This window comes from Xanthocytophaga flava, from assembly GCF_030068545.1.
GTDB classification, from domain to species: Bacteria; Bacteroidota; Bacteroidia; order Cytophagales; family 172606-1; genus Xanthocytophaga; species Xanthocytophaga flava.
In genome coordinates, this window is sequence record NZ_JASJOR010000001.1 from 346,030 (window position 1) to 403,700 (window position 57,671).

Genomic DNA, 57,671 nt, shown 5'->3' on the forward strand with positions numbered 1-57,671 from the left:
ACTGACGGAGAAGGCCTGTATGAGGATACAGCCTTTGCAACGGGATGTATGGAAGTCATGTTTAATATGAGTACCAACAAATGGCAAAGTCGTTCTGATAATCAGTTTGTGGATCACTCACCCATCGAATTGTGGGGACAGGTAATACAGCCACTTTCCTTTCGGACAACAGGTAAGAGTTCTATGCTGGGAGCCCGGTTTCATGCACATACCAGTTCGTTTTTATTGGAAGAAGGGATTTCTCTTTTTAACGACCATATATCTAATCTGGCAGATGTTATAGGCAATCCGGTGAACCACCTTCATGAAAGGCTTCTCAATACCCCTACCCTACGCGAAAGATTACTACTGTTGGATCAGTTTTTCCTGAACAGGTTAGCCAAACGAGAGAAAGTGTCAGATAAGTTACAGTTGTTGTCGGCTGCTTCATCACAGATTCAGCAGCGGGAAGGCATGCTGGATGTAGCAGATCTGGCTACCCGGTATGGTATCTCTTCCCGGTATTTACACAAACTCTTTGTGCAACATGTAGGAGTATCGCCCAAGTTATATCAGAAAATACACCGCTTTCAGCAAAGTCTGATGTTGTTACACAAAGGTGCAGACTCTCTTACCACTATTGCCTATCAGGCTGGGTATAGTGACCAGTCGCATTTTATCAGGGACTTCAAAAGCTTTACCCATAAGCTCCCATCCGAATTTTCTACGCTGAGTGCTACCGCTGTTTTGGTATCACCTTGCAAGTAACAACAGAACTCATTCAGTAGTTGTAATCCGTTCTTTGCGTGACAGATTCTGTGCGCTAAACCGATTGATTACCACAAAACCCAGAATGGTTATCAGCATGCCATTGTAACTGGCCAGATGAGTATTGGGAAAGGCAGAAATGAACATAATATCCATCATGCCGTGGAAGATTGCACAGGTAAGTACACTTCCACCAGAAGAATTAAACAACCAGGCAAAAAGGATACTACCCAGTAATAAGCTGAATAACCATCCAGCTATGCCAAAAATATCCATATGGTAATAGCCACTCAGCGGATAGAAGAACAAAGGCCAGTGCCAGATAGCCCAGAAGATAGTGAGCAGAATACTAGCCTTCATAGCAGTCATAGAGCCTTGCAATCTAGGCAATACAAATCCCCTCCATCCAGCTTCCTCGCCTATTCCCACTACAAAGATATTGATAGCTGCAAATGTAAACCATGACAGCCCCGGCATCTCCCGTGAAGTACTTAATCCCCGAAAGGAAATTGGCTCATGGTCAACTATCGCACTGATAATCTGAGAGAATAGCACTACTACAAAGGGAATTCCCAGGGCTGCCAGTATTGCCCAAAGTGAGGAACCAAGGGTAGTTATCCGATGTACCAACAGTCGTATACCTGCTTTGCCATTCTGAATGGCGGTAGCCAGTAAAGATGCCAGCAAAGGTCCTGCTAGTCCTGCATAATGAAACACGGGATCTGTATGCCAGCTGACTGGAAATAAAGAAGGTAGATAATAAGGTGCCCAGATACACCAGGTAATCAGATAAGCGAATACAAAAAAGAGGCTCAGGCTCCGAAAATGATTGGTTGTTTGCATGGCAGACAGCTAAGAAATGCAATTGGATATAACATCGCATACATGTCAAAAATAGAAGTCTGCTACTGATGGGTAAATGATTAGAGTCAGGAATATGGGTGATTCTCGTATGCATTCTTCGTGACCTGTCAGGGAAATTCTGATATCCTGTAGGGACGATTGGCAGATCACCCAATGCTGTCGACTTAAGGAAGTCACTCAAAATACCTACCTGTCCTCCTGAAAGGAACTTGTGGCAAAACCAGCGGCCTCTGGAATTAGAGAGTATTTTTTTCTCTCAGAAACCACATGCAACTCTATTTGTCAACAGGTTCTTTCAGAAGAACAAAAAAGAAAAAACTCTCTTAAGTTGATAAGATTGATCAATTGCTCCTACATTGCTACTTAACATCTAAACGATGTGTGATCTTTCTCTGCGGTGAATTGTGCTCAAACACAAAACTTGCGGTGAATTCCGATCAAACACCCATGTTGCGGTGAATTCTATGCAAAAACTTTTTTGCGGTTTATTCGTGGCAAAAATTATTTTCTCACGGACATCACAAGGTAACTCTTCCTCTTTCAGTTTGCATAGAACCAGACGCAGAAAGATAGGCTGAGTGGAACTCAACGCAGAAAAAGAAATGGCTGTGAATTATGCTTAGAAAAAAATTTGAACAGAATGCAGGTCAACATTGCGTCTGTCTGACTCATTATCTACGGACAACAAACACCTTAAAACATTGTCTGAAAGCCGTTTACACATTCAAACGCATATATTTTTCAGTTGAAACGTACGTATATCCCTCAGAGACCCTGTTGATGATCTGCTTTTTTTTAGCTAGTTTTCCCCTATAATCTTCCATATAGTTGTCTATCAATCTGTTGTAACCAACAACACACGTTCAACAGTTGAGCATATATACGGAACGACCCGCTACCACCATACAGACAAGTATCAGGTATAGTATCAACAGATACCTGAATCTGACTATTTACCGATCCTGATTATACCTTTATTAGTAGCCTGCATGGAAAACGTTTACACTATCCCTGTCTCAGATACTCAGACATCTGCTTATGTATCTTCTGCCCTTTATCAGGCATTGCAGCAGGAAGCCAGCAAGCTGGATAAACAGTTTGTCAGAGCCTTACAAAATAGTGAACGCTATCCTCAGGATGAGCAGTTTCGGATTGATGTACTGATAATAGACAAGGAACGGGTACAACTCAAAGAAAAGCAGGAAACGGTTGCTCATGAACTTACCTTGCTCGAACAGGCATTTGGACGAATTGCCTATACTCAGAACTATCTGCAACGTGCAGCAGCCTATTTTAAATCAGGTGATTATTCGTCGGCCCGTCTTGTGCTGGAGATGGAGGTAGAACGGGCGGAGAAAGAACAGGTAGCCTATACACCTCAGGCACGCAAGGAACAGGCAGAACAATGGCTGATGCTGGCTCGTCTGACACTGGTAGATTTCTCTCTGGGAGATCGTGTGCAACGTGCTCAGGCTTATTTTACTCAATCGCTACTTACTTTCCGGTTTCTGGAAAATACCCTTTCCTGTGCCCGGTTATTGCATACACAACATCAGTATAGTCAGGCATTGCCTCTGTATGATGAGGCACTGAAACTAGCCTGGTCGCTGGCAAAGACAGATGAGGCAACTTACATGCCCGAAACTGCTCAGATTCTGGCTTATATTGGTCACTTACATAAAGCGCTACATCAGTACACTGAGGCTGAATCGTACTTTCAGGAAGCACTGGAGATCTATCAGGAGTTGACAGCAACTGAAATGTATACAGCCCAGATGGCACATCTGCTGGATTTGTTGGGCTATGTACAGAAAATGACGCATCAGTATCCGGCAGCAGAAGCATCGTATTTACAGGCACTAGCACTCTACACCCAACTGGAAGAGACTGCACCTAAAGCCTATTTGCCGGAAATGGCGTCTTTGCTCAACCATCGGGGACTGTTACAGAAGCATCACAAACAATACAAGGAAGCCGAACAAGCATTTCAGAGAGCCTTACAGATTCGTCTGCATCTGGCAAAGGAAAGCCCTTATACCTGGTTGTCGGACGTGGCACAGACCTGGAATCATCTGGGCAATACACAGAAAGCATTGCGCCAGTATAAGGAGGCAAGTACCGCCTATCAGAAAGCACTGGAAGTATACCGGCAACTGGCTGAGGAAGACAAGTCAGCTTATCTGCATCACATAGCCCAGACTTTATGTCATCTGGGTAGCCTGCAATCTGATTATCATCAGCACGCTGAAGCAGAGCGGTCATATTTACAGGCACTGAGTATCTATCATCAGTTGCAGCAGGAGCATCCACAGAAATATATCTCACAGGTAGCCAGCATACTAAACAATCTGGGCATTATCCGGAAAGACACAGGACGGCATCAGGAAGCAGAGCAGTCGTATCAGCAGTCTCTGGCTCTGTATCAGCAACTGGCACTGGAAAATCCCAAAACATATCTGCCCGATGTAGGATTGCTGTTCAATAACCTGGGGAGTCTGCAACTGGACTATGAAAAACTGTCTGAAGCTGAGCAGTCGTATGAACAATCGCTGGCAGTGTATAAACAATTAGCTGTTGAGAATAATCAGGTATATCAGCCCTATGTAGCTATGGTGTGCGTGAATATGTGTATCATGTACCGTAACCACATTCCATCACGTGAGAAATCTCTTTTCTATGTAAAGGAATGTATTCAGGCCGCCCAACCTTTTCTAGGAAAACTACCTGCCATTCAGAATTACTATAAAACTGTGCTGACTGTCATCCAAAGCTGGAACATTGACCCGGAATTGTTTTTGAGAGGGTTGTAAGACAGGTCTTGAATCACGCATGACACGGCTTAGAGGAATTTCACGGATTTAAAAGAGAGCCTTTATCCGTGAAATTCCTTTTAATCTGTAATTCAAGACTACTTCTCCAGATTGAGTCGTAGATTTTCGACAAACTCCTCAGTGACATCAAAGTAAGAGGCCAGTTGTTGAGTGGTCAGCATACCATCTTTGAGAAATTTACGAATTGTCTCCGTTTTCTCTTCCAATTTACCTTCTTGCTTACCTTTCTGCTCTCCCTCCTGAAATCCTTCCAGCTTACCTTCCAGTCGTCCTTTCTTTTCTCCTCTTCTGAAAAGAATATCATCCTCTTCTTTGATGTATTTAGAAATAGAGTCTATCATCGTCTCAATGTAGTCAGTTAGTTTACGCAAGTTAGCCAATACCCGTAATTGTTGCAAGTGTTTGTCCAGTTCCAGTGGGCTAGCTGAGGTTTGCTGTAATCGTTCATAAATCCGTCTGGCGGCTTGTTCGGGCTTGCTATCACCAAACTTACCTAACACAGCAAAGACCACTTCATCGCCTTTCTCTGAGGAGAGAAACAGTTCATAATCAATGGTGGAAAATTGGACCAACTGGAATGAAAATACAAGATCGGTCAGAACGAGCTGGGTACGCATCCTGGGTTTGCCGTCAGAAAGAAAGATCACATATTGCAGCACATCCAGTTTGTATTTGCGGGCCAGCAGGGCTTTGTATTCGAGCATTCTGTAAACCATATCCTTCTCATTGACCAGCTGAAACTCTAACTGTAGCAAAAAGGTTTTCCCCTCTTTATTGGTAACCTTGAGCAATTGATCTGGTTTTCGTTCTAGGGTACGTTGCAGATCAGCATTTATCTTCTCGTAAGAGGCCACCTGAATCTGAAGTACTTTTTCAATCAGAGCCAGGGTAACAGATTCCAGGTTTTCTTTGAATATTTTATCATATTGATTGCCTTCTTTTTTGGTGCTCATACAAGTATAAAAAATGAAACAGGCGGCAAAAGTAACTAAAGATGCGATCTGTTTAACTAAGAATTATCTTTAAACCTGTGATTCAAGATAGGTAGGGGAAGATTTTTTATTGGATAATAAGCTGGCATTCAGTTTTGTTCGTGCAGGGATCTCAACGAAAAATGTAATGAAGCTGGCAAGCAATACCATACTCGAAAATGCAATGAGGCTAGCCAGGCTCAGGCTTATTCCAAAATAGGCTATAATCTTGGGCATCAGTACATAGACACCTATAAATTGATGTATCAGATAAAATGCATAGGAAATCTTTCCAAAGAAAAGAGTGACCGGATTTACTATCCACTTTAGCTTTCCGGTTACAAAAAGTGTAAATACTCCTACATAACCCAGCAAAACCAACCCATACAGCCATTGAGTTTTAAATAAATCATATCGGACACTCTGATAAAACAGACTAAACTGCACCAGCCAGCAAAGTCCTATCAATATATATCTCCTTACATAGTCTTTCTTTTCATGAATGATAGTAAAGAAGAGTATTCCCATAAAAAATAAGGGCAGATAATTAACCAAGGGAAAGTCTATACGTTCTGATCTAAATGCCCCCTGATGGCTCGTTGGTACAAAAAAATTATAGATGCCAACCACAAACACACTAATCCCTCCCCATACTTCTATATGTTTTAACTGCTTTAAGATAAACAGCAGTACAATCACCAGGTAAAACAACAACTCAATAATTAGTGTCCAATAACTTCCGTCCAGATTATCTACCCAGGAATAATGCTGAAGCATGGTCAGATTAAGTGCATAGGTCTTCCAGAGAGAAAGGTCTATTGCTTTATACGATAGCTGGGCCAGCACTGTAACTATAAAAGTAATGGTAACGCATGTCCAATAGGTAGGATACAATCGGGTAAATCTGCGGATGATAAACTCTCTGGCGGTAGCTACATGGTTGATACTCATAAAAATGACAAAGCCAGATATGATAAAAAACAACTCAACCCCTGTAGCACCCACTCTAAACTGTAATAAGGGATGAGTCTGTCCCAATGTAAAATGATACACTGCAACAAAGATGGCAGCTATTCCTCGTAAAGCATCCAGTTCAGGGTACCGTATTTTCATTTAGCAAGAATTAGTTTTTTATAATCTGTTTAATATACATCTGCAAAAGTAACAGGCTTAGCTGTATATTTGGATTAAGGCTATCTGATTTCGGCAGTTATCCTTTTAAAAACTTCTTCTCTTAAACCAGCCACAAAATCATACTCTACCTTCCGGGCAATGGATTCGATCACTTCATCCTTACAGGTAAGAATATGATGTATGTAATCGTTGTATCTTGCTTCATTATGATATGGATGCACTCTGTTGGCTACTTTAAGTTCTTCTATCCGGTCTGAGTCTTCAAGCAGATAATAGGCATATGCCCGCAAGCCTAACGGATAGTAACGATGTCCCCTTAAAGCTTCGTCATTGGGAGGGCCGACTTTCAGTTCCAGTACATTGGCAAACCGGAATATACCTGTTCCCAAATCGCCTTGTGTATTCTCAGCATGCACTAAAAGAGTCACGTTGTGATTCTGGTACAGAACTACAGGTTCAGCCCCGCCAGCTTCCTGAGTAAAGTCCAGGTGTTGTTCTATAAGTTTCATAAGAAGACGATCTATTTTAGCTCAGATCATGAACTAAGAAATTTTGATAGCTGTAAATACTCTTGAAATGCCTCAGTGTGAATCCTGTACATTCTTGTTTTTCTCTCAATATACTTTATATAGGAGCTGTTCAATATTTCTTTATTGGGGTTACCAGTTAATGAAGCCACTAGCAGGCTCGCCTCCATCTGTTGAGGAATACTTAAAAAATGTACTAACCAGCGATCAGGAAAAGGATAGATTGACTCACCAGGCACAAACAAATTTACAAGCTTATCTATCTCCACTAAACTATTTGTTTCTGCTATATATTTGAACACGCTGGGTTCTAAGTAGTGTTGAACAAATTCTTGTAAGCTATGCTGAATGCTTTCAACATCTGGTCTTAGATAAATATCATCCAGCAAACTACTGTTTACTGAGAGACTTAAATTATTCCGGGCAGACAGATAGTATTTTAAATCAACTGACGATAAAAGCCAACCCTCTTCATCTGTTGATAACCAACCTGACTTTTGTTTCAGAGAAGTGACAGATTTGTGAGAAAGAGAAAGCCCCGAAATAATTTTTCCGGAAGAAGTTAGTTGCAGAAAAAAATAATGAAATCCCTCTTTATCAGCAAACGGCCTTTGAAAAGTGAATGTACTTCCATTTCCTGCTATTTCAGAGTTCATGATGCTAAACCCATAGGGCTCCAGCATACTTTCTAATCTTGGAAAGATATTTTTTACAATAAACTTTTTAGTCATATACTTCTTTTTACTTAGCTCTTATTGGTACTCTTCAACCTGCTGTTAATGCTCAATAAATTTCTCCTTCACTTTTTTGATCTTCCAGCTATTTACTTCCTCATCCTACTATATTCCTAAACATACCTCCTTAAATCCTACGTCGGTAAGTAAAAAATAACTATCCATAAGAAAACTACCCGTTTTGAGCATAGTTCTGATAATCAAAACAACGCTCAAAATCGCATTGTATAAATCTCCAATTTTGTCCCCATACTCTTAGCAGAAACTTTCGCATAAATAGTCACCACAAAAGTGTAGTGCAGCAAATCCGGAGCCTGTACCTATGCTATCTGATCAATCTTATCTCTTTAAATTTTTTCTAAACTAATGATAAAAAGTTCTCAAAAACCAAACAGCAAAGAAGAAGTCCGGAACCGGATACAGGCAGCAGCCAGCTCACTCAAGCAACCAGTACCCCATCGTGAATTATTTGAAGAACTACTCGCTCAGGTGCCGCCTATCAATTTTAGCGAAGTGTCTGGCCTGGAGAAAGTTCCCTATGAACGCATAGCTGTACTGGTATGTGAAAAAGTAGCTGAACTGGCACATAAAAATCGCTGGCAGATAGGGCATCGGGATGAATTTTACTGGATATACAACAAATGTTTCTGGCAAAAGATAAGCGAACCCGAACTGGAATATTTTCTGGGAAAGGCAGCCGAACGAACAGGAGTTGAAGTGCTGAAAGCCAGAACATACGGCTATCAGGAGGTATTACGCAAACAATTTGCGTCTACAGGCTATTTGCCTGAACTGCCTCAGGAAGACTCCAATATCCGGATTAACCTACGCAATGGCACACTGCATATTGAACACGGCAAGGCTCAGCTACGTGATTTTAACCCGGACGACTTTCTGCGGTATCAGTTGCCGTTTTCGTATGATCCACAGGCGCAGGCACCACAATGGCAGAAGTTTCTGAACGAGGTGCTTCCTGATGCTTCGCTGCAAAAGGTGCTTAGCGAAATGCTGGCTTATGTGTTTGTACCTTCCCAAGCTCTCAAACTGGAAAAATGTCTGTTTCTGTATGGTACTGGCAGCAATGGCAAGAGTGTGGTGTTTGAAGTGATCTCGGCTTTGCTGGGGACTGAAAATGTGAGTAACTTCTCCATTACGTCCCTTACCGACCATACGGGATATTACAGGGCTTTACTGGCAGGCAAGCTTCTCAACTATGCCTCTGAGATTGGGGGCGAAATGGAAAGTTCGCTGTTTAAGCAACTCGTTTCAGGTGAGCCTATTGAGGCACGGCTTCCGTACAAAGAGCCGCAGATTATCCGCAACTATGCCAAGCTGATCTTCAATGCCAACAGTCTGCCGGATGTACCGGAGTTTACCCATGCATTCTTCCGCCGATTTGCCATCATTCCGTTTGAAGTCACCATTCCTGACCATAAGCAGGATCGGGATTTACCACAGCGTATCATTGCCACTGAATTGCCAGGAGTGCTCAACTGGATACTTGAAGGACTACAACGCCTTACCCAGCAACGGGGTTTGTCGCCTTCTGAGAAGATGGCAAGCCAGATTTCCCGTTTCCGTCTGGAAAGCAATCCGGTAGCTGTTTTTATCTCTGAACGTATAGACGACTGCCGTCTGGAAAATGACGTAAACGGCTGGATTTCTGTAGCAGATCTGTTCCAGGACTACACCTGTTGGACAGTAGAGAATGGCCATAAGAAAATGAGCAAACGCAAGTTTTCTGAACGGATGGAAGGGTTGGGGTATTCTAGAGGCCGAAATACGAAAGGCACCGTCCGCACTTTTACAGGCCTTCACCAAAAACTTATCTAAACCATATTTTGCTGACGTTTCTGACAGAACAGACCCCTGTAAAAAACATTTTTTAAAGGAGGGCAATGCTGGAGTACTTTTATCTATCTGAATAACAATTAATTACAAATTAAGAATTACAGGTATAGAGTATCCAGTCTAAATACGAAAATCAATGCAGGCGTTATCGAAAAATAACACACTGTCTATCAAATACTTAAATGATTACAATATTCTATCCCCTTTAAAAAATGTTTTTTACAGGGGTCTGTTCTGTCAGAAACGTCCGACACTCAACCTTGATATACTATGCAAAACTACCGATACCAGCTTAAACCCTATCGTACGCCTGCCGACAGACTTACCTGTCCCTCGTGTGGGGTTAAACGGGCTCTGGCTCCTTACTGGGATAATCAAACAGGAGAGATACTTAATCCACAGGTTGGCAAGTGTAACCGGCTCGATACCTGTGGATATCACTATCCGCCACGGGCTTACTTTCAGGACAATCCGGATCTGGCGACAACGCCACCAACCAGGCAATCCTTGCCAGAGAAGCCACACTCTATTCATAAACAAAAAATCTATTTGCCAGAGGAAGTAATTTATCCAGCCTTGAAGAGCCGCTTTCGCAGCAAAAATACCTTCTGGCAGTATCTTTCAGCGAAGTATGGGGCCGCAACTGCCCATGAGGTATTTGACCGCTATCGTCTGGGAACCTCCAATGCCTATAAAGGAGGCAGTACAATATTTCCGCTTTACGATGGCATAGGGTATGCTTCCGCCCAAATTATTAAAGTACATCCTGCCACCTGCAAAACCATCCGTTTTGCTCATGGACGGGCTACGACCTGGCTTCATAGTGTACTGGCTCAACAGTCAGAAACTACTGAGCCCTGGCTTACCACTTACATAGAACAAGCCGATAAGTATCCGCATCCCTTTGGCTTACACTTACTTACCAGCCAACCTCACCAGACTGTATGTATCGTAGAGTCGGCCAAGACGGCAGTGGTGTGCTCTATCGAATACCCGGAGTTTTGCTGGATGGCCATTGGAGCCCTCAGCTGGCTTAATGCTCAGCGGCTGGCACCACTCCAAGACAGCAATCTGGTACTTATCCCCGATGGAGGTGCAGGCACGAAGGAATGGACCACCAAAGCCACACTGCTACAACGTCAGGGATTCAGCATACAGGTAGCAGACCTCAATTTACCCACTGGCGACGACCTGGCCGATCTGTCGTTTGCCGTAACGGATACAGTAACGCCTATTCCTGTTCAGCCAGTATCTGAGCCTGTCGAAACGCCTATTATGCCAGCGTATTCAGAAGAAAATAACAGCTCTGTTCCACCCATATGCGATGAACGCAAGCTAGCCTTTGTCACTCAGCATGCTGAAATGATAGCCTTCACAGCCGACCTATTGGGAGTAGATCTGCAAACGGCTGTAATTCGGGAAATGTAGGAATGAGAATTGTCTGAATCACGGATTTATCAGATGATAATACCAACGACGGACAGAATCCGTGATTCAGACAAGCTATTTATTCAAACTTTTACGTAAGTCTTCGACAAACTCCTCAGTGACATCAAAGTAAGAGACTAGCTGCTGAGTAGTGAGAATGCCATCTTTTAGAAACTTCACAATAGCTTCTACTTTGCCTTCAAGTTTACCTTCGAGCTTACCTTCTGACTTACCTTCGAGTATTCCTTTTGCCTTTCCTTCTAGCATTCCTTCTTCTTTTCCTTTTTGCTGACCTTTCTTAAAAAGGAAGTCATCTTCTTCTTTGATATACTGAGAAATAGATTCTATCATGATTTCTACAAAGGGTGTTAGTTTACGCAAGTTAGCCAATACCCGTAATTGTTGCAAGTGCCTGTCCCGTTCCATCTGGTTAGGTGAGGTCTGGTTTAATCGTTGTACAATCAAACCAGCAGCTTCTTCTGGAGTGGTACTACCAAAGTTACCCAATACAGCAAATACAATCTCATCTCCTTTGTCAGAAGAGAGAAACAACTCATAATTAATCTGTGAAAGTTGAATCAGATAAAATGAAAAATTCAGATTTTCTTTTTCGATACGGGTACTCATCTGAGGCACCTGATCCGATAAGAACAGTACATACTGACGTATATCCAAATCATATTTCCGGTTAAGAATGGCTCGATACTCCAGCATCCTATCCACCATCTTATCCTCATCGGCGAGTTGGAATTCCAGTTGCAGTAAAAAAGTGTTTCCCTGCTTATCTGTGATCTTTAAAAGCTGATCTGGTTTCCTCTCCAGAGTTCGCTGCAATTCCTGAGGCATTTTCTCGTAAGAGGCCACCTGAATGTGAAGTACTTTTTCAATCAGAGCCAAGGTAACAGACTCCAGATTTTCTTTGAATATCTTATCATACTGATTCCCTTCTTTTTTGGTGCTCATACAAGTATAAAAAACGAAACAGAATACAAAAGTAACAAACTAATCAGGAAAAATAGTAGCTTATAGAAAAAATGGTTTTGATTCAGAGATGAATTAGATAACAGATTTCGCCGATCAATAAGAGTAGAGACATACTAGTTGCAGCAATTCCATAAGAGCAAGGTAACATAGTTACCTTTGCATTGGAAATACAGCTGCAACTCATATAATTGCACCACAAACGAAAAACAAAGAACACAAAGTTATAAACATGCTATTTTACCAGGAAACCCTACATTTATTCACTCAGATACGATTCGATTTTATACATTTCAAACAACAATATATTCGTTTCTTACAGGTTATTCTGCTAAGTGCATCTTGTTATAGTCCTGCCTCAGCACAAATACCTCGACATACACTTCAACTCAGCTTTTTATCTGAAAATTATACATTTCATAAATTACACTCTACCCAGGAGATAGATTCACTGTTCCGTATATTTGAAAAAGACTGGATTAGGCATGTAAAGCAGCAAAAATACACATCCGGATTGCCAGAGGAGGTAATGGCACGGCTAGATAGCTATACCTATTTATTTGCCCTAGTCAATAGCAACTATCCACCTCCGGATTGGGCTATGTACCACTGCTGGAGCAAGTACATGGTTCCGGCAATGATGCAAGACTTTGCCTATTTTTCGAAAGATATTCAGTCTTATAAAGCTTCACTGGTATGGCCTGGAAGCATAAGTAATACCTTTGAGATTGCTCAATACCCTGTCAGCAAAGCACTCTTTACAGATCTGAACAGGATATTTTCTCAACTGCCCGCAGTGCTTAGTTCATATGCAAAAGTGACAGATACAGAGAAACAACAAAGTATTGCCCGTCTTCAGGGCAACCTAAAGCAATACAATGAAGCATATTCTCTGTACCAATTAATCTATGCCAATCAGCTGGATAGCGCCTCTCGGAAGTTAGAGGAAGCTTTGAAAAATGCCAGAGTGCCTGCCTATACATTAGTACAACCAGCCAAAACACTTGCAATTCAGCTATTTCACAAAGGAAGAAACCAACAGGCAAAGTCTGTTCTGGATTTGCTGGTACACCATACCTCTCAAGACCAGTTTCCGACAGATTCTATTCAGGCTATCTACAGCCGTATGGGACTTGCCTATAATAACCCCACCACAAAAACATTGCTTGTCGAAACAGATGAAAGGATAGATTTGCCCGGAAGTTATTTTAATCTAACCAATAAGGAACCCATTCATCCTGACACACTGAAAAACAAACTGATTGTGCTGGATTTCTGGCATACAGCCTGTAAACCCTGTATAACAGAGATACCTGCATTAAATGACTTTTCTGAAAAACTAAAAAACCATAAAGACGTTGTGTTTATTAGTATCAACTGTGATTTTTTTAACACGAAAAGGCCCGAAAAATTTGTATCAACCTATATAAAGAATCAGGCAATTCGGTTTCCGGTTATTTATGATACACCACAAAGCTCTCTTAACCAGAAATATAAGATAACCGGCTATCCAACTAAAATTATCATTACTCCCAATGGCCGGTTACTCAAACGAAAAGATGGAAGTGACCTGTCTCTTGAGGTCATTGAAGAATACCTGTCTGTTCAATGACCCCATCCGTAAAATACCAACAGCTTTGGCCCTGTTAACCTAGTATGGAACTTTTATTTGTCTATTCCTATTCTTCTAACTAGCTTTCTATCTGACAGGAAAGTATTTTGCATCCTACCAACAAGCCTTTACAAAACTACCCATGCATACAGACATCGGAAACCAGGGACAAGCCCAATCTGCCACCAATGAGCCAGAACTGTTTTATGCTCAGTTCTTATTCGAAGCTCCTTTTACACTGGACAAAGATCAGATACTGGCCGAACTGACAAAGGAGTTTGTACAAGTAGATTCTATTGGATTGGAAGATAACGTGTTTCTGTATGCATTTCCGGAATACAGTGCCCAGTATGATGATAAGGAGGTTCCGATGCAGTGTGCTATCCTCACCTCTGAGATACCACTTCCTTCCAAACAATTTGATTCGGCGTTACAGCAAAACTGGGAGTGGCAGGATGCTCAGGAAGTGATTCCCCGCTGTCAGTACCATTTTACGATTACAGACCTGTTGTCCAGAAACCTGGATTATCGGTTACGTGCCGAATGCTTTCAGAAGTTTGCCATTGCGGTTATCAGAGTTACTCAGCCACAGGCAGTTTACTTCAAACATAGTGATAAATTGGTAGAGCCGTTTACATATGTAGATGCGTTAACAGACGAACAACCCGATGTACTGAATGGACTGATGAACATTCGCTTTTTCAATGTGTCCAATGGCAATGAAGGTGAGTTGTTTATGGATACATTAGGCCTGCATGCCTTGGGGCTTCCTGACTTTCAGATTACCTTTACAGCATATGACCCCAATGAGATTGCCAGCCTGCTCACAGGCTATGGACATTATATTTACCAAAAAGGACTGGTCATTGAAGAAGGCAGCAGTATTCAGGGATTACAACCCGATCAGATATGGATCTGCCATTTTATGGATTCCTTTGTGCCTCCACGCCGTGTGGTGATTACAATGGAAAAGGAGAAATAATGTAATGAGTAGTGTTTGCTCCTATTGAAAATTACCCAAACCATTCCTCAACCTTCCATGTAAAGAATTGTGGTGTGTCATTTGGGGTTTTACTACCTTGCCGCAAACTTTAACCATTTGTATGTTAAGAAAATTAGTATCTGCAGCATTGTTTATTGCTGCATCCATTCCACTACAGGCCCAAAGCCTGTACATGCCACGTGATATCAAAGCCGCCTTTGCAAAACAAACCCGTTCTCAGGACGGTCAGCCCGGCAAAAATTACTGGCAAAACCATGGTAAGTACACCATTACCGTTACAGTGAAACCACCTGACCGCAATGTAACAGGTACTGAGCAGATTGTGTATACGAATAATAGTCCGGACACTCTTCGTACGATCAATATGAAGATGATTCTAAACATACACCGTCCTGGTGCGGCAAGATCTTTTGCTACAGAAAAGGAGTATTTGACAGAAGGGATACAGATTGATAAATTTCTGGTAAATGGCATTCCAATTCAATGGAATAATGAACCATCCAGTACCAACCGGGGTGTGAAGCTACCCAAACCTCTTCTGCCACATGAATCTCTTACATTGGATATTGACTGGCATTTCCAGGCCTCCATACAAAGCGGACGTGAAGGTATGCTAGACCCAACCACCGTCTTTCTGGCTTATTTTTATCCACGTGTTGCAGTCTATGATGATTACAATGGCTGGGATACACTTGAGTTTTTAGATGCTCAGGAGTTTTACAACGATTTCAATGATTATACTCTTAATGTAAAGGTTCCTAAAAACTTTGTTGTCTGGGCAACAGGGACACTGCAAAATCCCAAAGAAGTACTACAACCTGAGTATGCCAAACGCCTGGAAAAATCATTTACCAGTGATTCAACCATACACATTGCGACTAAGGAGGATATGGACAAAAAACGAGTGACGGCTAAAAACGCAATGAATACCTGGACATGGACAGCTACGGATATAAGTGATGTGGCTCTTGCAGTCAGTGATACCTATGTATGGGATGCAGCCAGTGTGGTTGTTGATCCCAAAACCAATCGCCGTGCCAGCATGCAGGCTGCTTTTGCCGATTCTGCAGAAGATTTTCACAGAGCTGTACAATTTGGCCGTAATAGCTTAGGCTGGCTATCTACCAACTGGCCAGGTGTACCTTACCCTTTCCCTAAAATGACTTCCGTAATGGGGTTTGCCGATATGGAGTACCCTATGATGTGTAATGACAGCCATACCGACAGCTTCGATTTTACCCAGTTTGTACAGGATCATGAAATAGCCCATACCTGGATGCCATTTTATATGGGTATCAATGAGAGCCGTTATGCTTTCATGGACGAAGGCTGGGCCACTACATTTGAATTGCTGATAGGCACCGCTACATTTGGAAAAGAAAAAGCTGAAAACCTGTTTAAAAAATTCAGAGTAGAAAGATGGATAAACACCAAAGCAACCCATCAGGATCTTCCAATCATTACCCCTTCCAGCGAACTACGTTTTGGGTATGGCAATAACGCTTACGGCAAACCTGCCTTGAGTCATTTTGCCCTAAAGGATATGCTGGGAGATGAGTTGTTTAAAAAAGCATTGCATGGATATATGGAACGCTGGCATGGAAAACACCCAATCCCATGGGACTACTTTAACTCGATGAGCAATGTATCCGGACAGGATCTGAACTGGTTTTTCCATAACTGGTATTTTACCAATTACTATATTGACCTGGCCATTCAGGGAGTTACCAAAGTCACAGGAGGTTACACTATGACAGTACAAAATATTGGAGGTTTTGCTGTTCCTTTTGATGTGAAGATAACCTATACAGATGGTAGCACAGAAAGCATACATCAAACTGCTGCCATATGGAAGGCAGATCAGACACAAACAGCCATTTCGTTAAAAACAACCAAAACTATCCAGAAGGTAACTCTTGATGGGGGAATATTTATGGATGCTACTACGAAAGACAATACGTTTACCTTGTAAGTAGCCTCTAACACATGAAGGATTTCAGATGTGATAAACTCATAATTGAAATGTGTAAAAACATGGATCATTCTGAATTTTGGATATGAGTAAATCCAAGCCTATGCTTTTAAAAATAGTGTGGGCTTGGGTTAATTTTAGAGAGATGTTTCTTCCTTCGTTTCTTTAGTATCCCTTTCATTGTTCTTCCACTGGCTTCTTCATTTTTTGCTTGTCCAAAAAATGAAGCAAAAAAGGACACTTTTCTCCGATCCTCCCGCCCACAGGCCAAAGGCCAACCTCGCGGAGAAAAGATTGCCAACGCACCTACATTACCTTCCGCGATTGAAGTCTCCTTTTCTCTCTTTGTGACATTTATTATTTTTTCTCAAGAACATTCTTTACTCAAAATTTGGGATGACTTATGTTTTTAGAGTACTCTTCAACTTTATTGTTCTTCTTTTATTTGATTTATTATTCTATCTTTCTACATCCATTGACCTTATATCCCTTTTTGTGCTGGCAGGCTTTCTCCTCCTTTTTGTCCTTCTGCAAGAATCTTGTGACAAGACCGGCGGCCTTTCCGATTGGAGATAATTATTTCTCTCAGAAAGTAAGTATGGCTACACCTATCCCGCCGTGGCAGGAGATTTCTTTCAGAAGGACAAAAATAAACAAAAGAAAAAGAAGTAAACTCTCTTTGGTTGGTGGCTTTATACATCTGCTTACGTTATCAACCTTTTTATTTCCAGAAAGTTATGAGACACAACTTATAATTCTATAGAAGAGATAGTACAGTAAAACCCGTATATTCGCTAATCATCACTCACCATACAACCTTACACGACCATGTTTGGCATTATCAACTACTGGGCATTTTTACTGGCAGGCATTTTACTTAACATCACCCCCGGATCAGACACCATATATATCCTGGGAAGAAGCATTTCTCAGGGCAAACAAGCGGGTATTGTATCAGCACTGGGCATTGCTACTGGTACACTGGTTCATACTATTTTTGCAGCTATTGGCTTGTCAGTAATTCTGGCACAGTCGGCGATGGCTTTTACTATAGTCAAGTATGCAGGGGCAGCTTATCTCATTTTTCTGGGTGTAAAGGCATTGCTCTCAAAGTCTGCAACAAACTCCGAAACAACAACCCTTCCTAAAGTAAGTCTTCAGCGTATTTATCTGTCGGGCATTCTCACCAATGTACTTAATCCAAAAGTAGCGTTATTCTTTCTAGCCTTTCTGCCACAGTTCATTGACCCGGCCTACAGCAATAGTACACTCAGCTTTTTGTTGCTGGGACTGACTTTTGTCACTACAGGACTCATCTGGTGTACCTGTCTGGCAGTTTTCTCAGCACGACTATCGGGTTATTTCACAAAAAATCCTACGATAAAAAGCTATCTGGATAAAGCTACAGGGTTTGTATTTATCCTGCTGGGAATCAAGCTTGCTTTTACAAAGAAATAGGTCTATTCAGCTATTCATAACCTATCTGTCAAAACATACCATGAAAATCTGCATTGCACAAACCAAGCCTGTAAAGGGTGATATTGACTATAATGTTGAAGTTCACAAATCCCTGATTAATATAGCAATATTGCAGGGTGCAGATACAATTGTCTTCCCTGAGCTTTCTATTACAGGCTATGAACCTACCCTTGCAGACGCTCTCGCTACCACTCCTGACGATAGCCGTTTTGAAGTATTTCAAACACTAAGTGATACCCATCAAATCACAATTGGAATTGGAATACCCACCCGGGATTTAACAGGTCTGCATATCAGTATGGTTCTATATCAGCCTCATGCACCGTGGCAGGTATATTCTAAAAAGTATTTGCATGCTGATGAAGATCCCTTTTTTATGTCAGGATATAATACACTGGAAGTAATTCGCAATGCGCCACAGGCAGCCCTCTCAATCTGTTATGAACTTTCTGTTTCAGAACATGCCCAAAATGCATCTACATTAGGTGCTAACCTGTATGTATCCAGTGTAGCCAAGACGGCCAAAGGAGTAGCCACAGCTATCGAACGGCTTGCTGAGATTGCCAGGACCTATGCTATGGATGTGGTCATGTCTAACTGCATTGGTTTGTGTGATGGAGCTGAATGTGGTGGAAGGTCATCGGTATGGAACAAACAGGGTATATTGCTAGGCCAGTTGGATGATATACATGAAGGCATTCTGGTATTTGATACAGACACCCAGGAAGTAGTGGTTCAGCTATTGGAGACTGCCTGATACATGACAAAGTTTCCAGAGACTATCATAAAAAACATCTTTCTTGCATTGATTAATTCTAATAGTCTCCTGAGTGAAATCATACTATTATTTTTGCACTGCGTATAATTCTCAGCATTTTGGAAGGAACCACAACATTAATTGGACTATTTATTACAACCGTTTTTAATCAGAGTTCCAATCACTTTTGCGTTTGACCAAAATTCCGATCACTTGAAAAAAATATCAGAATTCTACTCATGACAAAGCTTGAACTGAGTTATGCACATTCATCAACCTTTCACATAATTTGCAGCAAATGATTAATTTAGCAACTCTTACCTGCTCTTTATCTTTTTAGTAGCTTGATACCTCAATATTTATTTCTATAAGACAACCTTTTATATCAAATCTTTCAGTGTACAAATTATATCCTACTATTAATCGGAATTCCCCTATGCATTAGCTAATTTAGCTTCTGTATTTACCAGACATATACAATCTTTTGTACATAAAACACAGATACTAAAGCGTAAGTCAAATAAACGTTATCAAACTCATTACCCTCTATATACTATCAAACATTGATATCAGACAAAGAAAGATTTGATGACAATTGGGCAATAACCATTTTAAAAAAGGTAAAGAAAGTCTGAAGAGTACATGATTCTTCCCAGTTCTTGCTGGTATTAGTAGTCCCAAAAAATATGATTCGCTTCAGGTATCTCTTTATCTTTCTCCTCTCCTATCCCGTTTTTGGCCAGGACCCCAAACTACTGGATAGTCTCATGCATCTCTACAAAAATGTACAGGCAGACTCGTCCCGTTATCTGATCCTTGCCGATATTGCCGATCAATACTCCCGAAGTAACCCAGATACTACTATTCTTTTAGCGAATCAATGTGCACAATGGTCAGAGCAGCATCATTTTATCAGAGGGCAGGCACATGCATACAATAGAATGGGACTGGGCTATTGGACAAAAGGAAATCACATTCAGGCATTATCCAACTACCAGAAAAGTCTGCCTCTCTGTATACAGATCAATGATCAGGCAGAACTCGGACTTTGCCTCAATAATATTGGACTTGTTTACTTTGATCAACGGGATTACAAATCAGCTTTGAAGTATTTTGACAAAGCATTTGCCGCATTTGGCTCTGTTCGCAAGAAAGACGGCCTTGCTACTACGCTTAACAATATGGGACTGACACATGAAATGCAGGATAACCCCATACTAGCTCTTAATTACTACCAGCAGGCACTAACACTTTCACAACAGATAGATTATAAGGTATGCATCGGGCAAAGTCTTACCAATCTTGGCTACATTAACATCAACCTGAAAAAATACCCTGAAGCGATTTCTTATCTGCAAAAAGCAAAGGTCATTCAGGAGCATATTAATGATCAATCCACTCTAACTTCTACACTCCTGGGACTGTCTCAGATTTATAAGGATAAAAAAGACTATCCAGCCAGTCTGGAATATGCAGAAAAAGCTGCCGATAAAGCCATATCTGTACACATTATGTATGATGCCATGGCTGCCAACCAACTGTTGTACGAGATTTATAATGAGCAGAAAGACTATTACAATGCCCTACGATACTATCGGCAATACAAGCAGTTTAGTGATAGCCTCTTAACTACTGAAAAAAGTGAAACCATCTCTCTTATACAAACAAAGCTTGAACTCACCCAAACCCAGAAAGAGGTAGAAGAACTGGAAAGAGATAAAAAATTTCAACAAACTATAATGCTCTTTATAGGTGTAGGTCTTGTGATAACTATTCTCTTTTTCCTGTTAGTAGTCAATCATCGGAGAAAGCTTATGGCAGCGAATAAGGAACTCTCAAACGCAAAAACTGAAATAGAAAAACAGGCAAGCCTCCTTCAAAAGAGTAATCAGGCAAAAGACAAGATCTTCTCGATTGTCTCTCATGATATACGAAGCCCATTGAATGCATTGCGAAGTGCCATCGATCTGATAGAAACAGATCTTTTGTCTCCTGAAGAGCTAAAAAGCATTGTATCGGCCCTGAACCAACGCTTGTCACATGCCTCTGATATTACAGAAGAATTGCTTCACTGGTCGCGCAGCCAGATGGATGTTATTGAAGTAAACCCTGTCGATGTATCTATCGCAGAGCTATTCCAGTTGAAAGTGGACAGGTTTCAACAACAGGCAGTAGAAAAACAACTCACACTCGCAGTCACCAGTACACATACTACCTTGTGTGTCAAAGCAGATGCGGATATGCTCAAGACCATTCTGCGTAACTTACTCAATAATGCCATTAAATTCAGTTCGCCAGGAGGTACAATCAGACTACATGCTGAACCGTATCAAACCACTGAAACAGTTGCAATGGTACAAATCAGCATAGCTGATTCAGGAGTAGGTATTCATCCGGAAAATATATCCCGGATATTTGCGCAGCAGGGCTATACTACTACAGGTACTTCTGGTGAAAGAGGTACAGGTTTGGGGCTGGGTTTGTGTAAAGAGTTTGTAGAGCGTAATGGAGGAACTATCTGGGTATCCAGCATTCCAGGTGAGGGAACTACTTTTTATTTTACATTACCTGCCTGCTAGTTATATCTACTACAGGTTCTTTTCATGCTCTACCTCACCCAGGCAAGTATATTTCTGTTCAATAACATGCATCAACTTCTTCATTACAGGTGCATTGCTAGGTTGTGCTACAGATAGAATAAATATATTCCTACCCATGCGGACATAGTAAAAATCAGCCGTAAATAAAACAAGACCATGTGGTGCATCGGTTGAAAGAAAAGAGAAAACCTCAATTGCCTTAGACTCGTCTTTAAAACTCCAGACTTCTAACTCACATCCACCAAATAATCTTTGTCTGCGTTTATCACGATACTTTATACGTACCCATCTTGTATGAAAAGAAATAGTTGAATCAAACGGATATTCTTCTTTCGAGCTTTCTACAGAGTCGGGTAGTAACATATCCGACTTCTGAATAAGTATAAAAAAGATCAAAGGAGATTCATGGTAAGTATCCTTATTGATCACTATTGATTGAAATGTTTTTGGTATAGCCATTAGCAAATCCGAACCAGCATAAGTAATCATCTGGAGAAACAACTTGTTAGTCATTGTACAACCCATCTTATGCTGAGTTGTAACCGACTTGGGAGGAACTTGCTGAGCTAATGTACAGTCTGTCATCCAGATAAAAAAACACAAAGTGAAGGCTAGTATTTTGAGCATGATATAGGGCTTACTCCAGTCAGGTAGATTCACAACAAATGAACAATTTATGATTTTTGTTTACGTCCAACATAATCGTATTCTGTCTTTCCAAAACAGGTATATTTTCTTTCTATTAATCTTAAAAATCCATTAATAGTTGGATAATTGCTAGCCTGTTGACTGGTTAGTATAAAAATAGTTTTACCCATACGGATATATCTAAGTGCATTTACCATTAGCCATTTTCTTCCTTTGCCAAGCGCCACAAAGAAGTTGTAAGCATCTACTTGCTTTTTAAAGCTCCATACTTCCAGCTCGAAATTCTTAAACAACTGTTGTCTGCGTTTATCGCGATATGTAATTTCGCCAAACCTCATTTGAAAGGAAAGAGTTGAATCTGCCATAAACAGACTATCTGATTCAAGTATTGACTCCAATACTTGAGAACTCCCATATGTATTTTTGTTAATTTTTACAGAACGGAAAGTTTTTGGAACAGCCATCACTAAATCTGATCCCACATAAGTAATCATTTGGAGAAACAGTTTGTTAGTCATGATGCAACCTGTCTTATACTGAATCACATCTTGCCCTGAAGAGATTTTCTGTGCTAGTATATTTCCTGTCATCGAAATACAAAAAACAACAAGAAAAGGTAACTTATTGATCATAGAACAGATCTACTTATTGTTTTTTAAAAGCATTTTTTATTTTCGGAAAATGTCATACTCTACTTGTCCCATACAGCTATATTTACTTTCTATCTCTCTCATTAACCTATTAATTGTTTTGTAATTACTCCCTTGTCCACTTGTGAATATAAATATATTCCTTCCCATTCTCATATATCTGCAAATCTCAGCTATTCTAAAATTAATCTCACTTTTTTTAAGTATAGAAAAGAGCTTGCGAGCCTCCGATTGATTTTTAAAACTCCAGACTTCTAACTCGCATCCACCAAACAGTTCTCTCCTGTGTTTATGTCTGTAAGTCATATTTATCCATCGCATCTCAAAAGTTTGGCTACTATCTACCCTATAGAGGCTATCTAAAACTATCATTTGATAAAGTATAAAGGATCTATCAAATGTCTTTTGATTAATAAGTGTATATTCAAACGATCCCGGTATAGCCATCAATAAATCTGATCCTGCATAAGTTACCAGTTGCCGAAATAGTGTAGTTGTCATTTTACAATTACTGACAGGCTTTACTTGTGATACAGTCTTTTTTTCACCTACCTGCTGAGCCCAGGAACAAGTCATTATTCCAAAGTATATTATCGTTAGATAAAGTACTCTCATACGAATCAAATTTGCATAATACTACGTAAATTCTGGTAAATAAATAGAATGATCTTATACTATCTCCTCTGTTTCGCAAATATTTACCAGTATGTCCGAAAAAAGCATGGCACGATTATTTCGTAATTTCCCTTCCGTTCTTTTGAACAGCACAACCTATTTATTCGTAAAAAGCCAGGAAGATACGCTAACAACATTTTTCAATCTGTCTGGCATAGTAACAAACTACTTACAAAAAATCCCATAAAGCCATGTAAATCAGTAGCTAACATCTAAGAGAACTCCTATCGAGTTAACCCAATGGAAACCAAAATTTTAATCGTTGAGGACGAGGCTGACCTTTGTCTTTTAGTACAAAACTTCCTTGAAACAAAAGAATATGTGGTGCAATCTGCCTACACTTTTGAAGAAGTAATGCAAAAAGTCCACACTTTTGAACCAGATATTGTGATCATGGACTACAATTTACCAGGAGGCAAAGGAACAGATCTGGTAAGTTCAATAAAAAAATACAATCCACGTATTAGCGTTATTGTGATCAGTGGAATGAATGAGGCTCAGGAAGCAGCACGCCAAAGTGGAGCAGAACAATTTATTGAGAAGCCCTTTCCTTTATCCAAGATTGGTAAAGCAGTTGAAGCGACAGGTGCTTCAGGCTCATAGTATGTTTCTTTCAGATACTTAGAATATACAAAATTTAGGATATAAGTCTTAAAAACCAGAGCCTATACTCTTTTTAGTAGTACAGGCTCTGGTTTATTTTATTGCTATCTAACTTTTTTATTTCCGATTTCTAGTCTTTTCTGTTTGTTATCCGCCTTTTTGTTTTCATAAGAAATAACAACAAACTATTATGTTTTTGAGTATTCTACTTTAAAATACTCAATGATAAGCCCTTCTTAATCTGTATACTCCTGGTCGTTGGTGATTCAAAACTACTTCTCCAGATTGAGTCGTAGATTTTCGACAAACTCCTCAGTGACATCAAAGTAAGAGGCCAGTTGTTGAGTGGTCAGCATACCATCTTTTAGAAATTTACGGATTGTCTCCGTTTTCTCTTCCAGGCGACCTTCTTGCTTACCTTTCTGCTCTCCCTCCTGAAATCCTTCCAGCTTACCTTCCAGTCGTCCTTTCTTTTCTCCTCTTCTGAAAAGAATATCATCCTCTTCTTTGATGTATTTAGAAATAGAGTCTATCATCGTCTCAATGTAGTCAGTTAGTTTACGCAAGTTAGCCAATACCCGTAATTGTTGCAAGTGTTTGTCCAGTTCCAGTGGGCTAGCTGAGGTTTGCTGTAATCGTTCATAAATCCGTCTGGCGGCTTGTTCGGGCTTGCTATCACCAAACTTACCTAACACAGCAAAGACCACTTCATCGCCTTTCTCTGAGGAGAGAAACAGTTCATAATCAATGGTGGAAAATTGGACCAACTGGAATGAAAATACAAGATCGGTCAGAACGAGCTGGGTACGCATCCTGGGTTTGCTGTCAGAAAGAAAGATCACATATTGCAGCACATCCAGTTTGTATTTGCGGGCCAGTAGGGCTTTGTATTCGAGCATTCTGTAAACCATATCCTTTTCATTGACCAGCTGAAATTCCAACTGTAGCAAAAAAGTTTTCCCTGCTTTATTTGTAACTTTGAGCAATTGATCTGGTTTTCGTTCTAGGGTACGTTGCAGATCTGCATTTATCTTCTCGTAAGAGGCCACCTGAATGTGAAGTACTTTTTCAATCAGAGCCAGGGTAACAGATTCCAGGTTTTCTTTGAATATTTTATCATATTGATTGCCTTCTTTTTTGGTGCTCATACAAGTATAAAAAATGAAACAGAAAATAAAAGTAACAAACTAATCAGATAGAACATTAATTCAGATAAAGATCAAACAAAGAAACAACTATGGAATCGGAGTTATCATTAACAAAATTAGTATGATTTATTGCAGCTTATCTTATTCCAAGATTATGAGATGCCACAGATTATATAAAAAGAAAGAGGCACCTACAGTCAGGCACCTCTTTCTTTTTAGTACACTATTCTTTCTCTTATTTCACAGGAATAAATTTCTCCTCTACATTCCATCCCGACAACGACACAAGTGGTTGTGCAGATTGGCTATCAGGTGTGTATTCCATCACTACTGTTTTCTCTTCTCCTGGCAATACAGACACATAATTATCGCTGAAGAACACCGGGAGAAGACGTTTTTTAGTTTTAGGATCTACCAAGGCAACACGGTTAAAGAAGGCTACTGCTCCTCCTGCCGGATTGCTAATTCTCAGTTCAATCTTTCCTTTTTCAAGCACTTTTACAGAGGTTTGTACAGAAGCTTTTGCCATCTTATTTAGCCCTGAGTAATTGCCACTGGCATCTGGAAGCCAATAGAAATTATCGCTCACGACCTTCTTATTTACATCCAGCAATTTCAACGACAGGAATACTCCCTGTTCTTTGCGCAATGCATTAATAGTAGGCAGTATTGGAACATACTTTCTTACAGTACTTGGCCCAATCTCGTTAAACACCTGTGTAATGAGTGAATCTTTTCCACTGATGGTATAGGCTTTAATAGTCAGCATCAGATCTCTTTTGGTTTCAAAAGTATTGTTTACGATCATTACCATACCATCTACCGGATTATACATTATGTGCAAAGGCTCACTGCCACTTCTCAATCCATACAAACAAGCATTTACATCCAGGTAATAGTCATACATCTGTCCACGCATGGCAGTCCATGGGTTCTGTGTTTTCCAGATTATAGTTCCAGTATACCAGTCCCACATATGGGCGCTAAAACCTTCCATCAGTGCTCTGTATTGGTCGTAGTTTACCAATTGAGCTTTTTTAGCAAAGTCACGGGCTTCTGTAGGTTCACCATATGGTTGCAGGTACTCATCATAGCCAATGTACTTATGATAATCCCACACCGGATCTATCTTTTTGGTAGAATAGTGAGGAGGCGTCATATTGGCTGATGGAATAAACCGCTCCAGAGATTCATAATCTCCCACTCCTACCGAACCCACTTCTGAGTTAAACGGAAAGGTACGATGTTCCCAGAAACGGTTGATAGGCTGAATGCCATAAGGACCATCGCCATTGCCTCCCAGGAAGTTATATGACATATCATCGGAATTGGAATAGTCTATAAACCAGCGTGTACCATCCAGTTCAGGCAGAATAGAATCACGCAATGGGATCAGGATATCTTCCGGAGGAGTGATTTCATTCCCTCCACACCACATAGCCAGTGAAGCATAGTTACGAATCATCTTGATCTGGTCTTCAGCCGAACGTAAAAACAGCTTGTGGTCATCCGGATATTTGCGGCGAGTCCACTGATCTTCTTTTTTCACAGGATCTACCCAACGTCCATTGCAGTCACCAGACACCCAGAAATCCTGCATTACCAGCATACCATACTTATCACAGGCTTTGTAAAACTCAGGTCGTTCACTCAATGCACCACCCCAGATACGAATCAGATTCAGGTTCATATCGCGGTGAAAACGGATTTCCGCATCATAGCGAGCATCCGTAAAACGCAGCATGGCATCCGAGATAATCCAGTTTCCACCTTTGATAAAGATTTTCTGTCCATTCACTGCCACTTGTTTGCTTCGGGTAACAGCATTCCATTCTGTCTGAATTTCACGCACTCCTACGGAAACCGTTTCCTGATCAGATACAGATTTACCATCTACAGTAAACTGCATTTTCAGATCATATAGAGGTTGCTTTCCATACCCATGAGGCCACCACAGCTTTGGGTTCTGTAGTGTAAAATCAGGCAACTGTACGACAGTAGTTTTCTGAGCATCCAGACTCACTTTTTGAGATACAGTTTGTCCATCCAGTGTATATTGTAATGTACCCTCTACTTTCTTAGTACTTGTATTCTCTAGTTCAGCAGATACTTTAATCGTAGCAGGTTGCTGTGGTCCTTCAGCCTTTCTGACACCAGGTACCAACGTTACCACATGTGGATTCTTTAGATTCACTATCCCTGTTTTTTCAATAGTCACCTTGTCCCAGATACCTGTATTCCTGTCACGGATGGGTTGAATCCAGTCCCAGCCAGCTACATACTGGTGAGATACATTTTTGGCAATCATACCATCACCGCCCTGACCTGTTTTTGCATTTCCTACTGGGTCTGGAGGATGTACAATTACTGCCAGACGGTTATTGCCATCTTTAGAAAGAACATTGGTGATATTATAGGTTTGACGAAGAAACATACCATAATGTGTAGCAGCATTCAACTTCTTGCCATTCAGGTATACATCACAGCTATAGTTTATCCCACGAAAATGAAGCCATACCTGTTCCTCTCCTTTGGGGACAGTTTCTTTAAAATCTTTGGCAAACCAATAGGTATAGTATTCGCGGCCTGTATCATAGATATCTGCAATCTTCTCATTGTTCATCCCATAAAAAGGATCAGGAACCTTTTTGTTTTCCAGGAGAGTCGTTAGTACAGTACCTGGTACTACAGCAGGCATCCAGCCAGATAATTTATAGGAAGGAACAGAAATAGCCTGTCCAGTTTCCTTCACCTTAGCGACATTGACACACTGCCAGCCACTGTTCAGTTCATAGGCGTTCTGAGCCTGAAGATAGGTTGACACCAGGACACATAAGGTAGCCAACCATCTATATTTAATACACATTTTACTTGGAAAGGATTGATTATGGAAGTATGAAATAAGTAAGGGCATAAAATAACAAAACCTTATTCGCAAATCCCAAATATAATTTTACCAATACTTAACTTACCCAAATAATACAATACACAGAACGATATAATACAAAATAGCAGAAAAGTAAAAATGGGCAAAACACCCTATTTTTTCAGCATAGATAGTCCAACCTAAAAGACCTTTCTCTTCTTTATAGAAGTGAAAGCCAATGTAATAGTATTTCGTCCAGAAGAAAATCAGAATTAGTAACTTTCAGATGTATACACCTATAGAGAATGAGAACTTTTATACATCCATATCTAACCCCAGTTGGCTTTTTAAGTCATTCAATACCGGATACTTTTCGGCCAGATAATCAAACTTTTCACGGTTGGTATAGACCATCCGTTTTTTCCCCTGCTCAACGATCTCGCCCTGAATCTGTATCGTACTGTTTCGTAATCTCTTACGCAAAAATTCCAGCAACTCATACCGAAATTCATTCAGTTGAGTAAGCTGTATCTGGTTTTCCAATTTTAACATAATGGTGCCATTCTGAAATTCATATCCCCGGTTCAGAATCAGCAATTCAGTTGGATAGCTACGGGTTTTGGCAAAAGCCTGCCACTGTTGTAGCAATTGATCAGGCGTAAACGGCTCATTCCCATAGTTTATTACTGTTTCTGTATCATCCGCTTTTTTCTCAGATGTATCAGACAGATTGGATAGACTAATGCTAGGCGTAAGCTTAGGCGTTTTTAATGCCGGATTGGTACGGTTAGGGTTAGGTTGGTTGCTGACAGGAGTTGTTCCCACAGACTGTGTGGGTATGGTAGTGTTAGGGGTAACCGATGGAGTTGTTTTTATATCAGAGACCGTTCCATGGGAAGTAGAACCATTGACAGGAGGCTGATTTCCACCTGTCAATGGGCTTTTCTGCTCTGTTTTGGGGGGATTCTCTACTATATCAAGTTTTTTTTTTAAGTCGGCACTGCCGTTTTGTACTGCTCTGGTCATATCTATTGCGGATGGGATATGCGCCATCTTCATCAGCGTTAACTCTACCAGCAGACGTTGGTTCTTACTGGTTTTGTAATTCAGATCACACTGATTACCCTGATTCAAAGCAGAAAGCAGGAACGACACAGATGCCTGTCCGGATTGTGCCAGATACTTTTTCTGCACATTTCCAGCCACCTGTAGCAACGTAACTGTAGCTGGGTCTTTACACACCAGCAAGTTGCGCAAATGTTCACACAAACCTACCATAAACTGATGCCCATCAAATCCTTTCTGAAGAATTTCATTAAATATCAGCAATGCCTGTGGGATACTTTCATTGAGCAAAGACTCTGTCATCCGGAAATAGTAATCATAATCCAGAATGTGCAGGTTGTCAATGGTATTCTTATAGGAGATGCTCCGGTCTGTAGAAAAGGTGGTAATCAGGTCGAACATAGAAAGCGCATCCCGTAATCCCCCATCTGCTTTCTGAGCAATCAGTTGTAAGGCTTCTTCTTCAGCCCGGATGCTTTCTTTTCCAGCAATATTTCCCAGATGGGAAGCAATATCATTTACTCCAATCCGGTTGAAGTCAAAAATCTGACAACGGGACAGAATAGTAGGAATAATCTTGTGTTTCTCGGTTGTAGCCAGAATAAAGATCGCATAGCTAGGTGGCTCTTCCAGTGTTTTCAAAAATGCATTAAACGCCGCATTGGAAAGCATATGCACCTCATCTATAATATAGATCTTGTATTTACCTGATTGCGGAGGATAGCGTACCTGATCTACCAGGTTACGAATATCATCAACTGAGTTATTGGATGCGGCATCCAGCTCATGAATATTAAAAGAAGCACTGGCATTAAAACTCCGGCATGAATCACACTCATTACAAGGTTCTGTTTCCGGAGTCAGATTCTGACAGTTAATAGTTTTAGCAAGAATACGGGCACAGGTGGTCTTCCCTACCCCTCTGGGTCCGCAAAACAGAAAGGCCTGCGCCAGCTGTTGCTGTCGGATTGCATTTTTAAGGGTAGTAGTAATATGAGATTGTCCTACAACGGTATCAAAAGTAGAGGGGCGGTATTTCCGTGCCGAAACAATAAACTGATCCATGTCCCAAAGTTACGGCTTTTGACCGAAACTCCGGGAGGTTTTGACAAGAAAAAGGTGATGAAAAAATTTATAGGCCTACAGACTCAGGAAACAGATCCTGTCTGTATCCTGATTGAATCTCCTAGTGGTTCCAGCAACTGAGGATAGTCATTATAGGCTTTGTTCACCTCACGCGTTACTTCATAGGCCTCCATCTGTTCTGAGTCATACTGAGTCAACAATGCTTTTTGCTTGTCTATAGATAAAGATGGATTAATCCAGCCTGAAGCCTGTTCAGATGATAATATCACAGGCATTCGTTCATGAATAGATCCCATCAGTTCATTGGCCTCTGTGGTAATAATAGCAAACGAAGATATTTCTTCTCCGGTTGTATAGTTAGTCCAGCGGTTCCAGATACCAGCCATGGCAAACAAGTTCTGATCTCTGGGTTTAATCAGATAAGGTGTCTTTCCATTTTTACCTGAACTGCTTTGTTTCCATTCAAAAAAACTATTAGCCAGTACCAGGCAGTGTTGCGACTTAAAGGCCTTTTTAAAGGAAGTTTTTTCTTCGATTCCATCCAGGCGTGCATTGATCATTTTGTAGCCAACATTCTCTTCCTTAGCCCATTGCGGAATAAATCCCCAGCGAAACAACTGTACCTGACTAGCCTTTTCATTCGTAATTACAGGCAGAGATTGTCCGGGAGCAGCATTGTAATGTGGTGGAAAGTCCTGTGATAGTTGTGCATGAAAGGCACGGGTGAGAGATTCTTCTTCCAGAATGATTGAATAACGTCCACACATAGGGCATAGCGGTTTGATTTAGTTAAATATACTATTTTTTCTTAAAAAACTTCTTATCATCTATTCTTTTTTGCATTAACTTTGCGGGATTTTTAATTATCCTCCAACCTGTTCAAAATGCCCAAAGACAATTCCATCAAATCCGTTCTTATTATTGGTTCTGGTCCCATCATTATTGGACAAGCATGTGAATTTGATTATTCTGGTTCGCAGGCGGCTCGTTCGCTTCGCGAGGAAGGCATCGAAGTGGTGCTGATCAACTCCAATCCGGCGACAATTATGACCGATAAGGTGACGGCAGATCATGTATACCTGCGTCCGCTGGAGAAGAAGTATATTCGTGAAATTCTGGAAAAACACAAAATTGATGCCGTATTGCCAACTATGGGTGGACAAACCGCTCTGAACCTGGCAATTGACTGTGATAAAGCTGGTATCTGGAAAAAATATGATGTAAAAATCATTGGGGTTGACATCAAAGCCATCGAAACTACAGAAGACAGAGAGAAATTCCGTCTGAAGATGATGGAACTGGATGTTAACGTGTGTAAAGGTCGTACTGCACGTTCCTATCTGGAAGGAAAAGAGATTGCTCAGGAAATAGGATTCCCATTGGTTATTCGCCCATCCTATACATTAGGAGGTACAGGGGGTGGATTCGTAAACGATGCTTCCAAATTTGATGCGGCTCTGAATGCAGGTCTGCATGCCTCTCCTATCCATGAGGTACTGGTAGAACAAAGTATCATGGGTTGGAAGGAATATGAGTTGGAATTGTTACGTGATAACAATGGAAACTTTATTATCATCTGTTCTATCGAAAACTTTGACCCGATGGGGGTACATACCGGAGATTCCATTACAGTAGCTCCAGCTATGACCCTACCTGATACATTGTATCAGAAAATGCGGGATCTCGCTATTAAGATGATGGATGGTATTGGCAAATTTGCTGGAGGATGTAACGTACAGTTCTCTGTAAACCCTGTCAACGACGATATCATTGCCATTGAAATTAACCCACGTGTATCCCGTTCTTCAGCACTGGCATCTAAAGCAACCGGATATCCGATTGCCAAGATTGCAGCAAAGCTGGCTATTGGCTACAACCTGGATGAGTTACAAAACGCCATCACCAAAACAACTTCTGCCTACTTTGAACCTGCTATTGACTATGTGATCGTGAAAGTACCTCGCTGGAACTTTGACAAATTCAAAGGTGCAGATCGTAGTCTGGGCTTACAGATGAAATCAGTAGGTGAAGCGATGGGTATAGGACGTAACTTCCAGGAGGCACTACAGAAAGCATGTCAGTCGCTGGAAATCAAACGTAATGGTTTAGGTGCAGATGGAAAAGAACTGACTAATCAGGAGCAATTGTTATATAGTCTGGAGCATCCAAGTTGGAACCGTTTGTTCCATATCTATGATGCCTTCAAACTGGGTATCCCATTCAAGACGATACAAAAGTTAACCAAAATAGATCCCTGGTTCCTAAATCAGATTGAAGAGTTGCTGATACTGGAAAAAGAAATCCAGAAATATGATCTGGAGACCATTCCAGCTTCTCTGATGTTTGAAGCCAAAAACAAAGGATATGCAGACCGTCAGATTGCACACTTACTGGATTGTTACGAAAGTGAAGTGTACACAAAACGGAATGATATGGGCATCAAACGTGTCTATAAATGTGTAGACACCTGTGCAGCTGAGTTTGAAGCGAAGACACCTTATTATTACTCAACGTTTGCACTGGCCCCAGAAGGAAATACAATTGAAGGTCCGGACAATGAATCCATTGTATCAGAGAAGAAGAAAATCATTGTACTGGGTTCAGGACCAAACCGTATCGGACAAGGTATCGAGTTTGACTATTCCTGTGTACATGGCATTCTGGCAGCTAAAGAGTGTGGATATGAAACCATCATGATCAACTGTAACCCGGAGACGGTTTCTACAGATTTTGATATTGCAGATAAACTGTATTTTGAACCTGTATTCTGGGAACACATCTATGATATCATTCAACATGAAAAACCAGAAGGGGTAATTGTACAGTTAGGTGGGCAGACAGCTCTGAAACTGGCAGAAAAGCTGAACCGTTATGGTATCAAAATCATTGGAACCAGCTTTGAGTCACTGGACCTGGCTGAAGATCGTGGTAGTTTCTCTACTTTGCTGAAAGATAACAATATTCCTTATCCTAAGTTTGGAACAGTGCAGAATGCAGATGAAGCACTGGAACTATCCCGTGAATTAGGTTTCCCATTGCTGGTGCGTCCAAGCTATGTACTGGGTGGACAAGGTATGAAGATTGTAATCAATGAAACAGAACTGGCTAACCACGTGGTAGATATCTTTAAGGATATGCCGGATAACAAAGTTCTGCTGGATCACTTCCTGGAAAATGCCATCGAAGCCGAAGCCGATGCGATTTGTGATGGAGAAGATGTATATATCATTGGTATTATGGAGCATATTGAACCGGCGGGTATTCACTCAGGTGATTCCAATGCAGTATTGCCTCCATTTAACCTGGGAGCACTGGAGATTCTACAAATCGAAAAATATACTAAACAGATTGCACTGGCTCTCAATACGGTGGGTCTGATAAATATTCAGTTTGCGATCAAAGATGAGAAAGTATATATAATCGAAGCTAACCCAAGGGCATCCCGTACAGTTCCATTCATCTGCAAAGCATATGATGAACCGTATGTAAACTATGCCACTAAGGTGATGCTTGGAGAGAAAAAAGTAAAAGATTTTGAATTCAATCCACGCAGACAGGGTTATGCCATCAAGTTGCCTGTATTCTCATTCAACAAGTTCCCGAATGTAAATAAGGAACTTGGGCCTGAGATGAAGTCAACAGGAGAAGCAATCTACTTCATTGATGACCTGGATGATGACTTCTTTCAGAAAGTGTACTCGGAACGAAATCTGTATCTGAGCCGTTAATAGGGCTGAATCAATGATAAACAGAAGGTAAGGCTTTGATCAGAAAGTCCTTACCTTCCTGTAAATTCACGTTTGGGAAACAATAATTTCTGGTTTTATTCGTCAATATAAGAAAACCTCAGACAGCTTTGTTTAAATATCTGCTTATATCATTCGCTATTATCTTCTTGCTTTCACGCATTGGAGGATTTCTGTTTCGTAGTCTATTCTGGATGCTGGGTATGCGCGCTGTTGAAAAACAGATGCGCCACCAGGAACAAAATCAGCGCAAGCAATCCCGTCGCAATGAGGGAGATATCAGCGTGGATTATGAAAGAGGCCAGACTAGCCAGAGAAATAAACGAAGTTCACAAGGTGGTGATTATATTGATATTGATTATGAAGAAGTAAAATAACTTGTTTCTTACATATGAAAGGGTAAAGAAGGTACAAATGGCCTCACCATTGTAATTCTTCTTTACCCTTTTGTTTTACTACCCCTATATATACATTGGCTCAGTCTTTTTGTTCATGTTTCGGTAATACAAAGCCCCTTTCCTGCTTCATAAAAAAAACTATCTTTGCGTTATTCTAAATTTGTCTATAATCTGATAGATACTGAAGATATCTCTGAAGCATTCTTTAGTCTATCCTTTTTTTATCCTGTTTTCAGCACATTTTACTATGCTTTCATTTATTGTCTGGGATGTTTCACCCGAAATTTTTCGTGCTAAAGTTTTTGGCCTGTTATTGGAACCACGCTGGTATGGTTTATTCTTTGCACTAGGTTTTCTGATTGGTCAGCAAATCCTTTTTCACATTTTCAAAAAAGAAGGCAAGCCCGCCCAGGATGTTGAAACACTAACTGTTTATATGGTTCTTGCCACTGTAATAGGCGCACGTCTCGGACATGTGTTATTTTATGAGCCTCAGGAATACTTTAAGGACTTTGACCATATTCTGGAAATTTTCAAAATCTGGCATGGAGGCTTAGCCAGTCATGGAGCCGCAATTGCCATCTTATTTACATTCTGGTTATATGTCCGTAAGAAAAAGAATTCCGGACAAACGTATCTATGGGTAGCAGACCGTATAGTGATCATTGTGGCACTATGTGGTTGTCTGATTCGTCTGGGTAACCTAATGAACTCCGAAATCATAGGTAAGCCGACAGATGCATCCTGGGGATTTGTGTTTGCAGGCCCTGCCCGCAGTGCTATTATGACGCCATTTCCAGAAGATGTAACAAAAGTAAGAACGCAAAAAGATGAATCCAGAAAAGATACGACAGTAAACGGGCAGATATATGTTCCTTTGAAAGTAAAAACCTATCTGGAAAAAGAAGCTGCCAACTCAGATATGAACAGCTTTGCCCAACGAGACATCCCTCCTGCCTTAGGGCAAAGTCCGGAGGTGAGAGAACACTTCAGTTTGGAATTATCCCGACCCTTTACACATACCGTTTCCAATGAAGATGGCGAAACAGTAGTGGCTGTCAATGTATATGGTATCCCCCGCCATCCAGCTCAGTTGTATGAGTCATTCTCCTGTCTGCTATTGTGTATACTCCTATTCCTGATATGGAATCGTTACAAGGCCCAAACTCCTCAGGGACTACTACTTGGACTATTTCTGATTGTGTGTTTTGGACTACGATTCTTTTATGAAACACTAAAAGAGCCTCAGGTGGACTTTGAACGGGAAATGCCTTTGTATATGGGACAATGGCTAAGTATTCCAGCAATTCTGGCAGGAATTATCATCATTATCATTGCCTTACGTAATAGCTCAAAACTGAATACAGATATTGTTTCTAAAAAGGCTTAAATAATAAAGAGGTCGCTCATAATATATATAAGCGACCTCTTTACTTTTAGTGTTATATCTATTTATGGTACTGGATCGTAGCCATGTCCACCCCATGGATGGCAGCGGGAAATACGCCGTAAAGTAAGCCATCCGCCTTTAATAGCACCATGCTTTCGAACAGCTTCAATACCATAGTGGGAACAGGAAGGAGTAAACCGGCAACTGCTGGGAAAATATGGACTGATTCCATACTGGTAAAACCGAATCAATACAATAAAAATATATTTCATACGTTATCTGAGCGAACTTTCACAATGTATACTCCTCTCCATAACTGACTATTTTTTCAATAAGTTCTGCAATTCAGAAATTTAAGATGTCAGTCCATTAGAAAAAAATTACGGTTAAAAATAGATCTTGTTGTTTTCAAGACATACAATTAAAATAATTGCATAATCAACCATCTGCCTTGCCTTTTTTTGCGTAAATTATGTGCCCAGAAATCTGTCAGGCTGATTTGATTTTCATACACAAAGAAAAGTTTTAACTACAGGGTAGTCAATGCTGGTATATTTGTTTAGCTTATGGTTAAGTCTCTCGTCCTGCAGTACGCAGGCCCTGCCCGCTACTTCTATTCCTGATGAACCATTTCTGGTTATACATACTATCCATATAGAAGGAAATAAAAAAACCAATGCGGCAGTTATCATGCGGGAACTGGATATCGCTCCAGGAGATACACTGCCAGGTTCGCAGATTGATCTTGTTCTTAAGCGAAATAAAAATAAGATATTCAATACCAATTTATTCAATAGTGTTGAGTTATTACTGCAACCCAATGAATTTGGAAACATTGATCTGGTTATTCAGGTAGCCGAGCGATGGTATATATTTCCTATGGTGATTCTGGAACTGGGAGATCGCAACTTTAATGAGTGGTGGAGTGAACGGGGCCGGGATCTGCGACGCCTGAACTATGGACTCAGAATAGCACACAAAAATGTATTTGGCAATGGAGAAGAGCTTCGGGCGGTAGCTCAGTTTGGGTTTACCAAACGTTTTGATCTGGCTTATACAATCCGCAATCTGGATAAAGCACGTAAGAATGGGCTCGGATTCCTGGTAAGCTACTCTACAAACAAGAATATGGCTTATCAGACGGAAGGAAATAAGCTGGAGTTTCTCAATACCAATGAAGTTATGCGAGAACGCTTTTTCACCTCCGTCCGATTCTCACGACGTCCTCAGTTTTATAATCAACACAGTATAGAAGGACGTTTTCACTACAATACTATTTCTGATTCCATAGCCAAGCTTAATCCTGATTATTTTCTGCATGGACAAACGCGTCAGCATTACTTTCAGTTAAGCTACGAATTTGTCAATGACCGACGGGATCTGGTAGCCTATCCTCTGCGTGGCCACTACTTCGAAGTTGAACTTACGCGTGCAGGCTTGCTACCTGCTGATAATTTTGATAAAACATCTTTACGGGTAAACTTTGCTCTTTATCGTCCTATTGGAAGAAAATTCTTCTGGAACATGAATATCCAGGGTATGACCTCCTACCCTTCCCTACAACCGTATGCTCAATACCGGGCACTGGGTTTTGGATTTGAATACCTGCGGGGATATGAGCGATATATTGTGGATGGCCAACACTTTGGATTTGCTAAATTCACATTCAAGCGTGAATTGTTATCAACTGAGGTTAGTATACCAGGATTCCGGATACAACAGTTTTCAACCATTCCCATTAGTCTTTATCTGACTACATTTGGAGATTTTGGATATGTTGTAGATCCAACTAATAATCCTGGCAATAGCCTTCTGGCCAACAAACTGATTTACAGCACAGGTGCAGGAATTGATATCGTTACATTTTACAATGTAGTGATGCGCTTTAACTATGCTATAAACCGACTGGGGGACAAAGGTATCTTCTTTAACTTTGTGCGGGATATTTAGTGTTTTAGCTAACTTCTGTTCTATGTTTAGGTAAGAAAACTTGTAAGTCAGATAGCTTTGCCTGCACTTTAGCTACAATTAGATCTATATCCTGTTTTTCCATGCAGTTAAAATGTCCCAAAGGGCATTTTCTGTTACCATATTTACTGCAAGGCTGACATTTAAGCCCTGGCACCTGTATATTCTCATATATAGGCAAATGGCCTGTATTCTGAAAGGAACTTCCATAATAAGGCTCTACATCCAGTTTAGGAGAAGTACTTCCCCAGATAGCAAATGTTGGTTTTTGAAATGCACTCGCTACATATTGCAGACCCGTATCATGCGAAATAACCAGTGTAGACTTGCGTACAAGATCTGCCGACTGATTCAGATTAAACTTTCCACATCCATTAAAAACTTTCGCAGGATCTACAGATGCAATCTGTTCGCCTTCCTCAATCTCTTCTTTCCCACCCAGCAGGACAACAGGAAAAGGAAGTTTGGTACACAACTCTTTTAGTTTATGTACAGGCATCTTTTTAGTAGGATACGATGCACCAATAACGATTGCCACATAGCCTTGCTGATGTGTTACCGGCAATATAGTCCAATTCACTTCATCTACTGCAGGAACAAAATAATCGAGTCCCAGACCATCATCTTCTGCTCCTATTTTACGAATCACATCCAGACTTCGCTGTGTAATGTGTCGTTTCGGCATAAAATCGAGCCGGAACGTAGTTAACAGGAATTTCTGGATATTCAGCTTGTTGATAGTATAGGCTTTGGCAGGTAAAGCGTTCTTGATTCGTAAAGATCGCCCATTATTCTGGAGATCTATTATGTAATCAAAGCTGGCTTGTTTCAACTCAGGAAGCAACTCTTTGACACTTTTATCGTAATAGTGAAAACGATTTACATAGGGATTGGCTTCTGTAACGGCTTTAAAAGACTTCTTGGTAAGAAAATGGATTTCTGCATCAGGAAAACTTTTTCGCAGACACCGAATGGCAGGAGATGCCAGGACAATATCTCCAATAGCAGAAAAACGAATAATTAATACTTTCATAGATAATCGGTGGGCTAGTGTATAGTCTGTACTCCTCTACCATAATCACATTATACCCTATAACTCTATGTCAACTGCTGGTAGTTATACCAAATACCAGCTTATATCTCTATAGGAGGAAAGGAGGTGGTAATTCTACGCAATAAATAAGAATTTACCAACACTGATTTTATAGAGAAACAGCTTGTATATTTTCTGTTTAAAGAAAAAATCATAAACTTTGCACTTCAAAGTACTTTTGACATATTTACATTTCTTATTTTTGACAATTAATGAATACCCTATTGTTGATCCCAACAAAACTATTTCATTTAACCGTTTCAAAGCTAAAATCCTCACAACCATGAAACTATCACTCATCCAGAAACCTATCCACTTTTTGTTATTGTTATCAGGCATTTGCTGTCTGATGCTAGGCTGGAGACTAATTTCTTCCAATTCTCTTCAATATAGCTTTATGGCATGGAATTTATTTCTGGCATGGGTTCCATTACTGATTATGTTGTTTATTCAGAATTACGAACCTGTATATGTGAACAAGTATGTAGTGATAGCAGTAGGTTTAGCTTTCTGGCTCTTATTTCTCCCCAATGCGCCTTATATCATAACCGATCTGATGCATCTACGCTATCGGAAAAGCTATACACTTTGGTATGATTGCCTGATGGTGTTCTCATTTGCCTCTGTAGGTATGTATACAGGTCTTTATTCCATGTTACTGGCACATAAGCTGGTGAATCGGCTATTTGGTCCATCGTTTGGCTGGGCACTGATTCTGGGTTCCCTTGGATTAAGTGGTTTTGGTATCTATCTGGGTCGCTTCAGTCGCTGGAATAGCTGGGATTTGTTTGTACAACCACATCATCTCTTTATCGATATACTCAGGCAGGCGTTTAATCCTGCTGCCCTTAAGTTATCGGTAGCATTTGCACTGGTGATGGTATTGTTTTACTTTGTTTTTTTAAGTTTCATTCAACTAGCCAAACATGAATCTGCTTCGTAGTGCGATAAAGAGTCTGCAAAAAACATTTCGAAGTTTCCGGTTTGCGATACGGGGTATTGGCTTTGTGATCCAATATGAAAACAATACACGTATTCATCTACTTGCTTCACTGGCGGCTATTATTGCAGGAATGCTACTCAAACTTAACTACATTGAGTGGACTATTATCATTACCCAGATAGTACTTGTCTGGTCAGCAGAAGCCTTTAATAGTGCTATAGAAAAGATTGTAGACTTTATCTCGCCCGATTTTCATCCCAAAGCAGGAGCCATTAAAGACATTGCAGCAGGAGCTGTTTTATTTATTGCAATAGGAGCAGCCATTACAGGCCTTATTATATTTGGACATAAAATCTGGATTCTGGTAGCTTGAATCTAAATCAGCCGCTTCTTTTCTTCTGAGCAGAATTATGGTTGACCAGCTTTCATGAACAGAATTTCGATCAGATTTTTGTTTTTCATCTTTTACAAATTATTTCCTATCAAAGTAGATTTGACCAGAATACCGATCACTGTGAAAAAGTATTCGAAAAATAGTCAACTTTGGAGTTTGACCTAAACTCTGTTCATATTTACAGATGATCGGAGTTTGGGTCAGATTAGAGAAAAAATCAAATGCTGATCATTTTTAGGAAATATCAGAAATTTGATGACATTCAGTAATTATCAGAGTTCTGGTAATCTTACATAATCATTACAACTTTGATATATTTACCTGACAACATTGCCCGCTAAAGGCTACCTATAAAAAAGAAAACCCTCAATTGCAAAGCAACTGAGGGTTCACAGGTTATGAATCAAATAGAAGTCGGCTTATTTTACGCTTTCTTCCATTGCTGCGTTAAGTTTCTGAGCTAAGATTGCCTTGGGAGCAACACCAACCTGCTTGTCTATTACCTGACCATTTTTAAAGATCAATAGAGTTGGGATGTTACGAATTCCGAAACGATGAGGGATCTGAGAGTTATTCTGCACGTCCAGTTTACCAACAACAGCCTTTCCTTCGAAATCTGCTGCAAGCTCTTCTACAGCAGGTGCTATTATTTTACAAGGACCACACCAGTCAGCCCAGAAGTCTATCATTACAGGTTGATCACCAGCAATGATCTGATCAAAGTTAGAATCGTTAATTTCGATTGCTTTTCCCATGATAAGTAAAATTAGATAGATTTTGTAATATGTTAATTTCTTTGCTTAAAACTATGTATTTTCAAGCACTACTCTAGCATAATACTTTTTTTGTGTATAAAGTTCCAAAAGCATATTTCACAAGTATATATACTAAAACTATACCCTCTGTACGTTTTCATTTTAACAACCCTTTCTTACAACTGGTACATTCTTTCTCTCACCCAATCCAGTTCTGATTGCCTATAACTTTTGTTCTATTGATATTGGTCTATGATTTCAATAATCTTACTCTATCAATATAACTACCTCATTATGAAAACGCTACACTCTCTCTTTCTATCCCTCATTCTATTCTTTACACTTATGTCAGGAATAGCCCAAAACAGTGATAAGTACCACTATAACCAGGTGTATGATTATACCAGCAGTGACATTGTTCCCTATAACTACAATGCTGACGAATTGACAAAGCTTGCTAAAAGTTTTGTTGGAGTACCATATGTTGCTGAAGGCAAAGAACCTTCAGGATTTGATTGTTCTGGTTTTACATTTTATGTCTACAAACAATTTGGTATCTATCTTCCCTATTTCTCCAGTGAACAGGGAGCTATTGGTAGCCAGGTTTACATGGATGAAGCACAGCCTGGTGATCTTATCTTCTTTACAGGTTCTGATCCTTATACATCCACAGTGGGTCATGTAGGCATCATCGTTTCCAAAAAAGGAGAGAAACTGACATGGGTCCATGCCACTACCAGCAAAGGTGTACGTACAGATACGATGGCCAACACCTATTACAAAGCCCGCTTCCTGACAATCAGACGAGTAGCTAATTAGCTCTCGTCATTTTTTATTTTCCTATCCAATTATTTTTTTCGGCTTAAATCCTGTTTTTTCCCTTTTTATTAGTATATTTATCCTCGCTACCCATACAACAGACTCAAAAACTTCCTCTAATATATTTTTTCACACCTTTAAACTCCTTAAAGTGTATGATGGTACAACAGCTTTTGAATTACAAGTCGATTGACACGGTTTGGTCGGTACGTTCAATGTCCAATGTATATGATGCATTGGTCATGATGAACGATAAAAATATCGGGGCCGTATTAGTAATTGATGATGATCATCTGGTTGGGATATTCTCAGAAAGAGATTATGCACGTAAAGGTATCCTGCAGGGACGCGCTTCTCAGCAAACGTACATTTTTGAAGTAATGACCAAAAAAGTCATTACCGTTACGCCTCAGGATAAAATTGAGTATTGTATGAAGCTGATGTCAGAGGGACATTTCAGGCATTTACCCGTTGTTCAGGAAGATACTGTAGTAGGTGTGATTTCCATTACAGATATTTTAGATGCGATTATCAGAGAGCAGAAAGCCAGAATATCCTCTCTGGAGAGTTATATTACGGGGACACCCTTATAGGTGCAAGCACATAACATATATCTCCTGTCAGGAAACTTACAGGAGATATACATTCTTTGTAAGTATACGTATGTATTACTATATAGATTAGATCAGCTTTTGTTCCATTGCAACACGTACCAGTTCTACCGCATTTTTAACTCCCAGTCGTCTCATCATACTGGCCCGATGATTGTCTACAGTACGTACACTCAAGTTTAGTTTTTCTGCAATCTCCCGGCTATTTAGTCCATCCACAATGTATTTCAGTACCACTTTCTCCTTCTTCGAGGGCTTGGTCCGTTTATCTTTTACATTGTCAGGTTGTTTTACTTTATGCAGGTAGGCATTCACAATGATATTAGAAACCGACTGACTAAAGTATTTTTCTCCCTGATTCACTGTCAGCAAAGCATGTAGCATCTCCTCACGTGTTGTATCTTTTAACAGATACCCTCCTGCCCCGGCTTCAATGGATTTCATAATGTAATCCTCATTATTATGCATAGAGAGTACCAGACAACGAGTAGGTAAACCCAACTGACTGATCTCCTGAGTAACCTGTATTCCATTTAACAAAGGCATTGCAATATCCACCATCAATATATCGGGCGACAAACTTTTCACCTTTTCTACAGCTTCTGCTCCATTTGAGGCTTCACCTGCAATTTCAATTTCCTCAAATTCTTCCAGAATGGAACGAATCCCATTTCTAACAATAGTATGGTCGTCAGCCAATACAACTCTGATTTTTTTCATTATCGGGTAGTTTGTTGAATAGAGAGTTTATGTTGTACATTATTTCTTAGTAGTTGGTAAAGGCACGATTACATGTATCTGCGTTCCTTCATCTATTGTGGACGAAATCGTTAAATCTCCATTAATTAATCTGGCTCTTTCTTTCATATGTATCAATCCATGATAGGCTCTGTCTTTTGGTGTTTTTTGCTGGAATTCAGAATAATTAAATCCTTTACCATCATCTACAATATTCAGATAAAGCATTTTTCGTTTTAATAATAGTTCTACTTTAATGCTATCAGCCTCTGCATATTTCATTGCATTATTGAGTGCTTCCTGAGCAATTCTGTACAAACTTATTTCTATTTCTTTTGAAAATCGTTCTTCCACTATGTTTGACTGAAAAAGCACTTGCGTTTGCGATGAAGAAGCATCTACCTGTGATGTCAGTAACCGTAAAGCGGATACAATCCCAAAATCATTCAACACAGAGGGCATCAGATTAAATGACACCATACGCACTTCACTGATTGTCTGTGCAATCAATTGCTTAATATCATCCAGTCTCTTTCGTCCCTTAGGAGTCCATTCAGCACCTCCATCCAGATTTTCTATTCCAAGCTTTAATGCAGTTAACATCTGTCCCAGATCATCATGCAGATCTCGTGCAAGACGCTTTCTCTCCTCTTCCTGCCCCTGAATTACATAAGCAGTACGCATACGCTGTTCTTCTATCTCACGGGTATATTTCAACTGAGTAGCAGCGACAAGTTCCTCCCGAGTCTCTTCCAGTGACTGATTCAAGGACTTTAGTTCCTCATTCATCTCTCTTGTATGGTATTCTGCGTCTATTAGTGCCAGAATCGTCTGACGCAGCTTATATACAGCTGGTCGAAAAACAAATAAAGCTTCCAGCAAAAGGACAACCAGTGTTATTATCAGTAAGGTTAACTCAATACTTCTTAGATGATCTACCTTGGCTTTAGCCTCCTCTCCATATTGCGCTACAATCATCTCCATCTTCTGCAAGAATAGTCTTTCATGTGTCAGAAGAAACGTTATATCACTATCAATCCGTGCTTTTGATGCAGGTCCCGGATACAGCAATTCATGCTGAATATTTCTGGCACTACGACGAACAGCTTCAAAATCCGGCTCTATATCCAGAAACATACGCTGTATCTCCTGACTATTTTTTACAGATACTTGTAAGTCTGTCAACTTACCACTTTTCAGGGCATAATGATATTTAGACCATGAACGAATCCACTTCTGTAATTCTGCCCTATAAAAAGCTGTATCTACCTGGTTTCCTCTATCGGCCAATATCAATGTTATCTTTGCAATAGCCTGGCTCTGGAATCTTTGTCTTCCGGCATAATTAATAATCCAGGAATCATTGGATTGGTTGTGAATCATGATCTGTACCAGTACCTGACCTAAAATGGATAAGAATGCCACTATGGTCAGTGCAATGATATACAGCCGGGTAAACTTCCGATAAATGTTTTTATCTAGTAGTGTATGATTCACCTTTAAGTTGAATTTGACCTTCTAAAACAAACCCTTTTCCCGAAAAAACATATCACTTCAACAGAAAACACCTAAATTTAATACGGCTTTTTGAGAAAAATACCGATTTCAGTCAGAAAATAACTAAAAAATAGCCCCTACTTACTTTATTAAAAATTTATCTTGAATAAGTACTTTCCAACAAAAGGCAGTTACAACAAAACAAGTATTTACACTTAATCATAGACTAAGTATAGTTATTTTTTGAATAATTCCGGATAGTCTATGCTGTTATTTTTGTTTTTAACCTTCTATGCGCTACTATAACACATTCTGATAACCAATTTATTATATCTCCCATTACAACTATTTCAATCTCAATCATTTAAGCATAAGTACCTATTCTAAGCATTTTATATATTCTGCATAGTTTCGATTTTACTTATTTGTGTATCAAAAGTAAGACAGCGTTAATCATACTGAGGATTGGCTACTATGTGAGAAAATCACTTTTTGAAAATTTTCTCTGTTAATTCGTTTAATGCCTGAAGTTTGGACTGAAAGTCGCCCTTCATTTGCATTCTAATATTTTGCAAATTATCGAGTAAATGTTGTGTAGTATCTGGTAATGCTTCTTCCAGATATTCTCTGATACGTTTAGCCAGAGTTGGCGATTTTCCATTAGTGGATATAGCGATTTTCAAATCACCTTTAGATACAATTGATCCCAGATAAAAATCGCATAAATCAGGTGTATCAGCGATATTTACCAATATTCTACGTTTATGAGCTTCTTTTGTTATCTGTTCACTCAATTCTCTTATACCTGTAGCACCAATAACCAGATCTTTCCCATCCAGATCAGCTGGCTCAAATGCTTTTTCAATCAAGGCTACATTGGTATGTACTGATGCCAGCTCCCGGGTTTCATCTCCAAACCAGGTAGCCACCATGGTAATGGATGTTGCCGGACTATTTTTTAATACAGCTGACAGCTTCTCCAATCCAACACCGCCCCCCCCAACTATCAGCAGTTGCATTTCTTCCAGTTTCAGAAAGATAGGAAACAGTAAATTACCTTCACGAGTATTCATTTATTTACAGATTAGAATATAAAAGTACAAACAAAAAATGTCAGGTGTGATGCCTGACATTTTCATTCTCCAGAATAAATAGTATCTATCCTATGTTCAACTTCTCTTTGAGAATAGTAGCTACATATAAACGTTTGCTTCTTTCCTTTATGCTGGTACGATACCATAGGTATGCGATGATGCTGATAGCCAGATAAGGCATAGCCAGCAAAAACAGAATGCCTTTGTTTAACCCAGACCCTAATGTCGACTCACCACTACTTAGATTTGATTCCACAGAGGCACGGCACATAGCGCATTGCGCCTGTAAATCTGTTGTAGAAAAACCAATCAACAAAATCAAGGCTGTGATCCAGATTATTAGACTCTTTTTCATACTGTTTCTTTTAATTCTAAATGGGAAAATAAAGGTAGTCCACATACATTAACTATAATATGGACTAATCATCAGATAAACAATTACTCCTGTTACTGATACATATAGCCAGATAGGATAAGCCCACTTCACAATCTTTTTGTGCCGCTCTATCTGATTACTTAACGCATAATAGACCGCCAATAGTACAAACCGTACCACAACAATTGATAAAACAATGTGACTTATCAATAAAAAGAAATACACAGATCGTATCCAGCCTTCTCCTCCAAATGGTGTAGAAGCATTGGAAACATGGTATAACACATAACTCACCAGGAATACAGACCCAAGCACAAAGGCAATTAACATGATAATACGGTGAAGACCAATGTTTTTTTGTTTAATAGCAATAAATCCGATAATCAGTGCTATCGAAGTTACTGAATTGATGACTCCATTAATATGTGGTAATGTCTTTGTCCATAACCCCAGATCAATTCGCTGACGGATACCCAACAATACTGCTACCGCCACAGGAATGGCAATCGAAAGTATATTGATCAGCTTCTGATAAGACTTTTGCTGTTGATGTGTGATTGTGCTCATTATCTCAAAACCTGTAGTTAAATATATAATAATCTTTGTCAGAATAACCTTATCATAGTCATATTTATTGTTACTGTTCGTACTCCTGTAACAGAATATCTATTTCTGTAATCAGGCGGTCTACATCTTTTCGATTCGTGCCATTGTAATATCCACGAATCACGCCTCCTTTATCAACCAATACAAACTTATCGGTATGTACAAACTGGTCTTCCAGATTCTGCGCTACCGGATCATTTTCTTTGGCAGTAACAAAATAACCATATTTAGCTAAACGATAAATCTGAGGTTTATCTCCAGTTAACAATTGCCACTTTTCTGTTTTGATGTCATACATATCTGCATAGTTTCGCAAGGCAGGCACTGTATCATTCCTGGGATCAACAGAAAAAGATACAATCTGTATTTCTGGATTATTAATAAAGCGTTCCTGTACACGAGTCATTTGGGATGACATCTTTTTACACATACCGGGACAACGGGTAAAGAAAAAGTCAGCCACAACAACTTTTCCTTTTAGAGACGCCCCTTTTACTTGTTTGCCATCCTGATTGATTAGTTCAAAATCAGGTACAGTATGAAATAAGGTATCTATAATTTCTTTCCCTTTTATAATCTGCTTCCCTACTTTAACCTGTCCGCTGGTTGAGTCAATGACAGGATAATACCGGCCAATGGAGTAGTGGTTTTTACCGGAGTTACGTAGAAACAGAAATAATAAAGCCGGTAATGCTAAAAGGATCAGCAATATACCGGCTTGTTTAAGATTTTTCATTCTAAAGATATTCGGGTGATTTTATCGGACAGATAACACGATAAAAGATAAACTTTTACAATGCCGCTAAGTTACAAACTCTATTTCATTTAACAGAGTTTCCGCAAAATCTAAAAACTATAGTTCTTATTGAAAGAATCGTGATTCAAAGATAGAGTTTCCTTCTACCAGCAATGCTACCAATAACCAAACTACGAAAAGCAAAGGTATCAGAATAGACCACATCAACATCTTCACTTCCCCTTTCAGGTGCATAAACTCTGATACAATAAAGAATGCCTTGACAATAGTTAAACCTACGAAAACTGCTACTTTGAAAGTATGCCAATGTGTAGGAACCATAAATGCGATAGCGAATTCTAAAACAGTGATTCCCAGCAGAATCCAGAATGTCCGCCAGATAGCTTGTGTCTGTGCTTTTGGAATCTCGCGGTGTGGTGTATCTAAAGCTTCTGTTGCCATATATATCGTTTCTATAAAATATTAGTAATTACTTAAATCTTTACCACCAATACCGTTAAAATCTTATCTGTGGTAAAGTAGATAAATTCTGAAAATTATACCAGATAGAAGAAAGTGAACACGAATACCCATACAAGGTCTACAAAGTGCCAGTACAGACCTACTTTTTCTACCATTTCATAATGGCCACGACGATCGTATACACCCATAGTTGTATTATAGAAAACCAGTATATTCAGAATAACACCACTGAATACGTGTGTCCCATGGAAACCTGTAATGAAGAAGAATAAGTCAGCGAACAATGGAGGTCCGTATTGGTTTTCTACCAGATTAGCACCAACCACTTCTTTTGTGATCCATTTACCGTCTGAAAAAACTTTCATCAATGTACCATGCCCTTCTGTACCTGTAATGAAGTGAGTCCATTCCCAAGCCTGGCATCCCAAAAAAGTAAAGCCACCCAGGATAGTCCACATCATCCATTTTTCAACATCTTTCTGATCCATACGGTGACCAGCTTCTACCGCCAATACCATAGTTACAGAACTCATGATCAGAATAAATGTCATTATACCTACAAACACCAGAGGTGCATGTAATCCATGGAAAAATGGAATAGCATCAAACACATGATCAGGAACGGGCCAGTATTCGGTAGAGAATGAAAATTCTGCACCATGTTGCTTAGGATCATAAGCATGAGCACCAAAACGGTTCAAGCCATAGGTAATCAATAATGCAGAAAAGGTAAATGCGTCAGAAAGCAGGAAGAACCACATCATCAACTTGCCATAGCTGGCTTTCATCGGCTCCATGCCTCCGCCCCATAACTTTTTAGAAGAAACTTCTTGTGTTGCAACTGTTGCCATATCAGGAGTGTAAAATATAAATTGTATTTGGTAAATAGCGTGTTCTAAAACTGCGTCAAAAATAATATCTTTTTTGAAATGAAAACTGTATTCTTCACACTTTTCAGTTTCTATCAATGTACCTTTTTCATTTCCCAGCAAAAATATATTCTATCTTTTTAGATCCTATATAAATCTCTTAATGATTTATTAAAAGGAAGATAAATAAATATACCCAGAGAAAATCAAGGAAGTGCCAGTAGGTAGTACACATATCCATCCGGTTCATTGCTTTGGCATGAATTTCATCCCGAAAGGTAGCGATCAATACTAATAACAGAAACACAATCCCTGTAACCAGGTGAAAGATATGTAAACCTGTCATAATATAGAGAAAAGACCCTGCAGGATTACTGGTTGCTCCTCCTAACCAGATCTGTCTGTGTTGTAGATCCTGCCATCCCATATATTGAGCAATAATAAAGGCCACCCCCAATAAGAATGTAATAACCATAGAAATTTTCAGCATTCCTAAGTTATCTTTTTTGGCAGAATGGTGAGCCCACTGCATGGTTATACTACTCAATAGAATAATAACTGATGAAGTCCAGAAAACCTGTGGTAATTCAAACTCCAACCAGTTTCCATCTCCCTTACGCACAATATAGGCGCTGCTCATCGCAGCAAAAATCATAATTATACTTACGATAAACAACCACAAAGCAAACTTTTTAGGGTTCATCGAAAGCGTCTCCTGAGGTTCCTCAGGGATCGCATTATAGCCTGAAATTTCAATCTTCTGTGACATATCCTTACAAATTCAGTAATACTATATAGTAAGCTTTATTTTTCTTTACTTAACAAATTCCTTTTAGATTTTATCCAATAAGAATGCAATCTGTACAACAGGTAAGTATAAGAAAGAGCCAAACATCATTTTCAGTGCTGCTTTATCTGTTTGCTTACGCATCAGATGGAAAGTTTGAGCAAGGAAAAGGATTCCACAAATCATTGCGATGATAGCAGAATTAATACCTGTCATACCTAATTTTAATGGCACCCAGCTTAAAGGCAGCAGGAACAACGTATAAATCATAATCTGTACTGCTGTATCAAATCCTTTTTCTCCTTGTGCTGGCAATAATTTGAATCCAGCCCGACGATAATCCTCATCTGCTACCCAGGCAATAGCCCAGAAATGAGGAAACTGCCAGAAGAATTGAATCGCAAATAAAATGCCTGGCTCCCATCCAAAGTGGTTGGTAGCAGCCAGCCAGCCAATCATAGGAGGAAATGCACCTGGAAATGCACCTACAAATACAGCAATCGGTCCAACTCTCTTTAATGGAGTATAAACAAATCCGTATAAAACAAATGATAGTAATGCAATACCTGCTGTTTTATAATTAAATACTGTAATAAAAATGAACATAGACAAAGCCAACATCAGGATTACAAAGCCCCATGCTTCTGATATACTTAATCGACCTGTTGGCAAAGGACGTCCAGCCGTTCTTTTCATCAGCTTGTCCAGTTCTACTTCTTTTATCTGGTTTACTGTATTAGCAGCAGATGTAATTGCATATCCTGCTACTGCAAACAATGCAAAATGTACCCAGTTAATGGGTCTCTGAATACCTAACAAATAACCAAAACTAGATGAAAATACTACAGTCAACGAAAGTCTAAACTTGGTTAGCTCAAAAAAAGCTTTCAGTTTGCCTGCAAAACTTATATCAATACTTGAATCAGATACAATCATTTTTGGATAACTTCTACTTAACTTTTACAGTTTGGTTTAAATCATTTCTGTTTTTAAAACAGGCTGTCCTTTTTTACTGACTCCCTGTGGAGGATTAATAGCAAGAAACAGAATAAATTGTATTCCTATTGCTCCTACAGCCAAAAATAAATGTATAGGCTGCAAGAAGGCAGGAACACCAAAATATGCCATGGAAGCTCCCGTAATTATTTCTATAATCGTTATTGCCACTAATACTTTTGCCCATCGCTTTACCAACGTATCTGAAGAAACATATTTTTTCAGGAGATAAAGCAAATAAATATTACTGGCAAGTACTATTAGCGAAAAAGAACGATGAACATAAAACTCCCATCCCAACTGCTCAATCCATTCATTACGTATTAGATGTTGCATTTTGCTTATTACAATATCTATCGCCTCTCTCACTCGTGTCCCTAAAACGGTCTGAACCAGCGACAAGAAAATAACCCATATCAGAAATACATTAATTGTTTTCTTTTTTGGTATGGATTGCAATTCTCTTGGTGTATTAAAAGACCGAATAACTACATAAATCAACAACAAAGCTATGGCAATTGCCAAAATCATATGAATGGTTATCGTTCCCGGAAGAAGGTTTGTTGAAACAATAATAGATCCGAGCCATCCCTGAAAACCCACCAGAAACAAATTAAGAAGACATATAAAGGCAATAGCCTTATCTCGTTTCCAGTAAGAAAATGACAGGAATGTTGTTCCAACAATAAATAGACCTACTAATACACCAAACAATCGGTTTATATATTCAATCCAGGTTTTCACCGGATTAAACTCTGCTTCGATATAAATAGAGGGATCTGATAAAATCCTGTTTCCTACTTCTGTAAAACCTAACTTATCCAGATATCCTGCCAGTTTTTCATTTTTTTTCTTACGTTTCTGAACATAGGTATCCTTATAATCAACTGGAAGTTGTGAAGCATCTGTAGGAGGAACCCAGCTACCAAAACATTTAGGCCAATCCGGGCAACCCATGCCTGAACCCGTTGTTCGGACAATGCTCCCGATAGCAATCAATAAATAGACAAAAACAACAGCTATAATACCCCATTTCTGGAAGGCATTATAACTGTTGTTTAAAGATTTACTCATGATATTAATGTGCTGATTTTACTTCTGGTGTATCGGTGTACAATTCTTCGTCGTCTATTTCGTGAGGTAGATTCGACTCAGGAGTTGCAGCATATGGTACAGTCTGAGGAATAAAATCTTCCTGTGCACCTGGCTTGCTGTAATCATATGGCCAGCGATAAACTGTTGGAATTTCACCTACCCAGTTGCCATGTCCCGGATTAACAGGAGCAGTCCATTCTAGTGTAGTAGAATGCCATGGGTTCTGAGGAGCTTTTCTTCCTTTGAAGATACTATAGAAGAAGTTAAAAGCGAAAATCAACTGTGATGAGAATGTTACGATAGCCGCAATACTGATAAACATGTTCAGATCAGTAAAGGATTTAGAGAAATCAAAGTTTGTGAAAGAATAATATCTTCTTGGGAAACCGGCAATACCGATGTAGTGCATTGGGAAGAATACCATATAGACCCCAATAAATGTCATCCAGAAGTGTACATATCCCAATTTCTCATCCATCATTCTTCCAAACATCTTAGGGAACCAGTGATACACACCAGCCATCATTCCAAAGAATGACGCAGATCCCATTACAAGGTGGAAGTGAGCAACAACGAAATAAGTATCGTGTAATTGAATATCAATAGCAGAGTTTCCTAATGCAACACCTGTCAAACCACCTGAAATAAACAAAGAAACCAGACCGATTGAGAACAACATAGCAGGTGTAAATACTATATTACCACGCCACAAGGTTGTAATATAGTTGAAGGCTTTCACCGCAGAAGGTACCGCAATAATCAGTGTCAGGAACATGAATATTGATCCAAGGAATGGATTCATACCTGTTACGAACATGTGGTGAGCCCATACAATGAAAGATAAGACCATGATAGCCAACATTGATACAATCATCGCACGATATCCGAAGATAGGCTTCCGAGAGTTAGTTGCAATAATCTCAGATGTAATACCCAATGCAGGTAACAATACAATATATACTTCAGGGTGTCCCAGGAACCAGAATAAGTGCTGGAACAAAATTGGGCTACCCCCTCTGTTATCCAATGCCTGACCAGCTACATATAAATCAGAAAGGAAGAAACTTGTATGAAACTCGCGATCAAAGATCAGAAGTAATGCAGCAGAGAAAAGAACAGGAAATGACAAAAGTCCGATAATTGCTGTAATGAAGAACGCCCATACTGTCAATGGCAGACGAGAAAATGACATACCTCTTGTACGCAGGTTAATTACCGTTGTAACGTAGTTAACCCCACCCAATAACTGAGAGACAATAAAGAAAGCCATACTAACCAACCATAAAGTCATACCCATTTCTGAGCCTGGATTTGCCGTTTTGACAGCACTCAAAGGCGGATATACTGTCCATCCACCCCCTGCAGGTCCTGTGCTTAGGAAAAGAGAACCAAACATTAATACACTGGATAGGAAAAAGAACCAGAATGATAACATATTCATGAATCCAGATGCCATATCACGTGCCCCAACTTGCAAAGGAATCAGATAGTTACTGAATGTACCACTTAAACCAGCTGTCAATACAAAGAATACCATGATGGTACCATGCATAGTCACCAATGCAAGATAGAAGTTGGCATCCAGCTTTCCAGAATCATCGATCCATCCTCCTAGCAGAGGTTTTAACCAAAAGAGCTTTGCTTCAGGAAAACCTAACTGAATACGAAACAGAATTGATAGAAAGCCACCAATAAATGCCCAAATCAAACCTGTGATCAAATATTGTTTAGCAATGACTTTGTGGTCTTCACTAAAAACATATGAACGTATAAAACCTAACTCGTGGTGTTCGTGCTCGTGGTCATGATCATGGCTGTGAGCATGAGCGCCGTCGTGAATGTCAAGATTTGCTGTTGCCATAAAATTTAATTGCTATTTCTGATAGAGAAACAAAATTCATTCGCAGTTTATCTCTAAAAAGATATGTTGTAACAGGATAATTTGTAGCATACTATTATGCTACAAACAAATTACTACTTAGTAGCTACAGGTACACTGGCTACAGCTGGTGCAGCTGCCGAGTCAGCAGGAGCAGCAGCAGGTTCAGCACCTTCTTCAGGACCTACAACCTGTAAAGCTTTTTCTTTCAGATTAGCAGGAACCAGTTTCAGATAATCACGGTTCTGAGCAAGGAAAGGTTTACGATTCGCAACCCACTTGGCATACTCTGCTGGTTCATCAACGACAACCAGTGTACGCATAGAAAAGTGACCACGACCACAAACCTCTGTACAGGCCAACTCATAATTAAAATTAGGATTATCTAACTCTGCACGCATTTCTGCAGTCGTTTTTTCAGGAACAAACCAGAAACGTGTCTGCATACCAGGCACAGCATCCATCTTTAAACGGAAGTGAGGCATAAATACACTATGCAATACATCACGTGCGTGGATTTTTAACAAAACAGGCTTTCCTTTTGGAATATGTATCTCCGTAGAAGTAAAATCATCAAACGAATTCACGTCTGTAAAGTCGATTCCTATCTCATTTGTCGCATCAATCAAACGATAATCATAACGTCCAAGCTCAGACTTGCTTTGTCCTAAAACAGCTTGTTTATCACCAGGATAACGCACAATCCAGTTAAATTGTTTTCCTACAAGTTCAACAACAACTGCATCTTCTGGTGCATCTTTCATAATATCACGCCATACCCACCATCCGGAAATAACCAATGTTGTTAAAACAATACCGGGGATAATGGTCCATACTACCTCCAGATTATTGTTGTGAGGATAAAATGTAGCCCGACGCTCTTTTTTGTATTGATATTGAAAAGGGAACCAGAATAAAAGGATATGTGTAGCAAAGAAAACTGCTCCAATTACCCCCATAGTAATCCAGAATAAATTATCCGTTTCCTTTCCATGAGTAGAGGAAGCTTCTGGCAAAAGAAATTTGTCAGAATAAAAAGAGATCCAGATAGCCAGACCAAATCCAATGACTAAAAAGACAGGAAACAAAACAGCATTTACCTTGTTGCTTGTACCTACTCTTTCATCTGCTTTTTTAGTGATAGAAATCAGAGATTGTACTCTGAAGACTGTCACTAAAATCGCAACAATTAATAATAGCCCTGTGACAATAATTGCAGTTATCATGATTTACAGAATTTGGTATAATTGATAGAATTATAACCGGTATTTTCTTGTATATAAAATCTATTTTGGAAACAAAACGAAAATTATTGATTGTGATGTAAGCTTTCTTCCAACATTGGGTGATTTTTAGCAATCAAAGGAGCTTTAGCTAAAAAGGTTCCAACTACAAATACGAAAGCACCTGCGTAGATAGCAATTACACCCAATTCCATAAATCCGATCCCACCATCATCACCCAACATAAACGGAGTCATATTCAGGTAGAAATCCAGCCAGTGACCTGCTAGTATACCCCATGCAACCAGTTTCAGGAATGTCATCTTACGCTTCGATTCTCTGGTCATTAATGCAAGGAATGGGAACAGGAAGTTAACAAGCAGGTTTACAAAGAACATACCTTTGTATTTTCCACCAAAACCTTCAAATATTTCGTTAAAGTGATTTGTTTCTTCAGGAATGTTTGCATAATAGATCAACATAAACTGAGCAAACCAAACATATGTCCAGAAGATACTGAATGCAAACATGAATTTCCCTAAGTCATGCAAATGGTTTGAGTTAACCATTTTAAGGTACCCTTGCTCTTTCAGATATATGGTAGCTAATGTAATTGTAGCCAGACATGCTACCCACCAGCTCGCAAAAGTATACCAGCCATACATCGTACTGAACCAGTGAGGATCGGCAGACATTGACCAGTCCCAAGCTGCCATTACAGAAGTAACAGCAAAGAAAATAATAAATATAGCAGAGAAAACAATGTTTCTATCATATATCTCCAACCCACCTTCTATGTCTTCCTGTAACGAACGCTTACGAATAATAGTAAATAAAGTAAACCATACAACAAAGTAAACCACCATCCGAGCCATAAAGAACCCAAAGTTCAGATACCAGGTTTTAGAAGCAAGAACCTCGTCAAAGTTAGGACTATGCTCATCCGCAATTCCTTCTACCGTCCAGTGAAATAATCCATGCCCATGAAAGATATGTGCAACGTCCGCGCCAGCAACCAGGAAATATATAATCATTAATACACCTGTAACTGGCAGGAAGAAACCAAACGCCATTGGAATACGCAGAATAAGACTTGACCATCCCGCCCATGCAGCATATTGCACAGCTACGAAGAAGATGCCACACAAAGCAATTCCTGTAAAATAAACATTGTTGATCCACAGGTTTGCAAAAAGACGCTTAAGCCATGATGCACCATGTTCTGCCGCTGCTCCGGCATGCTCAGCAGCAGCTCCAGCATGTTCACCATGAGCAGCCTCATGTCCACCACCTGTAGCCGCCAGAATAATGCCCAGAATAACCAGGGCAAATCCTACCACCACTGCAATAATTGCATTCCGGCGGATTCTGGGATCAAAAATATATTGCTCGTCTAAATTATACGAAACCGAATGATGTTCAGCCATTGTAATAAATAGTGTATTGTTTATTGTTAAATTGCTGAATAGGCAAAATCCTATTTTCAGCGATTTGATATCTAACTAAATTCAACAAATGAGGCTCTCTTATTACTGCTTTTGCAGTTCATGTACATATTGTACAATTTTCCACCGCTCAACAGGATTCACTTGTGAACCATGAGGCCACATACGTCCTTTACCATAAGTAATCACATGAAAGATGTGTCCATCATTCATGTCCTTATACCCGGAGCCACTGTAGTTTGGCACACCTTTGAATACCTTTCCTACTGTGCCATCTCCTTTACCTGTTTCACCATGACAATGCTGACAATAACGGGTATATAACTCCTTACCATCGGCCAAGGTCTGTTCTGTTTGAGGAACAGGGTTTTTTAATGTTCTTTCAGCAATACCAATACTATCTTTAGGAATGTTATAAATCATTAAATCTTCCACAAATGTACTGTCTTTGCCAAACTTTGTCTGATAGTTACGTCTTGCCACAGTTCCGGGAACAGGAAGCCATAAGTTATTACCAAACTTATTATATGGGTTCTTAAAGCTCGCTTCTTGTCGGAACGGCTCATAGGAAATAGCATGATACATGTTGGGAGCATATTCTGTACCCGGATCATCATGTTCGCGCTGACAAGCAACGGTAAGCAGCGCACCTGCTATAAGACTCAAAAAGGTTACTTTTCTAAGATGATTCATATACTTGAAACAGAATCGAAATAAGTCTGTATAATATCGTTTAAAGCTATAACTGTACTCAATTAATCTAAATCACCAGCCTGAACCAATTTGGTTGAGACTTCTATAGCTCCGTAATTTTTTATAATAGATGTAATTTCTTCAGGAGTAAGCTTGTTCTTTGTCAGATCAATAGCCATTACAAATTTATCATCTGTACAACGACTATCAAATAAAAACGGCTTCTTTCCAGGATATAAATTACTCACAGTCAAGAAAGTTGCAACCATTCCTAATGCAGAGAAAAGTACTGTACCTTCAAAACCAACCGGTACCAATACAGGAATAGAAACGTAGTCCTTTCCACCTACTATCATTGGCCAGTCAAAACCCATTGTCCAGACCATTAATGTTACCAGACACGTAAAACCAGTAACACCAAATAAAAAGGCGGCTTTAGACATAAAGCTCCGAGAATATCCCAATGCATCGTCTAGACCGTGAATAGGAAATGGGGTATACACTTCATGAATCTTTACACCACTGTTACGGATTTTTTTCACACCCGACATCAGTACGTCTTCATCATCAAAAATACCAACTAAAAATGCGCTTTCGCTATGAATATGATGTTCCATTGGTTATCTGAAATGGAAAATAAGATAATACAAAGTTTTATAAATGGATGCTAAAACCAGATCCAACTATTAAGTAAGATCTGGAATTTCTGCATTTCTTATTCTACGTCTTTATTAAATGCCGGACGTGCCTGGAAACCAGGTTGTGCTGAAGTTACAGTCTTATGCTCTTCTACATGTTCTGAAGA

General features: G+C 39.7%; 51 protein-coding genes (2 of these 51 only partly in view). 19 read left to right on the forward strand and 32 right to left on the reverse strand.

The genetic code is table 11. The features are described from left to right. Positions 1–747: the 3' portion of a helix-turn-helix domain-containing protein gene (locus tag QNI15_RS01455; RefSeq protein ID WP_314030177.1), read on the forward strand. Its footprint begins 69 nt before the window's first position; the window shows 747 of its 816 coding nt (coding positions 70–816); its start codon lies beyond the left edge, outside the window; the stop codon is at positions 745–747. A gap of 9 nt (positions 748–756) precedes the next feature. On the opposite strand, the gene QNI15_RS01460 is transcribed toward QNI15_RS01455, so the two are convergent. Beyond that, positions 757–1,590, reverse strand: coding sequence for a CPBP family intramembrane glutamic endopeptidase (locus QNI15_RS01460; RefSeq protein WP_314030178.1), 834 nt, complete (start codon positions 1,588–1,590; stop codon positions 757–759). Positions 1,591–2,600: 1,010 nt separating this feature from the next. Here QNI15_RS01460 and QNI15_RS01465 point away from each other — a divergent pair. After that, entirely contained in the window at positions 2,601–4,421 is a 1,821-nt protein-coding gene (locus QNI15_RS01465) for a tetratricopeptide repeat protein (RefSeq protein ID WP_314030179.1), read from the forward strand. A 98-nt stretch (positions 4,422–4,519) separates the two neighbouring features. Here QNI15_RS01465 and QNI15_RS01470 read toward each other — a convergent pair whose 3' ends face one another. From QNI15_RS01470 to QNI15_RS01485, 4 genes are all read right to left on the reverse strand, one after another. Beyond that, on the reverse strand, positions 4,520–5,395 hold the full coding sequence (locus tag QNI15_RS01470; RefSeq protein WP_314030181.1) for a hypothetical protein: 876 nt from the start codon (positions 5,393–5,395) through the stop codon (positions 4,520–4,522). A gap of 69 nt (positions 5,396–5,464) precedes the next feature. Next, positions 5,465–6,526 carry an acyltransferase family protein gene (locus QNI15_RS01475; protein ID WP_314030183.1) on the reverse strand — a complete coding sequence of 354 codons (1,062 nt, stop codon included), beginning with the start codon at positions 6,524–6,526 and terminating at the stop codon, positions 5,465–5,467. 80 nt (positions 6,527–6,606) lie between these two features. Beyond that, positions 6,607–7,056, reverse strand: coding sequence for a hypothetical protein (locus tag QNI15_RS01480; protein ID WP_313993381.1), 450 nt, complete (start codon positions 7,054–7,056; stop codon positions 6,607–6,609). 26 nt (positions 7,057–7,082) lie between these two features. After that, positions 7,083–7,757 (reverse strand): hypothetical protein, encoded by a 675-nt coding sequence (locus QNI15_RS01485; protein ID WP_314030185.1) that lies wholly within the window; start codon positions 7,755–7,757, stop codon positions 7,083–7,085. Positions 7,758–8,174: 417 nt separating this feature from the next. On the opposite strand from QNI15_RS01485, the gene QNI15_RS01490 reads away from it, so the two are divergent. Together QNI15_RS01490 and QNI15_RS01495 are read left to right on the forward strand one after the other, a co-directional pair. Beyond that, positions 8,175–9,641 (forward strand): DNA primase family protein, encoded by a 1,467-nt coding sequence (locus QNI15_RS01490; protein ID WP_314030187.1) that lies wholly within the window; start codon positions 8,175–8,177, stop codon positions 9,639–9,641. A gap of 288 nt (positions 9,642–9,929) precedes the next feature. Next, entirely contained in the window at positions 9,930–11,087 is a 1,158-nt protein-coding gene (locus QNI15_RS01495) for a DUF6371 domain-containing protein (protein WP_314030188.1), read from the forward strand. A 75-nt stretch (positions 11,088–11,162) separates the two neighbouring features. Here QNI15_RS01495 and QNI15_RS01500 read toward each other — a convergent pair whose 3' ends face one another. Further along, positions 11,163–12,050 (reverse strand): hypothetical protein, encoded by an 888-nt coding sequence (locus tag QNI15_RS01500; protein WP_314030189.1) that lies wholly within the window; start codon positions 12,048–12,050, stop codon positions 11,163–11,165. Positions 12,051–12,300: 250 nt separating this feature from the next. Between QNI15_RS01500 and QNI15_RS01505 the strand changes: the two genes are divergently transcribed. The 6 genes from QNI15_RS01505 (at position 12,301) to QNI15_RS01530 (ending at position 21,470) form a co-directional block, all read left to right on the forward strand. Then, positions 12,301–13,680, forward strand: coding sequence for a TlpA family protein disulfide reductase (locus QNI15_RS01505; RefSeq protein WP_314030191.1), 1,380 nt, complete (start codon positions 12,301–12,303; stop codon positions 13,678–13,680). A gap of 142 nt (positions 13,681–13,822) precedes the next feature. Beyond that, complete coding sequence (locus tag QNI15_RS01510; protein WP_314030193.1) at positions 13,823–14,662, forward strand: DUF4261 domain-containing protein; 840 nt, start codon at positions 13,823–13,825, stop codon at positions 14,660–14,662. A 121-nt stretch (positions 14,663–14,783) separates the two neighbouring features. Further along, a complete protein-coding gene (locus QNI15_RS01515) occupies positions 14,784–16,655 on the forward strand; it encodes a M1 family metallopeptidase (protein WP_314030195.1) in 1,872 nt (623 codons plus the stop codon). An 828-nt stretch (positions 16,656–17,483) separates the two neighbouring features. Then, the gene (locus tag QNI15_RS01520; RefSeq protein WP_313993401.1) at positions 17,484–18,113 is read left to right on the forward strand and encodes a LysE family translocator; all 630 of its coding nucleotides are present in this window, start codon (positions 17,484–17,486) and stop codon (positions 18,111–18,113) included. Between the two features lie 40 nt (positions 18,114–18,153). Next, the gene (locus QNI15_RS01525; protein WP_314030196.1) at positions 18,154–18,891 is read left to right on the forward strand and encodes a carbon-nitrogen hydrolase family protein; all 738 of its coding nucleotides are present in this window, start codon (positions 18,154–18,156) and stop codon (positions 18,889–18,891) included. Positions 18,892–19,577: 686 nt separating this feature from the next. Continuing rightward, complete coding sequence (locus tag QNI15_RS01530; protein ID WP_314030198.1) at positions 19,578–21,470, forward strand: tetratricopeptide repeat-containing sensor histidine kinase; 1,893 nt, start codon at positions 19,578–19,580, stop codon at positions 21,468–21,470. Between the two features lie 9 nt (positions 21,471–21,479). On the opposite strand, the gene QNI15_RS01535 is transcribed toward QNI15_RS01530, so the two are convergent. Both QNI15_RS01535 and QNI15_RS01540 read right to left on the reverse strand, forming a co-directional pair. Continuing rightward, on the reverse strand, positions 21,480–22,118 hold the full coding sequence (locus QNI15_RS01535) for a hypothetical protein (protein WP_314030200.1): 639 nt from the start codon (positions 22,116–22,118) through the stop codon (positions 21,480–21,482). 47 nt (positions 22,119–22,165) lie between these two features. Beyond that, a complete protein-coding gene (locus QNI15_RS01540) occupies positions 22,166–22,771 on the reverse strand; it encodes a hypothetical protein (protein WP_314030202.1) in 606 nt (201 codons plus the stop codon). Between the two features lie 933 nt (positions 22,772–23,704). Here QNI15_RS01540 and QNI15_RS01545 point away from each other — a divergent pair. Then, a complete protein-coding gene (locus QNI15_RS01545; protein ID WP_314030204.1) occupies positions 23,705–24,067 on the forward strand; it encodes a response regulator in 363 nt (120 codons plus the stop codon). 272 nt (positions 24,068–24,339) lie between these two features. Here the strand turns inward: QNI15_RS01545 and QNI15_RS01550 are convergent, their stop codons facing one another. From QNI15_RS01550 to QNI15_RS01565, 4 genes are all read right to left on the reverse strand, one after another. After that, on the reverse strand, positions 24,340–25,215 hold the full coding sequence (locus tag QNI15_RS01550) for a hypothetical protein (protein WP_314030206.1): 876 nt from the start codon (positions 25,213–25,215) through the stop codon (positions 24,340–24,342). Between the two features lie 235 nt (positions 25,216–25,450). Next, positions 25,451–28,081, reverse strand: a complete 2,631-nt coding sequence (locus QNI15_RS01555) for a glycoside hydrolase family 2 protein (RefSeq protein WP_314030208.1) — start codon at positions 28,079–28,081, stop codon at positions 25,451–25,453. Positions 28,082–28,396: 315 nt separating this feature from the next. After that, a complete protein-coding gene (locus QNI15_RS01560) occupies positions 28,397–30,211 on the reverse strand; it encodes a DNA polymerase III subunit gamma/tau (protein WP_314030210.1) in 1,815 nt (604 codons plus the stop codon). A gap of 83 nt (positions 30,212–30,294) precedes the next feature. Next, entirely contained in the window at positions 30,295–30,999 is a 705-nt protein-coding gene (locus QNI15_RS01565; RefSeq protein WP_313993428.1) for an SOS response-associated peptidase, read from the reverse strand. Positions 31,000–31,116: 117 nt separating this feature from the next. On the opposite strand from QNI15_RS01565, the gene carB reads away from it, so the two are divergent. From carB to QNI15_RS01580, 3 genes are all read left to right on the forward strand, one after another. Next, complete coding sequence (gene carB / locus QNI15_RS01570) at positions 31,117–33,960, forward strand: carbamoyl-phosphate synthase large subunit (protein ID WP_313975098.1); 2,844 nt, start codon at positions 31,117–31,119, stop codon at positions 33,958–33,960. A gap of 128 nt (positions 33,961–34,088) precedes the next feature. Then, entirely contained in the window at positions 34,089–34,355 is a 267-nt protein-coding gene (locus QNI15_RS01575; protein ID WP_314030211.1) for a DUF4834 family protein, read from the forward strand. Between the two features lie 268 nt (positions 34,356–34,623). Then, the gene (locus QNI15_RS01580; RefSeq protein WP_313975102.1) at positions 34,624–35,766 is read left to right on the forward strand and encodes a prolipoprotein diacylglyceryl transferase; all 1,143 of its coding nucleotides are present in this window, start codon (positions 34,624–34,626) and stop codon (positions 35,764–35,766) included. A 62-nt stretch (positions 35,767–35,828) separates the two neighbouring features. Here the strand turns inward: QNI15_RS01580 and yidD are convergent, their stop codons facing one another. Continuing rightward, on the reverse strand, positions 35,829–36,038 hold the full coding sequence (yidD, locus tag QNI15_RS01585) for a membrane protein insertion efficiency factor YidD (protein ID WP_313975103.1): 210 nt from the start codon (positions 36,036–36,038) through the stop codon (positions 35,829–35,831). A 271-nt stretch (positions 36,039–36,309) separates the two neighbouring features. On the opposite strand from yidD, the gene QNI15_RS01590 reads away from it, so the two are divergent. After that, positions 36,310–37,716, forward strand: a complete 1,407-nt coding sequence (locus QNI15_RS01590; protein WP_313993434.1) for a BamA/TamA family outer membrane protein — start codon at positions 36,310–36,312, stop codon at positions 37,714–37,716. Between the two features lie 4 nt (positions 37,717–37,720). Here QNI15_RS01590 and QNI15_RS01595 read toward each other — a convergent pair whose 3' ends face one another. Further along, on the reverse strand, positions 37,721–38,767 hold the full coding sequence (locus QNI15_RS01595) for a glycosyltransferase family 9 protein (RefSeq protein WP_314030212.1): 1,047 nt from the start codon (positions 38,765–38,767) through the stop codon (positions 37,721–37,723). Between the two features lie 343 nt (positions 38,768–39,110). Here QNI15_RS01595 and QNI15_RS01600 point away from each other — a divergent pair, with 343 nt between their 5' ends. Then, positions 39,111–39,770, forward strand: coding sequence for a DUF1361 domain-containing protein (locus tag QNI15_RS01600; protein ID WP_314030213.1), 660 nt, complete (start codon positions 39,111–39,113; stop codon positions 39,768–39,770). Further along, positions 39,754–40,143 (forward strand): diacylglycerol kinase family protein, encoded by a 390-nt coding sequence (locus tag QNI15_RS01605; RefSeq protein ID WP_313993443.1) that lies wholly within the window; start codon positions 39,754–39,756, stop codon positions 40,141–40,143. Before QNI15_RS01600 ends, QNI15_RS01605 begins: the two co-directional genes overlap by 17 nt. 440 nt (positions 40,144–40,583) lie before the next feature. On the opposite strand, the gene trxA is transcribed toward QNI15_RS01605, so the two are convergent. Further along, positions 40,584–40,919, reverse strand: a complete 336-nt coding sequence (gene trxA / locus QNI15_RS01610) for a thioredoxin (protein WP_313975112.1) — start codon at positions 40,917–40,919, stop codon at positions 40,584–40,586. 294 nt (positions 40,920–41,213) lie between these two features. On the opposite strand from trxA, the gene QNI15_RS01615 reads away from it, so the two are divergent. After that, positions 41,214–41,738 carry a C40 family peptidase gene (locus QNI15_RS01615; protein ID WP_313993446.1) on the forward strand — a complete coding sequence of 175 codons (525 nt, stop codon included), beginning with the start codon at positions 41,214–41,216 and terminating at the stop codon, positions 41,736–41,738. A 155-nt stretch (positions 41,739–41,893) separates the two neighbouring features. Then, positions 41,894–42,331, forward strand: coding sequence for a CBS domain-containing protein (locus tag QNI15_RS01620; RefSeq protein ID WP_313993449.1), 438 nt, complete (start codon positions 41,894–41,896; stop codon positions 42,329–42,331). Between the two features lie 87 nt (positions 42,332–42,418). On the opposite strand, the gene QNI15_RS01625 is transcribed toward QNI15_RS01620, so the two are convergent. The 17 genes from QNI15_RS01625 to nrfD form a co-directional block, all read right to left on the reverse strand. Next, the gene (locus QNI15_RS01625) at positions 42,419–43,069 is read right to left on the reverse strand and encodes a response regulator transcription factor (RefSeq protein ID WP_313975118.1); all 651 of its coding nucleotides are present in this window, start codon (positions 43,067–43,069) and stop codon (positions 42,419–42,421) included. A gap of 39 nt (positions 43,070–43,108) precedes the next feature. Next, positions 43,109–44,584 (reverse strand): ATP-binding protein, encoded by a 1,476-nt coding sequence (locus QNI15_RS01630; protein WP_314030214.1) that lies wholly within the window; start codon positions 44,582–44,584, stop codon positions 43,109–43,111. A 485-nt stretch (positions 44,585–45,069) separates the two neighbouring features. Then, positions 45,070–45,657: a precorrin-2 dehydrogenase/sirohydrochlorin ferrochelatase family protein gene (locus QNI15_RS01635; RefSeq protein WP_313975122.1), complete on the reverse strand. Its 588-nt coding sequence runs from the start codon at positions 45,655–45,657 to the stop codon at positions 45,070–45,072. Positions 45,658–45,742: 85 nt separating this feature from the next. Then, positions 45,743–46,033, reverse strand: coding sequence for a hypothetical protein (locus QNI15_RS01640; RefSeq protein WP_313993455.1), 291 nt, complete (start codon positions 46,031–46,033; stop codon positions 45,743–45,745). 48 nt (positions 46,034–46,081) lie between these two features. Beyond that, positions 46,082–46,621 carry a DUF420 domain-containing protein gene (locus QNI15_RS01645; RefSeq protein ID WP_314030215.1) on the reverse strand — a complete coding sequence of 180 codons (540 nt, stop codon included), beginning with the start codon at positions 46,619–46,621 and terminating at the stop codon, positions 46,082–46,084. A gap of 70 nt (positions 46,622–46,691) precedes the next feature. After that, the gene (locus QNI15_RS01650; RefSeq protein WP_314030216.1) at positions 46,692–47,396 is read right to left on the reverse strand and encodes an SCO family protein; all 705 of its coding nucleotides are present in this window, start codon (positions 47,394–47,396) and stop codon (positions 46,692–46,694) included. Positions 47,397–47,522: 126 nt separating this feature from the next. Beyond that, positions 47,523–47,858: a cytochrome C oxidase subunit IV family protein gene (locus QNI15_RS01655; RefSeq protein ID WP_313975130.1), complete on the reverse strand. Its 336-nt coding sequence runs from the start codon at positions 47,856–47,858 to the stop codon at positions 47,523–47,525. 95 nt (positions 47,859–47,953) lie between these two features. Continuing rightward, complete coding sequence (locus tag QNI15_RS01660) at positions 47,954–48,730, reverse strand: cytochrome c oxidase subunit 3 (protein ID WP_313975132.1); 777 nt, start codon at positions 48,728–48,730, stop codon at positions 47,954–47,956. 178 nt (positions 48,731–48,908) lie between these two features. Next, complete coding sequence (locus QNI15_RS01665; RefSeq protein ID WP_313975134.1) at positions 48,909–49,517, reverse strand: cytochrome c oxidase subunit 3; 609 nt, start codon at positions 49,515–49,517, stop codon at positions 48,909–48,911. A 63-nt stretch (positions 49,518–49,580) separates the two neighbouring features. After that, complete coding sequence (cyoE, locus tag QNI15_RS01670) at positions 49,581–50,471, reverse strand: heme o synthase (protein WP_314030217.1); 891 nt, start codon at positions 50,469–50,471, stop codon at positions 49,581–49,583. Between the two features lie 36 nt (positions 50,472–50,507). Continuing rightward, entirely contained in the window at positions 50,508–51,605 is a 1,098-nt protein-coding gene (locus QNI15_RS01675; protein WP_314030219.1) for a COX15/CtaA family protein, read from the reverse strand. A 4-nt stretch (positions 51,606–51,609) separates the two neighbouring features. Beyond that, positions 51,610–53,487, reverse strand: coding sequence for a cytochrome c oxidase subunit I (locus QNI15_RS01680; RefSeq protein WP_313975138.1), 1,878 nt, complete (start codon positions 53,485–53,487; stop codon positions 51,610–51,612). A gap of 113 nt (positions 53,488–53,600) precedes the next feature. Continuing rightward, positions 53,601–54,731, reverse strand: a complete 1,131-nt coding sequence (locus QNI15_RS01685) for a cytochrome c oxidase subunit II (protein ID WP_313993470.1) — start codon at positions 54,729–54,731, stop codon at positions 53,601–53,603. An 83-nt stretch (positions 54,732–54,814) separates the two neighbouring features. Continuing rightward, positions 54,815–56,155 carry a quinol:cytochrome C oxidoreductase gene (locus QNI15_RS01690; protein WP_313993472.1) on the reverse strand — a complete coding sequence of 447 codons (1,341 nt, stop codon included), beginning with the start codon at positions 56,153–56,155 and terminating at the stop codon, positions 54,815–54,817. Between the two features lie 102 nt (positions 56,156–56,257). Next, positions 56,258–56,866: a cytochrome c gene (locus QNI15_RS01695; RefSeq protein ID WP_313993475.1), complete on the reverse strand. Its 609-nt coding sequence runs from the start codon at positions 56,864–56,866 to the stop codon at positions 56,258–56,260. A 62-nt stretch (positions 56,867–56,928) separates the two neighbouring features. After that, positions 56,929–57,483: a DUF3341 domain-containing protein gene (locus tag QNI15_RS01700; RefSeq protein WP_313975146.1), complete on the reverse strand. Its 555-nt coding sequence runs from the start codon at positions 57,481–57,483 to the stop codon at positions 56,929–56,931. Positions 57,484–57,581: 98 nt separating this feature from the next. Beyond that, on the reverse strand, positions 57,582–57,671 hold the 3' end of the coding sequence (nrfD, locus tag QNI15_RS01705; RefSeq protein WP_313975148.1) for an NrfD/PsrC family molybdoenzyme membrane anchor subunit. 1,344 nt of this gene lie beyond the right edge of the window; 90 of the gene's 1,434 nt are visible here — the last part of the coding sequence; its start codon lies off the right edge, out of view; it ends in the stop codon at positions 57,582–57,584.

What these genes read in the sequence shown, in the direction of transcription:
- QNI15_RS01615 (WP_313993446.1), top strand. Translation starts at nt 41,214, where the DNA reads ATGAAAACGCTACACTCTCTCTTTCTATCCCTCATTCTATTCTTTACA.
- QNI15_RS01565 (WP_313993428.1), bottom strand. Translation starts at nt 30,999, where the DNA reads ATGTGTGGACGTTATTCAATCATTCTGGAAGAAGAATCTCTCACCCGT.
- QNI15_RS01665 (WP_313975134.1), bottom strand. Translation starts at nt 49,517, where the DNA reads ATGTCACAGAAGATTGAAATTTCAGGCTATAATGCGATCCCTGAGGAA.
- QNI15_RS01685 (WP_313993470.1), bottom strand. Translation starts at nt 54,731, where the DNA reads ATGATAACTGCAATTATTGTCACAGGGCTATTATTAATTGTTGCGATT.
- QNI15_RS01640 (WP_313993455.1), bottom strand. Translation starts at nt 46,033, where the DNA reads ATGAAAAAGAGTCTAATAATCTGGATCACAGCCTTGATTTTGTTGATT.
- QNI15_RS01695 (WP_313993475.1), bottom strand. Translation starts at nt 56,866, where the DNA reads ATGAATCATCTTAGAAAAGTAACCTTTTTGAGTCTTATAGCAGGTGCG.
- QNI15_RS01555 (WP_314030208.1), bottom strand. Translation starts at nt 28,081, where the DNA reads ATGTGTATTAAATATAGATGGTTGGCTACCTTATGTGTCCTGGTGTCA.
- QNI15_RS01700 (WP_313975146.1), bottom strand. Translation starts at nt 57,483, where the DNA reads ATGGAACATCATATTCATAGCGAAAGCGCATTTTTAGTTGGTATTTTT.
- QNI15_RS01505 (WP_314030191.1), top strand. Translation starts at nt 12,301, where the DNA reads ATGCTATTTTACCAGGAAACCCTACATTTATTCACTCAGATACGATTC.
- QNI15_RS01470 (WP_314030181.1), bottom strand. Translation starts at nt 5,395, where the DNA reads ATGAGCACCAAAAAAGAAGGCAATCAATATGATAAAATATTCAAAGAA.
- yidD (WP_313975103.1), bottom strand. Translation starts at nt 36,038, where the DNA reads ATGAAATATATTTTTATTGTATTGATTCGGTTTTACCAGTATGGAATC.
- QNI15_RS01595 (WP_314030212.1), bottom strand. Translation starts at nt 38,767, where the DNA reads ATGAAAGTATTAATTATTCGTTTTTCTGCTATTGGAGATATTGTCCTG.
- QNI15_RS01690 (WP_313993472.1), bottom strand. Translation starts at nt 56,155, where the DNA reads ATGGCTGAACATCATTCGGTTTCGTATAATTTAGACGAGCAATATATT.
- QNI15_RS01545 (WP_314030204.1), top strand. Translation starts at nt 23,705, where the DNA reads ATGGAAACCAAAATTTTAATCGTTGAGGACGAGGCTGACCTTTGTCTT.
- QNI15_RS01465 (WP_314030179.1), top strand. Translation starts at nt 2,601, where the DNA reads ATGGAAAACGTTTACACTATCCCTGTCTCAGATACTCAGACATCTGCT.
- QNI15_RS01535 (WP_314030200.1), bottom strand. Translation starts at nt 22,118, where the DNA reads ATGCTCAAAATACTAGCCTTCACTTTGTGTTTTTTTATCTGGATGACA.
- trxA (WP_313975112.1), bottom strand. Translation starts at nt 40,919, where the DNA reads ATGGGAAAAGCAATCGAAATTAACGATTCTAACTTTGATCAGATCATT.
- QNI15_RS01530 (WP_314030198.1), top strand. Translation starts at nt 19,578, where the DNA reads ATGATTCGCTTCAGGTATCTCTTTATCTTTCTCCTCTCCTATCCCGTT.
- QNI15_RS01520 (WP_313993401.1), top strand. Translation starts at nt 17,484, where the DNA reads ATGTTTGGCATTATCAACTACTGGGCATTTTTACTGGCAGGCATTTTA.
- QNI15_RS01475 (WP_314030183.1), bottom strand. Translation starts at nt 6,526, where the DNA reads ATGAAAATACGGTACCCTGAACTGGATGCTTTACGAGGAATAGCTGCC.
- QNI15_RS01655 (WP_313975130.1), bottom strand. Translation starts at nt 47,858, where the DNA reads ATGGCAACAGAAGCTTTAGATACACCACACCGCGAGATTCCAAAAGCA.
- QNI15_RS01635 (WP_313975122.1), bottom strand. Translation starts at nt 45,657, where the DNA reads ATGAATACTCGTGAAGGTAATTTACTGTTTCCTATCTTTCTGAAACTG.
- QNI15_RS01580 (WP_313975102.1), top strand. Translation starts at nt 34,624, where the DNA reads ATGCTTTCATTTATTGTCTGGGATGTTTCACCCGAAATTTTTCGTGCT.
- QNI15_RS01460 (WP_314030178.1), bottom strand. Translation starts at nt 1,590, where the DNA reads ATGCAAACAACCAATCATTTTCGGAGCCTGAGCCTCTTTTTTGTATTC.
- QNI15_RS01510 (WP_314030193.1), top strand. Translation starts at nt 13,823, where the DNA reads ATGCATACAGACATCGGAAACCAGGGACAAGCCCAATCTGCCACCAAT.
- QNI15_RS01480 (WP_313993381.1), bottom strand. Translation starts at nt 7,056, where the DNA reads ATGAAACTTATAGAACAACACCTGGACTTTACTCAGGAAGCTGGCGGG.
- QNI15_RS01675 (WP_314030219.1), bottom strand. Translation starts at nt 51,605, where the DNA reads ATGAGTAAATCTTTAAACAACAGTTATAATGCCTTCCAGAAATGGGGT.
- QNI15_RS01600 (WP_314030213.1), top strand. Translation starts at nt 39,111, where the DNA reads ATGAAACTATCACTCATCCAGAAACCTATCCACTTTTTGTTATTGTTA.
- QNI15_RS01660 (WP_313975132.1), bottom strand. Translation starts at nt 48,730, where the DNA reads ATGGCAACAGTTGCAACACAAGAAGTTTCTTCTAAAAAGTTATGGGGC.
- QNI15_RS01540 (WP_314030202.1), bottom strand. Translation starts at nt 22,771, where the DNA reads ATGATCAATAAGTTACCTTTTCTTGTTGTTTTTTGTATTTCGATGACA.
- carB (WP_313975098.1), top strand. Translation starts at nt 31,117, where the DNA reads ATGCCCAAAGACAATTCCATCAAATCCGTTCTTATTATTGGTTCTGGT.
- QNI15_RS01525 (WP_314030196.1), top strand. Translation starts at nt 18,154, where the DNA reads ATGAAAATCTGCATTGCACAAACCAAGCCTGTAAAGGGTGATATTGAC.
- cyoE (WP_314030217.1), bottom strand. Translation starts at nt 50,471, where the DNA reads ATGATTGTATCTGATTCAAGTATTGATATAAGTTTTGCAGGCAAACTG.
- QNI15_RS01650 (WP_314030216.1), bottom strand. Translation starts at nt 47,396, where the DNA reads ATGAAAAATCTTAAACAAGCCGGTATATTGCTGATCCTTTTAGCATTA.
- QNI15_RS01590 (WP_313993434.1), top strand. Translation starts at nt 36,310, where the DNA reads ATGCTGGTATATTTGTTTAGCTTATGGTTAAGTCTCTCGTCCTGCAGT.
- QNI15_RS01625 (WP_313975118.1), bottom strand. Translation starts at nt 43,069, where the DNA reads ATGAAAAAAATCAGAGTTGTATTGGCTGACGACCATACTATTGTTAGA.
- QNI15_RS01495 (WP_314030188.1), top strand. Translation starts at nt 9,930, where the DNA reads ATGCAAAACTACCGATACCAGCTTAAACCCTATCGTACGCCTGCCGAC.
- QNI15_RS01560 (WP_314030210.1), bottom strand. Translation starts at nt 30,211, where the DNA reads ATGGATCAGTTTATTGTTTCGGCACGGAAATACCGCCCCTCTACTTTT.
- QNI15_RS01680 (WP_313975138.1), bottom strand. Translation starts at nt 53,487, where the DNA reads ATGGCAACAGCAAATCTTGACATTCACGACGGCGCTCATGCTCACAGC.
- QNI15_RS01515 (WP_314030195.1), top strand. Translation starts at nt 14,784, where the DNA reads ATGTTAAGAAAATTAGTATCTGCAGCATTGTTTATTGCTGCATCCATT.
- QNI15_RS01485 (WP_314030185.1), bottom strand. Translation starts at nt 7,757, where the DNA reads ATGCTGGAGCCCTATGGGTTTAGCATCATGAACTCTGAAATAGCAGGA.
- QNI15_RS01490 (WP_314030187.1), top strand. Translation starts at nt 8,175, where the DNA reads ATGATAAAAAGTTCTCAAAAACCAAACAGCAAAGAAGAAGTCCGGAAC.
- QNI15_RS01500 (WP_314030189.1), bottom strand. Translation starts at nt 12,050, where the DNA reads ATGAGCACCAAAAAAGAAGGGAATCAGTATGATAAGATATTCAAAGAA.
- QNI15_RS01605 (WP_313993443.1), top strand. Translation starts at nt 39,754, where the DNA reads ATGAATCTGCTTCGTAGTGCGATAAAGAGTCTGCAAAAAACATTTCGA.
- QNI15_RS01620 (WP_313993449.1), top strand. Translation starts at nt 41,894, where the DNA reads ATGATGGTACAACAGCTTTTGAATTACAAGTCGATTGACACGGTTTGG.
- QNI15_RS01550 (WP_314030206.1), bottom strand. Translation starts at nt 25,215, where the DNA reads ATGAGCACCAAAAAAGAAGGCAATCAATATGATAAAATATTCAAAGAA.
- QNI15_RS01645 (WP_314030215.1), bottom strand. Translation starts at nt 46,621, where the DNA reads ATGAGCACAATCACACATCAACAGCAAAAGTCTTATCAGAAGCTGATC.